The sequence below is a fragment of the Methylobacterium oryzisoli genome (assembly GCF_046557895.1).
Taxonomy (GTDB): Bacteria; Pseudomonadota; Alphaproteobacteria; order Rhizobiales; family Beijerinckiaceae; genus Methylobacterium; species Methylobacterium oryzisoli.
Genome location: NZ_JBKIBX010000043.1, coordinates 1 through 53,250, shown reverse-complemented (window position 1 = coordinate 53,250; position 53,250 = coordinate 1). Strand labels below are relative to the sequence as shown.

Genomic DNA, 53,250 nt, shown 5'->3' with positions numbered 1-53,250 from the left:
CATCGCGCGCCTCCCGGCATCGCTCCCCATCAACGCGCAAATCATCAAATCAGCGCAGACAAGCCACTAGGGTGGGCACGATCTTCATTGCACGGGCCAGCTCGGATGTCGGTAGCCTCTGGCGGTCGTCGGACCATCCCACAGAAAGAGGTTGTGCCGCTCTCGCATGAGCTGCGCTTCGAGTTCGAACCGCGCAAGCTCGCGTTCGAAGTCGCCGCCTGCGGCAAGCCGCTTCTCCAACACGGCTGCAGCCTGCGCTACCTCGATATTGTAGCGGCGGACCCGCTCCGCATAATCGCTCATAATCGCCCCGCCGCTTGATCACCGCCGGCATGGTACGCGTGACGCGAGCGGACGTGAATCGTTGCCGGCCTACTTGCCTTTACGGATCCGCGTCCGCCGCCGACCCCTGCTCTGCCGAATGGGCAGGTCCTGGCTCGCCGCCTGGAAGTTCTCGCGTCGCTGCCGGCTTTCCGCCCACTCTTCCGGCGTTGCGTCGGCCTTCTGTCGCACGCCGGCCTTGCGGCAGATCGTGTCGAAGCTCCGCGACCGGCGATCGCTCTCCTGCTTCCCCTGCGGCCGAAGCTGCTCCTTGATCTGCGGATAGACGCGATACCCGGCCGCCTTCCGCTGGGCTTCGATGTCGGCTTTCCGGTCCCGGTAGCGCTTCGTGAGCATGTCCCATTCGGTGCGATGACGCTTAGCCATGTCCGTGCCGGCCGAAGCGAGCTTGCCCGCCCACGCCTTCTCGCGGGCTCGCTTCGCGGCAACAGGATCACCCCCGCGCACTTGGTTGAATCCCCTTTCCATGCTGCGCGGCGTCGGCGAACTCGCCCTCACCAAGTCGCCGGCCGTGCGCTCCACGTTGTTGGCGACGCACTCATGGAATCAGATTCGTCCGCGGACCCTGCTCATAGACTCCGACCCATTGCGACAGCTTCACTTGGTCGCTGCTCGTGGACAGCATGCGGCCGTCCTCCGATCCCATGTCCGGCTGGTGCTGACGTCCGGCCCCTGCGGTCTCAGCAGCCACGAGGTGCCCGAGCACGGACATCTTGTGTACAAACCCTGCGGCAGGACGAGCAGTGGAGGGTCCTTGCGCAGGCGGCCTGAGAGTCCGTCCAATAAGGTCTCTTTTGGCAAGCTGGAAGGGCCAGCGGAATGAGCCGTCTCCTCAGTTCGCCCGGCGGCTGACATGCCGACTGCGGATTGACCCGGTTGAGGTTGGTTCAGGATCAGCGTCGCTCGGACCAAGAACGAGTTGACATTGCGGGCTGATCCGCCCGTAATTCCTTCTAAGACAACTCTCAATCCGGCCTGCATCAGGCACGTAACTTGAGCACAGCATCATCGCATCCGACATGCAAGCAGAGCGCTCCCTGTCGGAGCCTTGTGCGCTCGCCTGAAGCGGTAATACGGAGATTGAAGCAACTACAAAGCCTGCAAAGATATGGGAGCGGTTTGAAAAGGCTGGCATACCAAGCTCCGGCACGTCATAACGGCAACCCCCTACCGATCGGCACAACGTTCCTCACGGGGATAGGTTCACGCACGTCAATCGGCAAGCGCCGGATCAATGCCGCTGCCGCTGGCGTCTCTGCGCCCTCCCGCCGCCATTATCCGGCGCTTGCCGATTTTTCCCTGGGGCCCACAGCATGCTGACCCGCACCCGCTGCTCCGAGCATTGCCTTGCGATCTCAGCCTGGGGTCAGAGCTGTGCCCTACGCGGCCCGTGGAAGGTCTGATTTCATGCACAGAGCGGCCATTCCGGCGGTCACCATCGAAGGTTTGGAAACGGCGCACAGCGGAGCAAGGCGAGAGCGACCTCCTGTCTTCTTCCAGCAGTTTTCGGTGCATGTGAGGAATGTCAGCTTGCGGACGTTTTCCGGACAACCGCTTCGTCGACAATGCGTTAGGCTCCGGATCCGCCCGCCATCACCTACCTCCGTTCAGCGGTGGGATGGGCTGAGGAGACGCCTCACGCCAACAAGCAGGAGGCAGTGAACGTTCGCAGCGCCGTCGTAGAGTGCGTCCCGGTCGCGTGCAACAAAGCTGCTGTCATCCAAAGATTCTCAAAGACAGGAGCGGGTGGATGACGCGGGCCTCAGATCATCAGCAAAGGGCGCACGTTGGAGTTGCGGATAGCTGCGCTTGGGAGAAGCGGGCTCCTCAGGCAGGCCCGTGCTTACTCTTCCTTGCGACCGGTAGCTCATCATGTAAAATTACCGTGAATCTCAGCAACATGGGTGTTCGCAGTGTTATTCGAGCTGGCGCGCCATTTCCCTCAAGGGCTTAGCGCCATCGCGGCCCCCCGTCCCGATGATCAATAGGCGTCCTTGGATTCCGGCGGAATCGACCGACGGGGTGCGTCCGTGCGGCTGCAGTCGGGCCGCCATGCTGCGCCGTCGAGAACCGCAGGATCCGGGTGACCTGACATGAGAAGCGGATTTGTCGCCGTCGCGCTGGTGATCGCGGCAGGCCAGCCGGCCCTGGCCCAGGCGCCCGCTCAGCCGTCGCTGATCTTGGATTGCGCTGCGTTCCCCAAGAGCATGGACGAGGCGGCCCTCGTGAAGCGCTTCGGGCGCGAGAACGTCGTGAGCGCCGTTCTCGACGGCGCCGAGGGGTCTACCGAGCGCGGCACCGTCCTCTACCCGAAGGATCCGGCACGGCGGCTGGAGGTCTACTGGCACGACGCGGACAAGCGCAGGCGGCCCTCCTCGTTCGCCGTGAAGGGCAGGTCGGAGTGGCTGGTGCGCGGTCCGGGAACTGCTCGCCCGACGATCGGGCTGCGGGCCAGCGTCGCCGAGGTGGAGGAGGCCAACGAGCGCCCCTTCACGCTCACCGGCTTCGGCTGGGACATGGGCGGCTACGCGTCGGGATGGAAGGGCGGCAGGCTCGACGCCATGCCGGGCGGGTGCTTCGTCACCGTCCGCTTCAACCCCGACCCGAAGGCCAGGGACCGGGACGTCGCCAAGGTCTCGGGTGACAAGCAGTTCGGTTCGGCGGCTCCCGGAATCCGGGCAGTGAAGCCCGTCGTGTCCGTGCTCACCCTCGATTGGCCGGAGTGATCCCGCCTCCGCGTGATCCCAGCTCTCATCGCATGGCGATCTGGTTGCCGTCCTAGGGGCCTTCGGCACGGATTCACGCGCGAGACCCCCTTTTAATCCCCGACCGTCACAAAAATTTCGCCGAACCCGTGCTCAGGAAGTCTCCGGCAAGACACGGCCGCACACATACCGTCGGAGAGGTCGGCATGGCAGGGTCAGCAATCGGCGGTTACGCTCCGAGCCAAGATCAGGCGGCGCTAGGGCCGCACCACAGTCGCCCCAATCTCGACGGCAACCGCTCGATCCTCGCGGCCGTCCTCTTCACGGGCGCGATCGCAGCCGCCCTCGCCTACGTCGCCTACAGCATCTACCTCGACGTCGGTGCCACCGGCGTGCGGACCACCACGTACCTGCCCTACATCCTCCTCTTCGTCGCGCTCATCATCGCGCTCGGTTTCGAGTTCGTGAACGGTTTCCACGACACGGCCAACGCCGTCGCGACCGTCATCTACACGCACTCCCTGCCCGCCAACGTCGCGGTCGTCTGGTCCGGCTTCTTCAACTTCCTCGGCGTGCTCCTGTCCTCGGGGGCCGTCGCCTTCGGCATCGTGAGCCTGCTGCCGGTCGAGCTGATCCTGCAGGTCGGGTCGGGCGCGGGCTTCGCCATGGTCTTCGCCCTGCTGATCGCCGCCATCATCTGGAATCTCGGCACGTGGTACTTCGGCCTGCCGGCCTCCTCGTCGCACACCCTGATCGGCTCGATCATCGGCGTCGGCGTGGCGAATGCCGTGATTCACGGCCGCTCGGGCACGTCGGGCGTCGACTGGACGAAGGCCACCGAGATCGGCTGGTCCCTGCTGCTCTCGCCGGTCTTCGGCTTCATGGCGGCCGGCGCCCTGCTGCTCGTGCTGCGATTCGTGGTGCGCAATCCCGCGCTCTACGCCGAGCCCAAGGGCAAGGAGCCGCCGCCGTGGTGGATCCGCGGCATCCTGATCGCGACCTGCACCGGCGTCTCCTTCGCGCACGGCTCGAACGACGGGCAGAAGGGCATGGGCCTGATCATGCTGATCCTGATCGGCACCGTGCCGACCGCCTACGCCCTCAACCGCGCCCTGCCGGATTCCGCGGTGGCGCAGTTCAGGCTGACCTCGCAGGCGGCCTCGGAGGTCGTGGCCCGGAAGGCGGCGGGCTACAGCATCATCGGCGATCCGCGCCCGGCGGTGACGGCCTATGTCGCCGCGCACAAGATCGAGGGCGGCACCTACCCGTCGCTCTCGGTCCTGATCAAGCAGATCGGCGAGGAGGTCGACCGGTACGGCACCCTGGCGAAGGTGCCGGCCGAGGCTGTCGGCAACACCCGCAACGACATGTACCTCGCCTCCGAGGCCGTCCGCTTCCTGATGAAGGACAAGGAGAGCGAACTCTCCTCGGCCGAGATCGGCACGCTCAACGCCTACAAGAAGAGCCTCGACGAGGCGACGCGCTTCATCCCGACCTGGGTCAAGGTCGCGGTGGCGATCGCCCTCGGCCTCGGCACCATGGTGGGCTGGAAGCGCATCGTGATCACGGTCGGGGAGAAGATCGGCAAGACCCACCTGACCTACGCGCAGGGGGCCTCGGCGGAACTGGTCGCGGCCGGCACGATCGGCGCGGCCGACATGTTCGGCCTCCCGGTCTCGACCACGCACGTGCTGTCGTCGGGCGTGGCCGGCACCATGGCCGCCAACCGATCCGGCCTGCAGCTCGCGACCCTGCGCAACCTGGCCATGGCCTGGGTGCTGACCCTGCCGGTGGCGATGCTCCTGTCCGGCACGCTCTACGTGATCTTTTCGCAGGTGTTCTGAGCCAGGATGGCCGCGGCATCGACACGGCCGGCCCGTCGCTCCTCCCGCTTCGATCGAGCGGCGGGGCTCAGCCGGCGAGGTGGCGGGCGAGCGCGGCCGGGTCGACGTTGCCGCCCGACAGGATGATGCCGACGCGCCGGCCGACCACCGGCACCGCGCCCGCGAAGGCGGCCGCGGCGGCGAGGCATCCGGTCGGCTCGATCACCAGCTTCATGCGCTCGATGAAGAAGCGCATCGCCGCCACGAGCTGCGCGTCGCTCGCCGTGACGATGCCGGCCGCCTCGCGGCGGATGATCGGGAAGGTGTGCTCGCCGAGATGGGTGGTGAGCGCCCCGTCGGCGATCGAGACCGGGACCGGGATGCGCACGACCTCGCCCTTGGCGAGCGACATCTGCCCGTCGTTGCCCGCCTCCGGCTCGACGCCGTAGACCGCCGCATCCGGCGAGAGGGCGCGCGCGGCGAGCAGCGAGCCGGCCAGCAGCCCTCCCCCGCCGAGGCAGACCAGGATCACGTCGAGCGGCCCGGTCTCCTCGATCAGTTCCATCACGGCGGTGCCCTGGCCGGCGATCACGTCCGGGTGGTCGTAGGGCGGGATCAGCGTGAGGCCGCGGGCCTCCGCGAGGCCGCGGCTCACCGCCTCGCGGTCTTCGGTGTAGCGGTCGTAAGGGACGATCTCGGCGCCGTAGCCGCGCGTCGCCGCGACCTTGATGGCGGGCGCGTCGTGCGGCATCACGATCACGGTCGGCGCGCCCTGGAGCGCGCCCGCATAGGCGATGGCCTGGGCGTGGTTGCCCGACGAGAAGGCGATCACGCCGCGGCGGCGCTCCGCCTCCCCCAGGGCCGCGATGGCGTTGTAGGCGCCCCGGAACTTGAAGGCCCCGCCGCGCTGCAGCGCCTCCACCTTGAAGAACAGGCGCGCGCCCGTGAGGGCGTCGGCCGTGCGGGAGGTGAGCACCGGCGTGCGGTGGACCGCGCCGCGCAGCCGCCCGGCCGCCGCCTCGACATCCGCGAAGGTGACGCTCATCAGCGGTGCTCGAAGCGCGGCTTGCGCTTGTCCAGGAAGGCGGACATGCCCTCCTTCTGGTCGGCGGTGGCGAAGAGCCCGTAGAAGACCCGGCGCTCGAAGCGCACGCCCTCGTCGAGCGTGGTCTCGAAGGCGCGGTCCACGCATTCCTTGGCCACCATCACCACGGGCAGCGACATCGTGGCGATGGTCTCGGCGGACTTCCAGGCCTCGTCGAGGAGGTCGGCCGCCGGCACCACCCGGGCGACGAGGCCGGCGCGCTCCGCCTCGGCCGCGTCCATCATCCGGCCGGTGAGGCACAGCTCCATCGCCTTCGCCTTGCCGACCGCGCGGGTGAGGCGCTGCGTCCCGCCCGCGCCCGGGATCACCCCGAGCTTGATCTCGGGCTGGCCGAACTTCGCGGTGTCGGCGGCCAGGATGAAGTCGCACATCATGGCGAGCTCGCAGCCCCCGCCGAGCGCGTAGCCGGCCACCGCGGCGATGATCGGCTTGCGGCGGCGCCCGACCCTGTCCCACTCGCCGAACGGATCGGCCATGTAGAATTCCGGATGGGTGCGGTCGCGCATCTCGGCGATGTCCGCGCCCGCCGCGAAGGCCTTGTCCGACCCGGTGATGACGATGCAGCCGATGCCCTCGTCGCGGTCGAACCCGTCGAGCGCCGCGTTGAGTTCGGCGATCAGGGCGTTGCAGAGCGCGTTGAGCTGCGCGGGCCGGTGCAGGGTGATGAGCGCGACCCGCCCCCGCGTCTCCACCCGGATGTTCTCGTAGGCCACCGTCGATCCTCCCGATTTCGTGCCTCCTCGCTAGAAGAGGCGGCGCGGTTCGGCAAGGTTCCGGGCTCTTGGCACCGGGCTCTTGGCACCGGGCTCTCAGGCGGGCGGCGGCGGGTCGGGCGCTTCGACCACGTGGCTGCGCTGGAGCTGCAGGGCGACGAACCAGCACAGGGACGCCCAGGCCGCGCCGACGCACCAGCCGGCCAGCACGTCGCTCGGCCAGTGCACGCCGAGATAGATCCGGCTGATCCCGACGAGGAGCGTCGTGACCACGCCGAGGGTCATCACGAAGGCCTTGACGCGCCGCCCGCGCGAGATGCGTGCGAGCAGGATCGCCATCGTCAGGTAGGCGATGGCCGAGAGCATGGCGTGGCCGCTCGGGAAACTCGCCGTGAAGGTCTCCATGCCGTGCGGCACGAGGTCGGGCCGCGGGCGCCGGTAGAACAGCTTGAGCACGGTGGAGAGAATCTCGCCGCCGCCCACCGCAACGATCACGAACAGGGCCGCCCTCCTGCGCGCCGTCAGCACGAGGTAGAGCACCACGCAGGCGGTGACGTAGACGATGCCGAACACGCTGCCGAAGGCCGTGATGTCCCGCATGGTCTCGGGCAGCCAGGACGGGCCGATCGGCTGGGCGAGGTCGCCCGGGCGGCGCAGGGCCAGCAGCAGTTTCTCGTCCAGCCCCTTGGTGTCTCCCTCGGCGACCTGGCCCGCGAGCGAGAAGAAGCCGAACCCGAACAGGCTGACGGCCGCCAGCGAGACGAGCGGGCCGAGTTCGTTCAGCCGCAGGCGCCGCCACAGGGCGGTGGCCTGGGATGGAAGGGGGAGACGGACGAGCCGGTTCATGCGGGTGCGGTCCCTGAGAACGCGAAACGCCCCCGGGCCTCCCAGGGTCCGCCGAGGTAGCGCCAGAGCAGCAGGCCCGTGGCGGCGAAGCGGAAGGGCACGAAGGCATCCTGGAGCCGGGCCTGCAGCGCCCGCGCGGTCTCGGGCGCCACCTTGTTCTGGATCGTCACGTGCGGGCGGAAGCCCTGGCGGTCCTGGGCCGTGAGCCAGGGCGCGAAGGCCTGCGCCAGCCGCCCGCGCAGGATCGCCAGAGCGAGTGCGTCGAGGACGTAGGCGACGCCGCGCCCGGTGAAGTGCAGGCCCGTGACGGCGACCTCGGGAGGGCTCTCGGTGCGCGCGAGCGCCGCGATGGTCTCGACGATCCCGCGCTCCTCCTCCCCCGGCAGGTGGTGAAACAGGGTGGCGTGGGCCGGGATCCGGTTCAGCGCGGGCGGGAAATGCGCGCGGCGCTCGGCGTCGAAGCGCGCGAAGGCGGCTTCGTCCATCGCCAGGGTGAGGATCAGGGGATCGGTCATCGTCGCTGCGAGATGGAGCGGGCGGCGCGCTTGTCCATCCGGCCACGCTGTTCAGCCGGCCGGGGGGCCGCTACACGCCCCCCATGACCAAGAGTGACGGCGGGATCGTCCATGTCGGGCGCGACGGATGGCTTTTTCTCACCGGGGGCACCAACCAGGTGCTCCGGCAGTACCGCCCCTCGCTCGGCGGGGCGTGGCGCCTGCGGCGCTGGCGACGGCTGATCGAGCGGCGCACCGCCCGGGCGGCGCTGCTCGGCATCCGCCACCTGCACGTCGTCGTGCCCGAGAAGCTGAGCATCTACGAGGACAAGCTCGATGGCCTGCGCGTCGACCCGGGCCGCGCCCCCGCCCGGCGCCTCGGCGCCCTGATGGCCCGCTCGCCCGCCGCGGGGGCCTGGATCGACCTCGTCGGGCCGCTGCGGGCGGCGCGCGAGGCCGATCCGCCGCTCTACCGGCGCACCGACACCCACTGGAGCGCGGAGGGCTGCCTGCTGTGCTTCCACGCCGTCATGCGGGCGCTCGGTGCCGTGCCGCCGCCGGACCTCGCCGGGCGCCCCTCGGCCGCGCATGAATCGGTGCTCGACCTGGGCATGAAGCTCGATCCCCCGCCCCGCGAGCGCGTGCGCTTCTACGAATTCCGCCGGGACGCCGCCCGGGTGAAGGCGAACGCCCTCGTGGAGACCTACGAGGCGGAAGGCCGGCTGATGGACCTCCACGTCGGGGCGAACGTGGTCTACCGCAACGAGAGCCCGGCCGCGGACCCGCGCACCCTGGTGCTGTTCGGCGATTCCTGCGCGCATTTCGACACGTTCTTCCTCACCGGCCTCCTCGCCGAGAGCTTTCGCGAGGTGCACTTCGTCTGGTCGTCGAGCCTCGACTGGGGCTACGTCGCCCGGGTGCGCCCGCATCTCCTGCTGGTCGAGATGGCGGAGCGCTTCCTCGCGCGGCTGCCGGACGACCGGTTCGACCTCGACGCCTACGCGCGGGCGCGGCTTTCCGCGCCGCGGACGACCGACGCGCGCATCTGACCGCGACCTTCCCTGTGGCGGGCCGCGCCCCACTTCTGCGCCATGGCTCTGGCGTGACGACGCTGCGCGAGGAGGAACCGATGGGGCTGCTCGTCGAGGGCGTGTGGCAGGACCGCTGGTACGACACCAAGGAGAGCGGCGGGCGCTTCGTGCGCAAGGAGTCCGCCTTCCGCCACTGGGTGACGGCGGACGGCGCGCCCGGCCCCACCGGCGAGGGCGGCTTCCGGGCCGAGGCCGGGCGCTACCATCTCTACGTCTCGCTCGCCTGTCCGTGGGCGCACCGCACCCTGATCGTGCGCGCCCTCAAGGGGCTGGAGGAGGCCGTGGGCGTCACGGTGGTCGATCCGCATATGGGCCGGGAGGGCTGGGTGTTCGGCGACACGCCGGGCGCCGGCCCCGACACCATCAACGGCTGCACGCGCCTCTACGAGGTCTACCGCAAGGCCGACCCGGCCTATACCGGCCGCGTCACCGTGCCGGTGCTGTGGGACAAGAGCCGCGGCACGATCGTGTCGAACGAATCGGCCGAGATCATCCGGATGCTCGACCGCGCCTTCGCGGGCGTGGGCGCGACGGGGCCGGATCTTTGCCCGGACGACCTCCTGGCGGAGATCGACGCCCTCAACGCGCGGGTCTACGACCGGGTCAATAACGGCGTCTACAAGGCGGGCTTCGCCACCGCGCAGGACGCCTACGCGGAGGCGGTCACGGCGCTTTTTGCCGAACTCGATGACCTCGACGCGCGCCTCGACCGCGGTCGCTACCTCCTGGGCGCGCGGCTCACCGAGGCCGACATCCGCCTGTTCACCACGCTGGTGCGTTTCGATCCGGTCTATGTCGGGCACTTCAAGTGCAACCTGCGCCGGATCGCCGATTATCCGAATCTCGGGCCCTACCTGCGCGACCTCTACCAGCACCCCGGCATCGCGCCGACCGTGAACCTCACGCACATCAAGCGGCACTATTACGAGAGCCATCCGACCATCAACCCGACCGGGATCGTGCCGCTGGGGCCGATCCTCGAATACGACGCGCCGCACGGGCGGGCCGAGCGGTTCTCCCGATGAGCTCGCCGCGCTTGGTGCTCGATCACGTCGCGATCGCCGCGCACTCCCTCGACGCGGGGGTGGCCTGGGCCGAAAAGGCGCTCGGCGTCGCTTTCGGGCCGGGCGGGCAGCACCGCGAGATGGGCACCCACAACCGCCTGCTGCGCCTCGGCCCCGACCTCTTCCTCGAAGTGATCGCGATCGACCCGGAGGCGCCCCCGCCGGGGCGCCCGCGCTGGTTCGCGCTCGATGATCCCGGCACGGCGGCGCGCCTCGTCGTGCCGCGGCCCTGGACCTGGGTGGTGCGCGCGGAGGGCGACGCCGAGGTGGCGCGGGCGGCGCTGCCGCTGGCCATCGGCCCCTTCGTGCGCGTCAGCCGCGGCGCCCTCGCGTGGCGGCTGACGGTGCCGGAGGACGGCGGCATGGCGCTGGACGGGCTTTTCCCGGCCTTGATCGCGTGGCCGGAGGGACCGCACCCGGCCTCCCGCATGGCCGATGCCGGCTGCGGCTTGCGCCGCCTCACTGTGGTGCATCCGCAGGCCGAGCGGATCCGGGCCTCCATCGCGGCGCTGCTCGATGCGGACCGGCGGGTGGTGGTGGAGACGGGCGCACCGCATCTCGCGATCGAGATCGACACGCCGCACGGGCCGCGGCGCCTCGGCTGATCTCAGGCCGGGGCCGGCACCTTGCGGGCCGCGGAGGACAGCACCAGCGCGCCGACCAGCGTCGAGAGCAGCGAGCCCGCCAGCACGCCGAGCTTGGTCTCGGCCTCCAGCGCCGGCTGACCCGCGAAGGCGAGCGCCCCGATGAACAGGCTCATGGTGAAGCCGATGCCGCAGAGGAGCGCCACCCCGTAGACGTGCTGCCACGTGGCGCCCGCGGGTTTCTGCGCGAGCCCTGTCCGCACGGCCAGCCAGATGCCGCCGAAGACGCCGATCTGCTTGCCGACGAACAGGCCCGCCGCGACGCCGAGCGTGACCGGGGCGAAGAGGTCCTTCAGCCCGAGCCCGCTCAGCGCCACGCCCGCATTGGCGAAGCCGAAGACCGGCACGATGGCGTAGGCGACCCAGGGCTGGAGCGCGTGCTCCAGCGCGTGCAGGGGCGATGCCGTGTCGTCCGGCCGCCCGGGGCTCGGGCGCAGCGGGATCGTGAGCGCGAGCAGCACGCCCGCGATCGTGGCGTGCAGGCCGGATCGCAGCACGAGCAGCCACAGCACGAAGCCGAGGATGAGGTAGGGGCCGAGCCGCCGCAGGCCGACCCTGTTGAGCGTGACCAGCATGGCGAGCACGGCGGCGGCGAGGCCGAGCATCGGCATCGACAGGTCGGCCGTGTAGAACACCGCGATGATCACCACCGCGCCGAGGTCGTCGAGGATCGCGAGCGCCGTCAGAAAGACCTTGAGCGACACCGGCACGCTCCGCCCCACGAGCGCCAGCACGCCGAGCGCGAAGGCGATGTCGGTCGCGGCCGGGATCGCCCAGCCCCGCAGGGTCTCGGGCGTGTGCCAGTTCACCGCCGCGTAGACGAGGGCCGGCGCGATCATGCCGCCCAGCGCCGCGATCCCCGGCAGCATCCGGTCCGGCCACGTGCGCAGGTTCCCGTCGAGGATCTCGCGCTTGATCTCCAGCCCCACCAGCAGGAAGAACACCGCCATCAGGGCGTCGTTGATCCAGTGCAGCAGGCTCAGCGGCCCGATCTGCGCGTGCAGCGCGTGAGCGTAGAGGCCGCCGAGCGGCCCGTTCGCCACGATCAGCGCGAGCACGGCGCTCCCCATCAGCACCACGCCGCCGCCGGCGCTGCTCGACAGGAGGCTGCGCAGCGCGGAGAGCGGGCGCGGCCGGCGGCGGGTCGGCGGGGAGACGGTCATGCCCTGCCCCCTGCCAGGAAACGTGAGCTGGTTCAACGCGGCCGTGCGCGGCCCTCAGGTCGCCGGCTTGCGCCCCAGCGCCGCGCGCACCAGCGCCAGCGCGTCCGTGCTCGACCACTCGGCCGGGCCCTTCATCACGCCGACTTCGCAGCCCGCGGGATCGATCAGGAGGGTGGTGGGCAGGCCCACCACCTCGCCGCTCTTCTGCAGCACCGGCAGCACGCGGCCGGCCGGGTCGGAGTAGTAGGCGAGGCGCGCGATCCCGTTCTCCTTCATCCAGGCCGGCGGCCGGTCGAGGTTGCGGGTATCGACGTTCAGGGCGACGACCTCGAAGGCGTCGCCGCCGAGTTCACCCTGGAGCCGGTCGAGGGCCGGCATCTCGGCCTTGCAGGGGGCGCACCATGTCGCCCACAGGTTGAGCAGGACCGTGCGCCCCTTGAGGTCGGCAAGGGTGCGCGGCTGGCCGTCCGGCCCCGTGAAGGCGATGGCCGGCGCGGGCTTGGGCGCCGGATCGACCTGCAGGGCCGCCACCTCGCCGCGGGCGAGCGGCGCGACGCGGGCCGCCGTCGCGGCCGCCGCCGCGCAGGTGCCGCTGGTGCCCTCGCGGCCCGCGGCGTATAGGGCGGCCCCGAGCGCGAGCGCAGCGGCGAGGGCCACGCCCCCGGCGGCGAGGCGGGCGGGCGTGGGCGTGAGACGAGGTGCGGACATGAGCAACCGGATGTGGGGCGGGCGCTTCGCGAGCGGCCCCGCCGAGATCATGGAGGAGATCAACGCCTCCATCGGCTTCGACAAGCGCCTCGCCCCCCAGGACATCCGGGGCTCGCTCGCCCACGTGGCGATGCTGGGACGGACGGGGATCCTGCCGCCGGCCGATGTGGCGGCGATCGAGGCCGGGCTCAAGACGGTTCAGGCGGAAATCGAGGCCGGCCGCTTCACGTTCGCGCGCTCCCTCGAGGACATCCACATGAACGTGGAGAGCCGGCTGCGCGAGGTCGTCGGCCCGGCGGCCGGGCGGCTGCACACCGCGCGCTCGCGCAACGACCAAGTGGCCACCGACATGCGGCTGTGGGTGCGCGACACGCTCGACGCCCTCGACGCGCAGGCCGCCGACCTGCAGCGGGCGCTGGCCGAGGCGGCGTTGCGCCACGCCGGCACGGTGATGCCGGGCTTCACCCACCTGCAATCGGCCCAGCCGGTCACCTTCGGGCACCACCTGCTGGCCTACGTGGAGATGCTGGGCCGCGACCGCGGGCGCTTCCGCGACGCGAGGGCGCGCCTGAACGAATGCCCGCTCGGCGCCGCGGCGCTCGCCGGCACCTCCTTCCCGATCGACCGCCACGACACCGCGCGGGCGCTGGGCTTCGACCGGCCGACCGCGAACTCGCTCGATTCGGTCGCCGACCGCGACTTCGCCCTGGAGGCCCTGTCGGCGGCGGCGATCACGGCGGTGCATCTGTCGCGCTTCGCCGAAGAAATCGTGATCTGGACCTCGGCCCAGTTCGGGTTCGTGCGGCTCTCGGACCGCTTCACCACCGGCTCCTCGATCATGCCGCAGAAGCGCAACCCCGACGCCGCCGAGCTGGTGCGGGCCAAGGCCGGCCGGGTGATCGGCGCGCTGTCGGGCCTCCTCATCGTCATGAAGGGGCTGCCGCTCGCCTATTCGAAGGACATGCAGGAGGACAAGGAGGGCACCTTCGACGCGCTCCAGACCCTCTCGCTCTGCCTCGCCGCGATGGCCGGGATGGTGCGCGATCTCGAGCCGGTGCCGGCGGTGCTCAAAGTGGCGGCCGGAGCGGGCTACGCCACCGCCACCGACCTCGCCGACTGGCTGGTGCGCGAACTCGGCCTGCCCTTCCGCGACGCCCACCACGTCACCGGCCGCCTCGTCGGCCTCGCCTCGGCGCGCGGCGTCGGGCTGGAGGCCCTGACGCTGCCCGAGATGCAGGCCGAGGAGCCGCGCATCACGGAGGCGGTCTACGCCGTCCTCGGCGTCGAGAACTCGGTGGCGAGCCGCACCAGCTACGGCGGCACGGCGCCCGACAACGTGCGCGCGCAGGCCGAGCGGTGGCTCACCGCCCTGGCCGGCGAGGCCGCCTGACCTCACCACCTCGAAGCAACGACACGATTGAGGGAGACACCCCATGGATCTCGGCCTGAAGGGCAAGCGCGCCATCGTCCTCTCCTCCAGCCGCGGCCTCGGCCGGGGCATCGCGGAGGGTCTCGCGGCGGAGGGCGCGAACGTGCTCCTCGCCGCGCGCAGCGCCGACAAGCTCGACGCGGCGGTGGCGGCGATCAACGCGCGCGGCCAGGGCCGCGCCTTCGCGGTGGCGGGCGACCTCAAGGACAGCGTCGAGGCGATCGCGGCGGCCGCGCAGGATCATCTCGGCGGCGTCGACATCCTGGTGGCCAACACCGGCGGTCCGCCGGCCGGCACCGCCACCAGCGTCAAGCCTGAGGCCTGGACGCCGCAATTCGACGCGATGGTGCTGCCGGTGATCCGGCTCGCCGGGCTGGTGCTGCCGGGCATGCGGCAGGCCGGGTTCGGCCGCATCGTGATCGTGGCGTCGAGCGGCGTGGAGCAGCCGATCCCGAACCTCGTGATGTCGAACGCGCTGCGCGCCTCGCTCGCGGGCTGGGCCAAGACCCTGTCGGCCGAGGTCGCCGCCGAGGGGATCACCGTCAACATGATCCTGCCGGGCCGGATCGAGACCGACCGCACCGGGGAACTCGACGCGGCGAACGCCAAGGCGCAGGGCAAGACGCCCGCCGAAATCGCCGAGGCCGCGCGCGCCGCGATCCCCGCCCGCCGCTACGGCCGGGTGCAGGAATTCGCCGACGTCGCCTGCTTCCTCGCCTCGGAGCGGGCCTCCTACGTCACCGGCAGCATGATCCGGGTCGACGGCGGCGCGGTCCGGTCGATCTGACGCCGATCCTCAATCGAACAGCGAACCCTGCCGGGCCGGCGCCGCCGGGCCCCGCTTGGCGGCGGCCCGGCGGGGGGCCGTGCCCTCGACGGTGGCCGCCACCTTGCCGTCCGCGAACTCGACGGTGATGTGGCCGGCGGCACGGGCCGCCTCGGCCTCGGCGACCGGCCGGCCCTCGACGTCGAGCACCAGCGCGTAGCCGCGCGACAGCACCGCCCGGTAGTTCAGGCTGTCGAACAGCGCGACGATGCGGGCGAGATGCCCGCGGCGGCGCTCGTCGTCGCGCGCGACGGCGGCGTCGAGGCGCGGGGCGATCCCGTTCAGCCGCTCGGCCCGCACCGCGATCACCCGTTCGAGCGCGTGGCGCGGCCGGTGGTCGATGCCCGCCAGCCGCTCGCGGGCGCGGGCGAGCCGCAGGGCCGGCGGGTGGCGGACCAGTCCCTGCAGCACGCGGTCGAGCCGCCGCTGCGCGGCGCGCGCCGCCGCCGCCAGGGCCGGGCGCAGCCGCGCCTCCGCGAGGTCGAGGCGCTGGCGCTTCACCGCCAGCAGCGCCTCCGGGCTCGGGATCACCCGGGCGAGCCCGCGCAGGTCGCTGCGGCGGCGGTCGATCAGCCGGGCGAGCGCCCCGGCGTGGCGCCTCGCGAGGTCGTCGAGGTCGGCCAGGAGGTCGAGGCGCACCGGCACCGCCATCTCGGCCGCGCCCGTCGGCGTGGGCGCGCGCCGGTCGGCGGCATGGTCGATCAGCGTCACGTCGGTCTCGTGGCCGACCGCGGAAATGAGCGGGATCGCGCTCTCGGCGGCGGCCCGCACCACGATCTCCTCGTTGAAGCTCCACAGATCCTCGATCGAGCCGCCGCCGCGGGCGACGATCAGCACGTCCGGCCGCGGGATCGGCCCGTCGGGCGGCAGCGCGTTGAAGCCGCGGATCGCGGCCGCGATCTCCTCGGCCGAGCCCTCGCCCTGCACGCGCACCGGCCAGACAAGCACCGGGCGGGGAAAGCGGTCCTCCAGCCGGTGGAGGATGTCGCGGATCACCGCGCCGGTCGGCGAGGTCACGACGCCGACGACCCGCGGCAGGTAGGGCAGCGGGCGCTTGCGGGCGGCATCGAACAGGCCCTCCGCGGCGAGCTGCCGGCGGCGCTCCTCCAGGAGCGCCATCCAGGCGCCCTCCCCGGCCGGCTCCAGCGCGTCGATGACGATCTGGTAGGCGGATTTGCCCGGAAAGGTGGTGATGCGCCCGGTCGCCACCACCTCCAGCCCCTCCTTGGGCCGGTGGCGCAGCCGCCCGAGCGTGCCCTTCCAGATCACCGCGTCGATCTTCGCCCCGCCGTCCTTGAGCGAGAAATAGGCGTGGCCCGAGCCGTGCGGGCCGCGATAGCCCGAGATCTCGCCGCGCAGCCGCACGTGTCCGAACGCATCCTCCAGCGTGCGCTTGAGGGCGGCGGCGAGGTCGGTGACCGACCATTCCGGCGCATTCGCGGGCGACGGGGCGGCGGAGAGGAGCGGCGCGGGCATGCCACAAGGCTACCGGGCTGCGGGACGAGTCGGAAGGCCGGGACCGCTCCCGCCTGTTGACCGGGCCGGCTTCGTGGCGCCGGCGCATCAGACGCGAGGCCCTCATCCCGGTTGAGGAACCCGCGCTCCTTCCTCTACACGGGCTGCGACCACGCTCTGACGGACCGGCCATGCCCAACCCTCTCACGATCCTGCTGATCGGCTCCGGCGGCCGCGAGCACGCGCTGGCCTGGAAGCTGGCGCAGAGCCCGGCCTGCGGGCGCCTCCTCGTCGCGCCCGGCAACCCCGGCACCGCGGCTCACGGCACCAATTGCCCGGACCTCGCCATCGCGGATCCTGAAGGCGTGGTGGCGTTCTGCCGCCGCGAGGGCGTGGGCTTCGTGGTGGTCGGTCCGGAGGCGCCGCTCGTGGCGGGGGTGGTCGATGTGCTGGAGCAGGCCGGCATCCCGGCCTTCGGGCCGAGCGCGGCGGCGGCCCGGCTCGAAGGCTCGAAGGGCTTCACCAAGGACTTGTGCGCCGAATTCGGAATCCCGACTGCGGCCTTCGCGCGCTTCCGCGAGGCCGGACCGGCGCTGGACTACCTGCGGGCGCGCGGCGCGCCGATCGTCGTCAAGGCGGACGGCTTGGCGGCCGGCAAGGGCGTCGTGGTGGCCGAGACCCTGGCGGAGGCCGAGGCCGCGGTCGAGAGCCTGCTCGGCGGCGATCTCGGAGCGGCCGGCGCCGAGGTGGTGATCGAGGAATTTTTGGCGGGCGAGGAGGCGAGCTTCTTCGCGCTCTGCGACGGCACGCAGGCGGTGGCCTTCGGCACCGCGCAGGACCACAAGCGCGTCCATGACGGCGACCGCGGCCCCAACACCGGCGGCATGGGCGCCTACTCCCCCGCCCCCGTCCTCACCCCCGCCCTGGAGCAGGAGGTGATGGAGCGCATCATCCGCCCGACTCTCGACGGAATGCGCGCGCGCGCCACGCCCTTCCGCGGCATCCTGTATGCCGGGCTGATGCTCACCGCCGAGGGACCGAAGCTGATCGAGTACAACGTCCGCTTCGGCGACCCGGAATGCCAGGTGCTGATGCCGCGCCTGACCTCCGACCTCGTGCCGCTGCTGCTGGCGGCGAGCCGGGGCGACCTCGCGGGCGCCGCACCGGCCTGGTCGCCCGAGGCGGCGCTGACCGTGGTGATGGCCGCGCCCGGCTATCCCGGGCCGGTCGCCAAGGGCTCGGAGATCCGCGGCCTCGCCGCGGCCGAGGCGGCGGGCGCGCTGGTCTTCCAGGCCGGGACGCGCCGGGATGGCGACCGCCTTCTCGCCGATGGCGGCCGGGTGCTCGCCGTGACGGCGCAGGGGCCGGGCGTGCGGCAGGCGCAGGCGCGCGCCTACGCGGCCCTGGACCGGATCGACTGGCCGGAGGGCTTTTGCCGCCGCGACATCGGCTGGCGGGCGGTCGCGCGCGAGACGGCCGGCTGACCCGGCCCTAGATGCCGCCAGGTCTGCTCCGGAGACCCGCGCCATGCCCGCCGACCTGTTTCCCGGTTTCGAGTCCCACTGGATCGACCTGCCCGACGGGCGCTTCTTCGCCCGCAGCGGCGGGACGGCCGAGGCGCCGCCGCTGCTCCTGCTGCACGGCTTTCCGCAGACCCATGCCTGCTGGCACCGGATCGCGCCCGCGCTGGCCCGGACCCATCGGGTGATCTGCCTCGATCTGAAGGGCTACGGCTGGTCGGCCGCGCCGGAGGGCGACGCCGCCCACGAGGGCTATTCCAAGCGCCGCATGGGCCAGGAGGCCGTGGCCGTGATGGAGCGGCTGGGCCACGCCCACTTCGCGGTGATCGGCCACGACCGCGGCGCGCGCGTCGGCTACCGCCTCGCCCTCGACGAGCCGGGGCGGGTCGCGCGGCTCGCTCTCCTCGACATCCTGCCGACCGTGGTGCAGTGGCGCCGCATCGAGGCCGATCCGCGCCTCTACCCGCACTGGCCTTACCTCGCCGAGCCCGCGCCGCGGCCCGAGACCGAGATCGGCCGCGATCCGGACGCCTATTTCGAGGGCCTGCTGCGCACTTGGACCGGCGACGGCACCCTCGACGCCTTCGCGCCCGCCGCCCTCGACCTCTACCGCCAGAGCTGGAACGTGCCCGAGCGCATCCACGCGGCCTGCGAGGATTATCGGGCGGGCGCCGGACCGGACCGGGCCGCCGACGAGGCGGATCTGGCGGCCGGCAAGCACCTCGCCTGCCCGACGCTCGTCCTGCCCGGCACCGGCTTCGTCGGCCGCGGCGGCCTCGCCCCGGCCCTGCAGGCGTGGCACGAGACCTTCGCCCCGCAGGCGACCGGCGAGGCGATCGCGAGCGGCCACTTCCTGCCGGAAGAAAACCCGGAGGCGACCCTGGCGGCGCTGCAGCGCTTCCTGGCGGCGTGAGGCGACCGTCAGGCGCGGCGGGGCCGCGTCCGGACGCCGCGAGACGCCGGCACGGCTCCCCGCCCGGAGACCCTGCGGGCGCGGGCCTGCCGCGGCGTGATCTTGACCGGATGTTAAGGCGTCCTGCCTGACCTTCGGTCACGTCACGCAAACACCTCGTGTGCCCACGACATGATGCCGGAACACGGCTTCAGCCCGACGATGCTGGTCCGGCTCGATCTCGCGCGGCCCGCCGTCCCGAGTCCCGGACTGGCGCACGGTGTGACGCCCGGCCGTCATCGGCGCCGCCGAGCGGGCGCGGCGGGGTTCAGCCTCGTCGAGATGCTCGTCGTGCTGGTGGTGTTCGGCCTCGTGGCGGGTCTCGCCGGGCCGTCCCTAGGGGTCCTGCTGCCCGGGCGCCGGCTCGATGCGGCGGCGAGCGCCCTGTCGGGCGAGCTGATCCGCCTGCGCGCGCAGGCCCGCCGCACCGGCCTCCCCGCGAGCCTGACCTTCGACCCGCGGGGCGCGGTCTTCGTGAGCGGCCGCCCCGGGGCGGCCCCGATCGCCGTTGGCGACCTCGCCGTCGAGGTGCTGCGCGGCGAGGCGAGCCGGTCGGCCTCGGGCGAGATCCGCTTCCTCGCCGACGGCAGCTCGACCGGGGGCGCGATCCGCCTCACCGGCCGCGGCGGCAGCCGGACCCTCGCGGTCAGCAGCCTCACAGGCCGCGTCGCGGACCTGCCCCGGTGACCGCGCCGGCAAATTCCCGCGCCGCGCTGGGCGCCGAGGACGGCTTCACCCTGGTGGAGATGCTGGTCGCCTTCGCGATCGTCGCCCTGTGCACCGTCACGGCCCTGGAGGTGTCCGCCTCCCTCGGCCGCCAGGGCGCGCGGGTCGAGTCCGCCCTGCGCGCGGCGGACGAGGCGCAGGGTATCGTGTGGCTGCGCTTCGCCGCCGGGACGCTGCGCCCCGGCGAGGAGGCGGGCCGCTTCTCCGACGGCCAGCCCTGGGTGCTCAGCGTGTCCGACATCGCTCCGGCCCTCGGCTGGCGCGATGGCTCGCCGGTCTGGCACGTGCGCCTCACCCGCGAGGGCGTCCGCGGTCCGGTCGTGTACGAGACCGTGCTGACGGCGGTTCTCCGTGGCTGACCCTGGCCGCGGCGCGCCGGCCGCGCGGCGCGAGGCCGGATTCTCGCTCGTCGAGATGCTGGTCGCGCTCGCCCTGCTGTCGCTGATCTCGCTCCTGCTGCTTCAGGCGGTCGGCACGGCCGGGCTGCTCTCGCGGCTCGGCGGGCGGCTGGCCACGGACACCGACCTCGACATCGTCCGCGACCACCTGCGCGCCTCGCTCGGCCGGCTCGCCGGGCAGGATGCGGACGGCCGCCGGCCCCCGTTCGTCGGCGAGCCGGAGCGCTTCGCCGGCACGGTCCTGGCCGATCGCGGCACGGAGCTGGGCGGGGCCGTGCGCCAGACCGTGTGGGCGCTGCGCCGCGAGGACGGCACGCTCGATCTCGTCGAGAGCCGCAGCCTCGGCGGCGGCGGCGCGCCGGAGGTGCTGGTGGGCGGCGCGTCGGGCCTGAGCCTGCGCTACCTCGGCGGCGGCGTGGCCGAGCCGCCGCGCTGGTCTCCGGTCTGGACCAGGCGGGACCGCCCGCCGACGCTGATCGAGATCACGCTCGCCTTCCCGCACGGGGACCGGCGGCGCTGGCCGCCGCTCCTCATCCCGCTCGGCGCCGGCCCGTGAGCGCGTCCGGGCGCTCCCGCGCGCGGGAGGACGGCTTCGTCCTCCCGGCGGTCCTGGCGATCATGATCGTCGTCTCGGCGGCGGCGCTGATCGCCACGGACCGGCACCGGGCGCGCATGAACGTCGCCGAGAGCCAGGGCCGGGCGCTGCGCCTCCAGGGCTTGGCCGACGGCCTCGCGCGCCTCGTGGCGGCCGGCTTCCTGATGGAGCGGATGCGGGGCGTGCCCGGCCTGGGGCTGCCGCCCAACGGGTCCGTCTGGGCCTGCGCCCTGCCGGACAACCGCCGCGTCGCGGTGGCGGTGCAGGATCACGCCGGCCTGATCGACCTCAACGCCGCCCCGCGCGCCCTCCTGGAGACGACCTTCCGGGTGCTCGGCATCGCGGATGCGGATGCGGCGACGCTCGCGGCGGAGGTGGTGGATTACCGCGACCCCGACGACACGCCCGAGCCCAACGGCGGGGCGGAGCGGCGCCAGTACGCCGCGCGCGGCCTTGCCTACGGCCCCCGCAACGCGCCCTTCTCCAGCGTCGACGAGATCGAGCGGCTGCCCTCCATGACGCGGGAGCAGGCCGATCGCCTGCGCGGTGCGCTGACGATCCACAACCCGGGGGGCGGCATCGACCCGAACGTCACCCCGATGCGCGCCCTTATCGGCAGCGTGGCCGGGGACGGCCTGCGCGCCCACATCGCCCGCTCTTCCGGCCGATCGGTCGAGGTCCGCACCATGGTCTCGGACGGCGGTGGGCGGGCCGCTCGCAGCGTGATGGTGTCGGCCGGCGGGCCGGGGACGGGCCCGCAGGTCCTGTCCTGGCAGCCGGAGGGGCCGGACGTGCCGGGGGGTCTCCCCCACCCGGCCTGCGCGACAATCGCCGCCATCCTCGCGCCGCCGTGAGGGGATCGGGGCGTCGCGGAGCCCTCCCGCCTCGATTCGGCCCACTGACGAGGCGCTCTCGGGGAGCCGGACGGCTACCCGCCGCCACCCTCGTCCTCGTCGTGATCGTGCAGGGCCGCCTCGATGTTCTTCCGGCGGTTGCTCAGGATCGCGCTGCCGGCGTGCTTGTAGCCGGTTTTCTCCAGGATCTTCTCCAGGGGCAGCCCTGCCTGGAAACCCGCCAGCAGCGACTTGAGTGGAACACGGCCGTCGTCGTAGTTGCCCCCGAAGAAGTAGCCGTGCACGACACCTGCCAGCAGGTTGGCGTCCGTTATAGGTGACGCGCCGCCCCCGTGATCGCCGAAGAGATCGCGGTACAGATCCATGCCGTCCTGCTGCTTCACCACTTTGTTCTTGAGGTGGCCGAGATACAGGTAATAGTGAAATGCATTGATCTCGACCGCGGATTGCACATCGTGCCGCGGTGCATCGGGACCGTTCCACGAGGTGATGTTGGAAGGCAGCGGGTAGAGGCCGATCTCGCCCTCCGAATGCTTGAACGACGGGTCGACCTTGCCGGCCGGGGTCATCCCTGCCTCGCAATAGGTGATGACCCAGACGTCCAAGAGCCTGACCGGCGTGCGCGCCGCGCCGTAGGCCGCGGTCAGGCGGGTGTTCACCTCATCCAGCATCGTCACGATGGCTGGCCGGTTCAGCCTCAGAAACTCACGCTTCGAGACGTCCACTCGCAGATCCGTCATGGTTGCCGCTCCCCTCGTAGGTCGAGCACGGGCTTGAGCCCCGGGAATTGGGACCCCGATCACCGATGACCTCCACGAGACGCCGCGTGCCGGACACCCGTGCCGGACCGTCGCGGAGGAGTTCAGGGGACCTGATCGGGAACCGGGTCCTTCACCTTCGCGCGCAACTCGTCGACGAGCACGCGGATGTTTTCGGAGTAGTCGATCGGCACCACCACGAGATGGACGCCGCCGGCCTGGAAGGCCTTGTCCAGCGTCGGCACCAGGTCCTCGACCGCGTTCACCCGATGGCCCTCGGCCCCGTAGGACCGGGCGTATTGCACGAAGTCCGGATTGGTGAAGGTCATGCCGTAATCCGGGAAGGTGTCCACGGCCTGCTTCCAGCGGATCATGCCGTAGGCCGAATCGTCGATGATCAGCACCACGAGGTTGAGCTTGAGCCGCACCGCGGTCTCCAACTCCTGCGAGTTCATCAGGAAGCCGCCGTCGCCGCAGACCGCGAGCACGCGGCGCTCCGGGTGGAGCAGGGCCGCCGAAATCGCCGAGGGCAGCCCCGCCCCCATGGTGGCGAGCGCGTTGTCGAGGAGCAGCGTGTTGGCGACGGTGGTGCGGTAGTTGCGGGCGAACCAGATCTTGTACATCCCGTTGTCGAGGCAGACGATGCCGTCCTCCGGGATGACGCGGCGCACGTCGCGCACGAGCCGCTGCGGGGTCACCGGGAAGCGATCCTCGTCCGCCCGGTCGGCGATGCGGGCCAGGATGTGCTCGCGGAGCGGAAGCAGCGCGCCCGCGTGCGGGAGCCGGCCCTCCAGCCGGTCGGCGAGCAGCTTCAGGGTCGGCCCGAGATCGCCCACCACCTCGGCGTCTGGGTGGTAGACCTCCTCGACGGTGGCCGGGCTGTAGCTGACGTGCAGGACCTTCTGGTTCGGCTGGCCCATGAAGAAGGGCGGCTTTTCGACCGTGTCGTGGCCGATGGCGATGATGAGGTCGGCCGCGTCGATCGCCTCGTGCACGTAGTCGCGCTCGGACAGGGCGGCGGTGCCCATGTAGAGCTGCGTGCCGTGCGCCACCGTGCCCTTGCCCATCTGGGTGGTGAAGAACGGGATGCCGGTGCGCTGCACGAAGCCGCCGAGGTCGCTGGTGGAGCGCGGGCGGCTGGCGGCGGCGCCCAGCATCACCAGCGGGCGCTCGGCGGCCAGGATCATCGCGGCGGCGCGCTCGATCGCCTTGGGATGCGCGACCGGAATGTCGATCGGGTGGCCCGGCACCGTGTAGGATTCGGCCTCCTCGGCCGCGATGTCCTCGGGCAGTTCCAGGAGCACCGGGCCGGGCCGCTCCTCCATGGCGACCCGGAAGGCGTCGCGCACGAGGGTCGGGATCGAGGAGGCCGAGACGATCTGACGGGCCAACTTGGTGATCGGCCGCATCGATCCGATCACGTCGACGATCTGGAAGCGGGCCTGGCGCGCCGACAGGATGCCCTTCTGGCCGGTGATGATGATCATCGGCATGGCGCCGAGATGCGCGTAGGCCGCGCCGGTGGAGAAGTTGAGCGCCCCCGGCCCCAGCGTCGAGAGGCAGACGCCGGGCCGGCCGGTCAGCCGCCCGTAGGTGGCGGCCATGAAGGCGGCGGCCTGCTCGTGGCGGGTCAAGACGAGTTCGATCGAGGAGGTGCGGAGCGACTCGACGACGTCGAGATTTTCCTCGCCCGGAATGCCGAAGATGCGCTCGACGCCCTCGTTCTCGAGCGCCTGGACGAGGAGATCTGATCCTTTGGCCATGAGGGCCTCCTCCCATCGTGATGTCTGGTCGCGGTGCCGCCGCTGAGCCCTCCGCCATGGATCGCGATGTCCCGGCGGCTCCCTGTGCGGACTCGGCTTCTTACCTCATCGCCGGATCCCGGTCGGCAAGAGCCGGGATGCGTTCTCGCTGATCACATTACGGTCCCGCGCGGAGCGCGGGTCTGGTCTGTGCAACCATCACGCCCGAAGCCCTGACCCTTCGGGTGGCTACCGCGATGCGCGGGAGCGGAAGGGTAACCGCGATGTCAGCTCCAGTCTTTCCCGAAAAGTGTTGTTCATCAGTGTGTTGATCGGTGCCGACGCGGCCCGCCTCGCTGGACGCGCGCCGACCGCTCCCATTGACTCGGCAGGTTTCCGCCGATCTCGGGGGCACGGCCCGGCCGGTCCACGGCGGCGAGAGCGCGGACGCCGCTGGCCGAGCGGCGGCGTCAACGGGCCGGTTCCGGCAGGCGCGATTGGACCCGCGCGCCGGAGCCCGCGTAGATGCGGGGTCGTCAGCCGGGAGCCAGGAATGCGCGGAGCGGGCCAGCGCAGCACGCTGATCGGGATCGCCTTGATGATCGGCGCCGTGGCGGGCTTCGCCTGCATCGACGCGTCCGCCAAGTTCCTCAACCGCGAGATGAGCGCGCCCCTGATCGTGGCGGCGCGCTACGTCGGCAGCCTGCTGGTGGTGGCGGCCGTGCTCGCGCCGCGGGCTCATCCGGGTCTGCTGCGGACCCGCAGGCCCCTGCTGCAGGTGCTGCGCTCGCTCTGCCTCGTCGTCGCGACGCTCTGCACCGTCGTGGCCCTGCGCTACCTGCCGCTGGCGCAGGTGACCTCGATCACCTTCGCGTCGCCCCTGGTGGTGGCGCTGATCGCCGGGCCGCTGCTCGGCGAGACGGTCGGCTGGCGCCGGGCCGCGGCCGTGCTGGTGGGATTCTGCGGCGTCCTCGTCGTCAGCCGCCCGGGGCTCGGCGGCCTGCACCCGGCGGCCGGCCTCGCGGGGGTGACGGCCTGCGCCAACGGCCTCTACATCGTGGTGACGCGGCTCCTCGCCAGCCACGACCCGCCCGAGACGACGATGCTCTACACGAGCCTCGTCGGCTCCGTGCTGATGCTCCCCCTCCTCCCCTTCATCTGGGAGGCGCCCCATGATCCCTGGCTGTGGGTCGGGATCGGGTCGATCGGCTTCTTCGGCGCGTCCGGGCACTGGCTGCTGATCCTGGCCCACCGGCACGCCCCGGCCTCGACCCTGGCGCCCTTCGCCTACGCGCATCTGATCTGGGCGGTTCTGCTCGGCTTCGTGGTCTTCCACGATCTGCCCGACCGCTGGACCCTGCTCGGCGGGGCCGTGGTGGCGGCCTCCGGCCTCTACCTGCTCACCCTCGAGCGCCGGTCGGCGCGGAAGGGACGGCCCTGAGCGAAGCGGGCGGCCGGTCCCGAGGCGGTTGAAGGGGGCGCGGCGATGGGGCATCCCACCGGGGGGCTGCGATCCGCCGCGCCGAGGGGCCGTACCACCCCCGCGCGGTCGCGGCGCGCGCACCGAGGAGGGGCCGATGGCCGGGATGGATCCGTTCCTCGCGGGCTTCGCGCTGCGCGACATCGAGGCTGGCGGGGTGCGCATCCGGGCCGCGATCGGGGGCGCGGGTCCGCCGCTGCTGCTGCTCCACGGGCATCCGCAGACCCATGCCACGTGGCACGCCGTGGCCCCGCCCCTGGCGGAGCGCTTCAGCGTCGTGGCGATGGACCTGCGCGGCTACGGCGATTCCGAGAAGCCCGAGGGGGGCGAGCGGCACGTCAACTACGCCAAGCGGGCCATGGCGGCCGATGCGGTCGCGGTGATGCGGGCGCTCGGGCACGAGCGCTTCGCCGTCGTGGGCCACGACCGCGGCGGGCGCGTCGCCCATCGCATGGCGCTCGACCATCCGCAGGCCGTGACGCGCCTCGCCGTGCTCGACATCGCCCCGACCGCGACGATGTACGCGCGCACCGACAAGGCCTTCGCCACCGCCTATTTCTGGTGGTTCTTCCTGATCCAGCCGGCGCCGCTGCCGGAGCGCCTGATGGGCGCCGATCCGGAATTTTTCCTGCGCACCCATCTCGACGGGCAATCGAAGACGCCGGGCGTGCCGGGGTCCAACCTCTTCGCGGAGTACCTGCGGGTCTACCGCGATCCGGCGACGCGCCACGCCATCTGCGAGGATTACCGCGCCGCCGCGACCATCGACCTCGAGCACGACGCCGCGGATGCGCAGCGCCGGGTGGAGGTCCCGCTCCTGGCGCTGTGGGGCGCGAAGGGCACGGTCGGCCGCACCTACGACGTGCTGGCGACGTGGCGCGAAAAAGCCCTCGACGTCTCCGGCCATGCCCTCGATTGCGGGCACACCTTGCAGGAGGAGCGCCCGGATCTCGTGCTCGCCGCCCTCGACGCCTTTCTCGGCTGAGCCGGAGCCGTCAGGGGATCCGATAGAAGGGGTTGGGCAGCAGGAAGGTGCGTTCGGCATAGCCGCCCGCGAGGTCCGACGGCTGATCGCCGACATTAGCGATGATCCGGTAGCCCTCCGCCTCGATCGCGGCCCGGCGCGGCGCCTTGAAATCCGCGGCCGAGGCGTAGCGGGCCCCGAAAGCCGGCATGTCGAGGCGCGCGTAGGCGGTGTAGCCCGCCTCCCGCAGGTTGCGCTCGGTCGCCGCCCGCTGCGGCTCGTCCCGGCCGGTGATGAAAAAAACCGCGATGCCCTGAGCGCGCGCGAGGGTGTAGAGCGCCAGGGTGGCCGGCAGGGCCGGACTGCGCCCCAGCAGGTCCCAGTTGACCCAGCCGCACGGCCCCTCGGGCAGCGCCTCGCAGGGGCCGCCGAACACGCGGCCGAAATCGTCGGCCTGGATCACCTCCCAGTTCGAGAGGGCGGTGTCGTCCACGTCGAGCACGAGGGCCGGGCGCTCCACCTGCCGGCCCCGTTCGTTCAGCCACGCCCCGGCCCTCGCTGTCACGCCCGCGAGGTCGCGCGCGTAGCGCCCGGACTCGTGGTACGCCCGCGCGGCCAGCTTGGCGTCGCCCACATTGGCCGGCTCGCTCGGCGCCGCAGTCGAAATCTCGGCCGGCCGCTCGTCCGCGCGCACCGGCGTGGCGGCAAAGAGGCCGAGCCAAGCGGCGGCACCGAGCGCGCGGGCGACAATGAGCGGCCTCATGTCGTCTCCTGATCCGATGAATTGCCCGATGTCGTCGACGCACGGCCGGCGAGCCGAGGCCCCGCGCGATGATAGGTCTTCGACGACACCGAAGGGAACGAGCCGTCGACGTTCATGAACCGCTATTTCGAGCAGATGATCCCCTCGGTCGGGCTGCCGGACGCCGACGAACGAGGTCTTGTCCGGCCGGTCCGGGCGCGCGGATGCTGCCGCGCGTCGATCCTCCTCGGCCTCCGCGGCAAGCCCGACATGGAACGACCTGCGGCCGGGCGAGCGCGGCCCATCATCGGGCCGGTGGGTCCGCGGCGTCATCGGTCGCCGGCGGGGCGAAGATCGTGATGTTGCTGTTGATCTGGTAGGCGGTGGTCGGCGGCGTGTTGACGAAGCGCAGGCGGATCGGGCTCTCGCCCAGGATCGCCCCGAAGGCCGGCGTCACCCCTATCGGGAAGCAGCGCGACAGGGCCGCGAAGGCCGCCTCCTCGAAAAGCTGCGCGGCCTCGCGGTCACCCGGGAGCCGGCGCGCCGTCACCAGCGGCCGGCCGCGCAGGGCGCCCGTCTTGTCGAGCCCGAACGTGAAGGCAATCAGCGCCCCGTTCGTGTCGGAGGGCGGATGCCAGCACGCGGCCAGCGCGGCGCGCATCTCGGCCCAGTTGTTGACCGGGCCGGCCGCGGACGCTGGCGCCGCGCCCGCGACGGTGCCCGCCAGCAGGCCGGCCACCGCGATCACCGCCTTCGTGAGCCAGACAGGCATCATCGTGTCACGCAGCCAGGAGCCCGATTCTGGCGCAACACCCGTCCCCCCGGTCGAGATCCAGCGGAACCGCGCGACGTGCGAACGGCAGCGCGGGACGCCGGCGCGACGCGGCGGGCTCGTCAGGGCCGCTGCATGTCGCGCAGGAATTCCGCCGTCGTGGATCGATCGCCGTCGAGCCGCCACGCATCGGCACTCCTGCCCGTGATCCTCGTCACGTAAGCGAGGGTCTCGGCCGGCAGCGTCGCGCGGCCGGAGAGCCAGTTCCGGATGCGCTGCGGACCGGCATTGTAGGCCGCGGCCGCCAAACCGAGGTTGCCGAACCGCGCCCGGTACTCCTTCAGCAGCTCCGCGGATTTCGGAATGGCCTCGTAGGGGTCGAACGGATCGGCAAGCCCGCGCTCGCCGGCGGTGCCGGGCATGAACTGGGCGATGCCCTGCGCCCCGGCGCGGCTGACGGCCCGGTGGTTCAGGCCGCTCTCCTGCCGCAGCAGGCCCAGCAGGAAGGCAGGCGGCAGGTCGTTCGCTGCGGCGACATGCGCGATGAACGCCGCGAGCTGGAATTCGCCGCCGAAGACCGACAGCCACGCATCCTCGATGGTGAGCGCGGCGGGCTGCACGGGAGCGGACGCGGTGCCGGCCGCGACCGAGCGGCGGGCGTACTCGTAGCCCGGCGCGCCCGCAGCGGTGGTCAGAACCATCAGCGGGACGGGCGGCGGCAACGGTGCCGCCACCGGCGGGGTCACGGCCGTGAGCTTCGCCTCGGCCTCGCTCCGGTGGAGGCCGTCGGGCGCGAGGATCAGCAGGGCGGCGAGCGCACCAATTCCGGCCCGCCGGAGCGAAACGGCCCCACGGACCGGCATCGGCCGCACGAGACGCGTGGCCCTCGCCCGGTAGGTGCACAGGCCGATCGGCTGGAGAGGGCGCATGGGGCTGCCTCCGGCGAACGCGCGACGACCCAGGGCGGCCACCGCCCCGGGGGCGGGAGGCAAGCTGAGCTGCCGGCCCATCTGCTCACGCCCGTCCGGCGGGTTCAAGCAGGCCGGGGCGTTATCCGAATCACTCTTCCGAATCAGGCTTCGGCCTGCCGACCGATCACCGACCCACGACCGGCGCCGCCCGCGCATCGCGAGGCCGAGCCGCGCGCGGGGCTGGGCCTGCCTCGGGCCGGGGGTGACGCAGCCCTGCAACAGCCGGGCGGGATCGAGAGGCGGGCGGACGTGGGGCCCCGCACGGCACCCGGCGCACCGCGGGTGCGACACCGGCCCGGCGAGGATCGCGAAGGCGTCGCGCAAGTCGTCGCCTGGACAGGCTCACCGATCCGGTCCGGCGCGCCCCGTACGCCTTCGGACGACAGATTCCGCTGGAGCTTCACGCGCAAGAGCAAGGACGGATGATTGAAGCAGGGGAACGTTCGCTGGTCCGATGAGGCGCAATTGGTGATCGGCATCCTGTCGATTACTGAGCTATTTGCTCAATTTGACCTTCCGGCAGTCTCCCGCCCGAATGCGCCAATAATCTGTCCGGATCTGCTCTGCAGGCTATCCCTGGTCGTCACTGTGCAGTAGAGTCGCGAGCGGCCTGATCCGAACTCGCGGTCAGGTCCATCCCGCGATCCGCACGGCGAACGGGCGCGGCATCAGGGTGCAAACGGCAGAGTGATGCGCGTGCGCAGTGAGGTCGACCAGCCCGGCTCCGGCTGCACCCGTGCCGTTCCCACCCGTTGGGCGAGGCCGGCCCTGGCGGCGCTGGGGCTTTGGGCGATCCTGGGGACGAGCGCGGCGCTGGGTCAGGCCGCCTCGCAGATCACCCCGCCTTCGTTCAGCCCGCCGCTCCAGCGCGACGGTGGCCTCGCCCTCCCCGGGAACCTCGACCCGGCCGCGCCACGAGCCCGTCCCTGGACCGGTTCCCACCGACGACGCCCCGGCGCGGAGCCGGTGCCCCCACCCGCGGAGCGCCGGGCTCGCCGCCCCTCGCCCGACCTTCACCGGCGCGCTCGCGATCTGACGGAATGACCACCATGACCCGGCCGGCCCCGACCCAGCCCGCGCGGCCCCGCCCGCACGCGCTCACCCTGGCGCTGCTCGCCTCCACCGCCCTGGCCGGGCTCGCCCCCGCCCGCGCCGAGCCGCTGCCCACCGGCGGCCAGGTCGTTTCGGGGAGCGTCGCCATCGGCACCCCGCGCAACGGCGCGCTCGCCATCACCCAGGCGAGCCCGACCGCCATCGTCAACTGGCAGGGCTTTTCCATCGGTCAGGGCCACCGCGTCGACATCCGCCAGCCCGACGCCCAGGCCGCGATCCTCAACCGGGTCACCGGCCAGACCCGCTCCACCATCGCCGGCCAGCTCACCGCCACCGGCCAGGTCTACCTCGTCAACCCCAACGGCATCAGCATCACCCGCACCGGCCGGGTCGCGGCCGGGGGCGGCTTCGTCGCCTCGACGCTGGGGATCGCCGACGAGGAGTTTCGCGCCGGGCGGCGGCAGTTCCGGGGCTCGGGCGCCTCGGCGCCGGTGATGAACCACGGCACGGTGACGATCGGGCGGGGCGGCTACGCGGCGCTGATCGGCGGGCAGGTGGCCAACCGCGGCACGATCGCGGTGCCGCCGGGCAAGGTGGGGCTGGGCTCGGGGGAGCGGGCGACGCTGGATCTGTCGGGGGACGGCTTTCTGCAGGTGGCGGTGCCGACGAGCGCCCAGGGGCGGGGCGCGCTGGTGTCGAATGCCGGGACGCTCTCGGCGGATGGCGGGTCGGTGGTGCTGACGGCGGCCGCCGCGCGGGACGTGGCGCGCCAGGCGGTGAACCTGTCGGGGACGATCGAGGCGCGCACGGTCTCGGGCCGGCCCGGCCGCATCACGCTGTCGGGGGGCGAGGGCGCGGTGGCGGTGACCTCCACCGGGCGGCTCGACGCCTCGGGAGCGGGGTCCGAGGATGGCGGGCGGGTGCGGCTCGCGGGGCGGCGGCTCGCGGTGGCGGGCCGGGTGGACGTGTCGGGCGCGCGGGGCGGGCGGGCGCGGCTGGAGGCGGGCGAAGACCTCGCGCTGTCGGGGAGTGTCGCGGCGGAGGGGCGCGCGGGCCGGGGCGGCCGGGTGGTGGCCACGGCGCCGGGGATCACCGCGCATGCGGCGCTGATCGAGGCGTCGGGGGCGACGGGCGGCGGGGTGGTGCGGCTGGGCGGCGGGCGCGAGGGCCAGGGGCGGCTGGCGCACGCGCGCAGCGTGGACGTGGACGCGACCACGACGATCCGGGCGGACGCCACGGTGAACGGCGCGGGCGGCGACGTGGTGGTGTGGTCGGATGTCCGCACGGACTTTGCCGGGACGATCACGGCGCGGGGCGGGGCGCAGGGGGGCGACGGCGGGCAGGCGGAGGTGTCGTCGAAGGGGGTGCTGTCGTATGCCGGCTTCACCGATCTGACGGCGGCCAAGGGGTCCCCCCGGCCGCTCACCGTTCTCGCCGATCCTCAGGTCCGCCTCGTCGGCGAGGCCGATCCGGCCCTCACCTATCGGCTGGGCGGACGCGGCCTCGTCACCGGCGACAGCCTAAGCGGCGGTCTCGCCACCACGGCCGCGTCGGACAGCCCGCCCGGCCCCTACCCCATCACGCAGGGCACCCTGGCGGCCTCCGGCAACTACCGGCTCGGCTTCGTCGGCGCGGATCTCACGGTGCTGCCCGCACCCGACCAGCCGCGTCCCCCGCCCCCGCCGCTGCCCATCATGGTGCCGGCCACGGACCTGGCCAGCACCGTCGAGCGGGCCATGCACCGCGAGGGCCGCGCGGCCGGCGCGGCGCTGCCGCTCCTCCTCGGCCTCGGTCCGGCGGGAGCGCTGGTGGCGGCGGATCCGCGCTTCGATGCGGCTCTGGTCTGCCTCGGCACGCCGGGCGGCTGCGTTCTGACCCCGCTCATCCCCGCACCCCCGCCGCAGGCCAGCCTGTCCGCCGCCTCCCGCTGACGCCGAAGACCTCGGACCGGCCACGCGCGTGTCCGAGACGAGCCTCGCCGTCAGGCCACTGACGGTGGGGTCAGCGGCGCGCGGTAGCCGGGCGCAGTGGTGACGCGCGCGTCGAGCGCGTCCAGCAGCCGGCCGAGGCCGGACGTCGGCAGCGAGGCGTTGGTGGCGAGGTAGTAGGCCTCCCAGCCCACCGAGAGGAAGTCGAGGCCGAAGCGCTCCGCCGCGGCGCGGGCGCCGAGGCCGGCATCGGCGGCGCCGGACGCGATCACGGCGGCCACCGCCTGATGCGTGAATTCCTCCAGCCCGTACCCCACGATCGCGTCGGCCGCGATGCCGGCTTCCGCCAGCAGGCGGTCGAACCAGAGGCGGGTGCCGGACCCGATCTGCCGGTTGACGAAGCGGGCGCGCGTGGCCCGGAGGTCATCGACCGTCCGGAGATCGAGCGGATTTCCGGCCGCCACCAGCAGGCCCTGCTCGCGCTCGAACAGGAGGTGGAGCCGGAAGGCGGGATCGGGGACGAGATCCGAGAAGGGCGGGCCGGCGGCCTCCAGCGTGAGCGTGCCGCAATGGAACCCCGCCGCGTCCGCCCGCCCCTCGACGAGGCGGGTCACCGCCTCCCGGCTCCCCACGACCGCGAGGTCGCCCTCCCCCCACTCCGAAAATACCTCCATCAGCAAGGGATCGTGGCTCGCCGCGACGGTCAGCCGATGCGGCGTGGCCAGCAGGTCCGCGAGGCGGGCCTGCAGCGCCCTCCCCTCGCGCGCGAGCGGCATCGCCAGCCCGGCGGACGCGCCGGTCAGGGCCTCGCAGAGCGCCGCGCCGGTCGCCGTCAGCGTGCTGCCGTGGCCCCGGGTCTTGCGGACGAGCTGCTGCCCGACGCTCGCCTCCAGCACCCGCACCCGCTCCCAGACCGCGCGATAGGACAGGCCGAGATCCGCGGCCGCTCCCTGCACCGAACTCGTCACCGCGATCGCCCTGAGAACCGCTAGGGTCTCGTCGATCGCGATGCGGGCCGTCCCGATCCGGATCGTGCCGCCCAGCCCCAGCTCCGTCGCGACCTGCGGCGCATCAGCAGACGTCTTCATATTGAACCCGTCACAACGTCCCTCTACGACGATGTAAGGCCGCGCCGGAGCGTGGTCGAGCCTCTGGCAGCGACACGACCCATGGATGGCCGCCGCGCACCCTCAACGACCGACCGGATGCAGGGCTGAGGATGCGAGAGCGTGCGAGTCCGCTTGGTGTCGTCGGGGGGATCCCGCGACCTGACGATGGCCGTGCCCCTGCGCTGGGCGTGACGGCCGGTGCGCGCAGGCCGGATGCCGGCGACGCCGGACGGCGCGACCCGGGCGGCGGCTCTCTGCCCCAGGGATCACGGTGAAACCCCATGCCGTTGGAACTGCTCACCAGGCCGGACCAGCACGGCGCGCCCGTGAGGACGCGGCCGTCGGCCCGCCCGGCCGTCCAGGCGCCGGACCCGAGCGAGCGAGGCGGATGCGCCCGGCTGCCCGCGCGGTGGGTGCTGGAGGGCGGCCTTCGCGCGTTCCGCGGGGACGCCGCGCATCTCGGCCGCTCGATTGCCGCGCTCAAGCTTCTCCTCACGCTCGCGATCAGGCTGGACCACGGCGAGGCGGGTGCCGCCTCCGTCGTCCTCTCCTACGAGCAGCTCTCCGGCCTGTCGGGGCTGTCCGAGCCGTCGATCTGTGCCGGCAAGAAGGTCCTGGTGGAACACGGCCTCGTCCGGACCTCCTGTGACTGGCAGGGCCAGACGCTCGCCTACGGCCTGACCGGCCTGCCCACCCCGGACGGCGTGGTGCCGCTCCGGTATCGCCGCACGGGCGGTCGCGATGCCCGCATGCTCAGCCTGCACCGGATCCCGTGCCGCAAGCTCGGCAACCTGAATGCGCTGAAGATCTATCTTCTGCTGACCGCTCTCGGCAGCCATGAGCACGGCTTCGTCCCGCTCCACGTCGAGAGCGCCGCGACGCTCACCGCCGTGAGCCCCGTCAAGGTCGTGGAAGCGCTGGATCACCTGACGGCGCTTGGCCTCGCCACGCCGGCGGATGTCCATCTGATGGACCGGCGGCAGGCGGAGTACCTGCTCGTTCGATTGCAGCCGCTCTGGTGACCGCGCTCCGGCGGCCGGGCCGGCTCCTCCGGGAGGGTCGCGCGCGACCGGCCAGGGTGATCGCCGCGAGCCCGCCGGAACCTCGAACCCGTGCCGCGGCCGATTCCCCCTTCGCGGGACAGGATGAGGAGCGCCGGCCGCTGCGCTTCATGGAGGACCAGAGGGTGCCCACGCCGAACCACACCGTCCTGCGGATCTCCGTGCCGCTGCACCGGCAGCTGAAGCGGCTCGCGGCCGCGCGGGGCACCACCATGAACGGCTTGATCCAGACGATGGTGACCGGTGCCATCGAGGCCGGCGAACTCGACGACGAGACACCCGGCTTCGCCATCGTGCTGGACGCCGACCGGGACTTCGACCTCATCCTTCACACGCCCCACGGCGAACTCCCGCGCATGACGGCGGAGGATGCCGAGGCCGTCGCACGCCATCTATCCGAGGTGAGGGCCGGCGAGGCGATCAGGCGCACCCGCAGGGTGAAGGGCGGCTGCATCGTCGTGGACATCCTCGGGCAGGGTGTCGAGATCGTCGGCGAGGCGCGCGATACCGCGCGGCGCGTCCGCGCGACCATGCCGGTCGCGACGGCGCGGGATATCGGCCGGCAGCTGGCCAAGTCGGCTGCGAGTACACCGGCGCCCAGCCTGCCGTCCGCGGACGCTCCCCACGGAGCACGGCATCCGCCAACCTGTTCCTGAGCCCGCTCCCCGATCGCGGCGCGCACCGACACGATCTCCCCGGCCAGGCACGAGAGCCCGCCCGCGCCGCGTCGGACTTGTCGAGACCAGCCCGCGATCCGAAACCAAATGGTCGCACGCGCCGGCGAGATCCCGTCCGGCGACCGGTGCGGAACCACGGCCCGGACAATGGATCACGGCCCCACCCTTGCGTGACGTCGCGCGCGTCTGCTTGCGACAGCGGTTCCCCGACGCTGAGTCCTTGTCCGAATCCCGGAAATTCAGGGTGAGAGAACCCGTTCCGCGCCCGGTTCGACAAGGATCTGTTGTCGGCTGACCGATCTGCTTGATTGCACTCGCGCAGCACTCCTGCACTATCAGCCCTAGAACGAGACCAATGAGGGCAGGAAATTCATGTCGCGCCGCGAGCGGTGGAGTGCAGTCCGCGCAGCCGAGATCATTGCCGAGCATGCGCAGCGCGAGGGCGCGATGCTGCCGATCCTTCACGCCCTCCAGGAGACGTTCGGCTACGTCGACGCAGAGGCCGTGCCGCTCATCGCGGACGCGCTCAACCTCTCGCGCGCCGAGGTCCACGGCTGCATCACCTTCTATCACGACTTCCGCAGCGCTCCGGCCGGACGCCGGCTGGTGAAGCTCTGCCGGGCCGAGGCCTGCCAGGCCCAGGGCTCCGAGCGGCTGCACGGCGAGATCCTGTCGCGCCTCGGGGTCGACTGGCACGGGACCTCCGCGGACGGGGCCGTCACGGTCGAGCCGGTGTACTGCCTCGGCCTCTGCGCCACGGGGCCTGCCGCCCTCGTGGACGAGGAGCCGATCGCGCGGCTCACGGCCGACGTCCTGGCGACGGCGCTGGCAGAGGCACGGTCATGAGTATCACCATCACCGTTCCGCGCGACGCCGTCGCGCTGGGCCTCGGCGCGAACCGCGTCGTCCGCGCGCTCGTCGCCGGCGCCGCGCGACGCGGCCTCGACCTGCGCATCGTCCGCACCGGCTCGCGCGGCCTGTTCTGGCTGGAGCCGATGATCGAGGTCGCCACGCCCGAGGGCCGCGTCGCCTACGGGCCGGTGCGGCCCGACGACGTGGAGGCACTCCTCGATGCCGGCCTCGCCGAGGGCGGGAGCCACGCGCTCCGCCTCGGCGACCCGGAAAAAATCCTTTACCTCGCCCGGCAGCACCGCCTGACCTTCCACCGTTGCGGCGTGATCGATCCCGTCTCGGTGGAGGATTACCGCGCGCATGGCGGTTACCGGGGCCTGGAGGCGGCCCTGCGGCTCGGGTCCGAGGCGACCGTCGATGCGGTGCGCCGGTCGGGACTGCGCGGGCGCGGCGGCGCCGGCTTCCCGGCCGGCATCAAGTGGAACACCGTCATGCTGGCGCAGGCCGACCGCAAATACGTGGTCTGCAACGCCGACGAGGGCGATTCCGGCACCTTCGCCGACCGGCTGATGATGGAGGGGGATCCCTTCGCGCTCATCGAGGGCATGACCATCGCCGGGATCGCGGTCGGGGCCACGCGGGGCTACATCTACCTGCGCTCCGAGTACCCCCAGGCCTTCGCCACGCTGCAGGAGGCGATCGCGGCCGGCGAGAGGGCCGGCTTCCTCGGTGCCGACGTCATGGGCTCGGGCCGGGCCTTCCACCTGGAGGTGCGGCTCGGCGCGGGCGCCTACATCTGCGGCGAAGAAACCTCGCTCCTGGAGAGCCTGGAGGGCAAGCGCGGCATCGTGCGGGCCAAGCCCCCGATCCCCGCTCTCAAGGGCCTGTTCGGGCGCCCGACCCTCGTCAACAACGTCATGACCTTCACGGCCGTGCCGTGGATCCTGGAGCACGGCGGCGAGGCCTACGCGCAGTACGGCATGGGCCGCTCCCTCGGCACGCTGCCGATCCAGCTCGCCGGCAACGTCCGGTACGGCGGGCTGATCGAGTACGCGTTCGGCATCACGCTGCGCGAGGTGATCGAAGACTTCGGCGGCGGCACGCTGTCGGGCCGGCCGGTGCGCGCCGTGCAGGTGGGCGGGCCGCTCGGGGCCTACTTCCCGGACCACCTCCTCGACACGCCGCTCGATTACGAGGCGATGGCGGCCAACAAGGGCCTCGTCGGCCACGGCGGCATCGTCGTGTTCGACGACACCGTCGACATGGCGCGCCAGGCCCGCTTCGCCTTCGAGTTCTGCGCCGCCGAATCCTGCGGCAAGTGCACGCCCTGCCGCATCGGCGCGACCCGCGGCGTCGAGACCATGGACAAGGTCATCGCGGGGATCCGCCCGCGCGAGAACCTGAAGGTGGTCGAGGATCTCTGCGAGGTCATGACCGACGGTTCGCTCTGCGCCATGGGCGGCCTCACGCCGATGCCGGTGATGAGCGCCATCACCCACTTCCCCGAGGATTTTTCGCCCGCCGGCCTGCCGGTCGCAGCGGAGTGAGGAGGCGTCCGTGCCCCTGATCAAGGAAATCGACTACGGCACCCCGATCCGCGTCGCCGACACCGCGGTGACGCTGACGATCGACGGGCAGAGCGTGACGGTGCCGGCCGGCACCTCCGTGATGGCCGCCGCGATGATGGCGGGTACGCAGATCCCCAAGCTCTGCGCCACCGACAGCCTGGAGCCGTTCGGCTCCTGCCGGCTCTGCCTCGTGGAGATCGACGGGCGGCGCGGGACGCCCGCCTCCTGCACCACGCCGGCTGAGGCCGGCATGGTGGTGCACACCCAGTCGGACAAGCTCGCCCGGCTGCGCAAGGGGGTGATGGAGCTCTACATCTCCGACCATCCCCTCGACTGCCTGACCTGCGCGGCGAACGGCGACTGCGAGCTGCAGGACATGGCCGGCGCCGTCGGCCTGCGCGAGGTGCGCTACGAGGACGGGGCGAACCACGTCCACGCCTCCTCCGACCTCTACCTGCCGAAGGACGAGTCGAACCCCTACTTCACCTACGATCCGGCCAAGTGCATCGTCTGCAACCGCTGCGTGAGAGCCTGCGAGGAGGTGCAGGGCACCTTCGCGCTCACCATCGCGGGCCGCGGCTTCGACTCCCGGGTGGCGGCGGGCCCGACCTCCTTCTTCGAGTCCGAATGCGTGTCCTGCGGCGCCTGCGTGCAGGCCTGCCCGACCGCGACGCTCACGGAGAAATCCGTCATCGCGATGGGTCAGCCGGAGCATTCCGCGGTGACGACCTGCGCCTATTGCGGCGTCGGCTGCGCCTTCAAGGCCGAGATGCAGGGCGAGCGCGTGGTGCGGATGGTGCCCTACAAGGGCGGCAAGGCCAATGACGGCCATTCCTGCGTCAAGGGCCGCTTCGCCTACGGCTACGCCACGCACCAGGACCGCATCACCAAGCCGATGATCCGCGAAAAAATCACGGATCCGTGGCGGGAGGTGAGCTGGGAGGAGGCGATCGCGCGGGCGGCCTCCGAGTTCAAGCGCATCCAGGCGACCTACGGGCGCGACGCGGTCGGGGGCATCACCTCCTCGCGCTGCACCAACGAGGAGGCCTACCTCGTCCAGAAGCTGGTGCGGGCGGCCTTCGGCAACAACAACGTCGACACCTGCGCCCGCGTCTGCCACTCGCCCACCGGCTACGGGCTGATGTCGACGCTCGGCACCTCGGCCGGCACGCAGGACTTCCGGTCGGTGGAGGAGGCCGACGTGATCCTGGTGATCGGCGCCAACCCCACCGACGGCCACCCGGTCTTCGGCTCGCGGATGAAGAAGCGGCTGCGCCAGGGCGCCAAGCTGATCGTGGCCGATCCGCGCCGGATCGACCTCGTGAAGTCGGCCCACATCAAGGCGGACCACCACCTGCCCCTGAAGCCCGGCTCCAACGTCGCCTTCGTGAACGCGATGGCGCACGTGATCGTCACCGAGGGGCTGATCGACGAGGCCTACGTGCGCGAGCGCTGCGACCTCGTGGATTTCGAGGTCTGGGCGCGGTTCATCGCCGAGGAGCGGCACTCGCCCGAGGCGCAGGCCGCGGTGATCGGCGTCGATCCGGCCGAGCTGCGCGCCGCCGCGCGCCTCTACGCCACGGGCGGCGCCGCGGCGATCTATTACGGCCTCGGCGTCACCGAGCACAGCCAGGGCTCGACCATGGTGATGGGCATGGCGAACCTCGCTATGGCCACCGGCAACATCGGCAAGCCGGGCGCGGGCGTGAACCCGCTGCGGGGCCAGAACAACGTGCAGGGCTCCTGCGACATGGGCTCGTTCCCGCACGAGCTGGCGGGCTACCGCCACGTCTCGGACGATGCCACGCGCGAGAGCTTCGAGGCGCTCTGGGGCACGAAGCTCGACGCGACGCCGGGGCTGCGCATCACCAACATGCTCGACGAGGCGGTCGAGGGCGGCTTCAAGGGCCTGTACATCCAGGGCGAGGACATCGCCCAGTCGGATCCCGACACGCACCACGTCACGGCGGGCCTGCGCGCGATGGAGTGCATCGTCGTCCAGGACCTCTTCCTCAACGAGACCGCCAAGTACGCCCACGTCTTCCTGCCGGGTGCCTCGTTCCTGGAGAAGGACGGCACCTTCACCAACGCCGAGCGGCGCATCAGCCGCGTGCGCAAGGTGATGGCGCCGCTCGGCGGCTACGGCGACTGGGAGGGCACGATCCTGCTCTCGAACGAGCTCGGCTATCCGATGCGCTACAGCCACCCGTCGGAGATCATGGACGAGATCGCCCGGCTCACACCCAGCTTCTCGGGCGTGTCTTACGCGCGGCTGGACGAACTCGGCTCGATCCAGTGGCCGTGCAACGCGAAGGCCCCCGAGGGGACGCCGATGATGCACGTCGACCGCTTCGTGCGGGGCCTCGGCAAGTTCATGATCACCGAGTTCGTCGCCACCGAGGAGCGGACCACCGCGAAGTTCCCGCTGATCCTCACCACCGGGCGCATCCTCTCCCAGTACAATGTCGGCGCGCAGACGCGGCGCACGGCGAATTCGCGCTGGCACGAGGAGGACGTGCTGGAGATCCATCCCTTCGATGCCGAGACCCGCGGGATCGTGGACGGGGACCTCGTGGCGCTGGAGAGCCGCTCGGGCGACATCGCGCTCAAGGCATGCGTGAGCGAGCGGATGCAGCCCGGCGTCGTCTACACGACCTTCCACCACGCCAAGACGGGCGCCAACGTCATCACCACCGACTACTCGGACTGGGCGACGAACTGCCCGGAATACAAGGTGACGGCCGTGCAGGTGCGGCGCACGAACCGCCCCTCCGACTGGCAGGCCCGCTTCTTCGAGGAGGATTTCTCCCTGACGCGCATCGCCCAGGCGCTGGACGCGGCGGAGTGACGCCGATGAGCGCGACGTCATCGCACGACAAGCTGGTGCGCATGGCCAACCAGATCGCCACCTTCTTCCGGTCCTACCCGGAGGAGGAGGCGGTGGCCGGCATCCGCAAGCACCTCGTCGCCTACTGGACGCCGAAGATGCGCGACCGGCTGGAAGCCCATGCCCTGCAGGCCGAGGGACGCCTCGACCCACTCGTCGTGGCGGCGATCCGGCGTGAATCCGCGGCGGCGAGCCCGATCCGGCCCGCGACCTACGACCCGCATCTCCTCGGCGAAGGGGCGAGCGACGCCGGCTGACGCGAACCGGCAGCTCTCTTCATATTGAGGGCCTGGCAGCATCAGAATACCGCTTACCGGCCGCGTGTGCCGCGGCTGGCCGTGCGTGGTTCCGGGCTGTGATCGACAAACTGGATTATCTGCTTGCCCTCTCGCGCGAGGAGCATTTCGGCCGCGCGGCCGAGGCCTGCTCCGTCAGCCAGCAGGCGCTCTCGGCCGGGATCAAGCACCTCGAGAACCGCTTCGGCGTGCAGCTCGTGCAGCGCGGCTCGCGCTTCCAGGGCTTCACCCCGGAGGGCGAGCGGGTATTGACCTGGGCGCGCCGGATCGTCGCCGACAGCCGGGCCATGCAGCAGGACGTCTCGACGCTCCGGCGCGGCCTGACCGGGCATCTGCGCATCGCGGCCATCCCGACGGCGCTCCCGGTCGTCGCCTCGCTCACCACGCCCTACCGGGCGAACCATCCCAACGTGCACCTGACGATCATCTCGACGACGTCGTCGGACATCTTCTCCCTCCTGAAGAATCTGGAGGCCGATGCCGGGCTCACCTACCTCGACAACGAGCCCTTCACGCACGTGGCCACGGTGCCGCTCTACCAAGAACACTACCGGTTGGTGACGGCGGCCGGCGGTCCCTACTACGACCGCGAGTCCGTGACCTGGGCCGAGGTGGCCCGCGTCCCCCTGTGCCTGCTGACGCCCAACATGCAGAATCGGCGCATCATCGACGAGCAGATCCGCAAGGCGGGCGGCGAACCCGCGCCCATCCTCGAGTCCAACTCGATGATCGTGTTGCTCACGCACGTGCATACGTTGCGCTGGGCCAGCGTCATGCCGGCCATCCTGATCGATGCGCTCGGACCGAAGACGGACGTGCGCGCGATCCCGATCGTGGAGCCCAGCCTTCAGCACACCATCGGCCTTGTCGCCCTGCAGCGGGACCCGCCGACGCCGATGGTCAATTCCCTGGTGAGCATCGCTCGCGACGTCGCCCGCAGGCTGACCCCGAATTCCACGTCTCCGTGAGATCGTCAGAGGGGTCTCCGAGGGCCCCCGGATCGTGGTCCGGCCGAAGGGTGAACCTCCGGACCCGTGTCCACCCCCTCCTCGGTGTCATGGCCGGGACGGGCACGGCTCGCACCACCGCAAGACGAGCCGGGACGTTGAAACCGCTGGCAGGCCGCGCCAGACCCGGATGAGCACCATGGTTGCGCTTGAACCCTCTGGAACCCTCCCTCACCGCGACGTCGCAAGTGTTCGGTTGCCGTCTGCACGCGGGCATCAGCGCTTCAAGGAGTCGACGAACGCGCGGAGCACCGGCCGCATCAGCCGCCGGCTCGGATAGTAGAGGTGGAAGCCGGGGAAACCCGGGCACCAATCCTCCAGCACCCGCTCCAGCCGTCCGTCCGCCATCTCGGCCGCCACCTGCGCCTCGAAGACATAGGCGAGGCCAGCGCCTTGCAGCGCGGCGTCCACGATCAGGCGATCGTCATCGAGGATCAGGCCGCCCGCGACCGTCACCTCCACGGCCTCGTCGCCCTTCCCCAGTTCCCAGCGGTAGAGGCCGCCGCCCGCGAAACGCCGCCGGATGCAGACATGGTCGTGCAGATCCTGCGGCGCGACCGGCCGGCTGCGGCCGGCGAGGTAGGACGGGGCAGCGACGATCGCGGCGCGCAGCGTGGGGCCGAGCGGCACCGCGATCATGTCCTGTTCCAGGCTCTCGCCGAACCGCACGCCGGCGTCGAACCCCTCCGCCACGATGTCGCGAAAGCCATCCTCGGCGCGGATGTCGATCTCGACGCCGGGATGAGTACGAATGAAGGCGCTCGCCAGCGGCACCAGGACCATCTCGGCCGCCGAGCGCGGCACCGAGAAGCGCAGTATGCCGGTCAGCCTGTCCTCCTGCGCGGTCGCGATCTCGATCGCCTCCGCGATCGAGGCCAGCGCCGGCTCCAGCCGGTCGAGCAGACGCCGTCCCGCCTCGGTGGGCGCGACGCTGCGCGTGGTGCGCGCCAGGAGGCGCACGCCGAGGCTCGCCTCCAGCCCGGTGATCGCGTGGCTGACGGCCGACACCGAGATCCCGAGATCGCGCGCGGCTCTCCGGAAGCTGCGACGAGCCGCAACGCTCGCGAAGATCGACAGGGCGGGCAGGTCGGCGCGGTTCATTGTTGAGCAGAATAGAACAGGGTGCGCAGACCTTCACCGATTATCGCGAGGGATGGGCCGGCGCATAGCGGGGGCTCACGATCTGGAGCCTCCGCCATGCAGCATCGTCACCTCGGTCCTTGCCTGTCCGTTTCCGCCCTCGGCCTCGGCTGCATGGGCATGAGCTTCGCCTATGGGGGCCAGCCGCAGGCGGACTCGATCGCCACGTTGCGCCGCGCGGTCGATCTCGGGATCACCTTCTTCGACACCGCCGAAGTCTACGGCCCGTTCGAGAACGAAGAGCTGGTCGGCAACGCGCTGGCGCCGGTCCGCGATCGGGTGGTGATCGCAACCAAGTTCGGTTTCAGGATCTCGGACGAGGGCAAGGGGCCGGAGCGGATGGTCGGCGTCGACAGCCGGCCGGAGCATGTCCGCGCGGTCTGCGACGCCTCGCTGAAGCGGCTCGGCGTCGACGTCATCGACCTGTTCTACCAGCACCGCGTCGATCCGACCGTGCCGATCGAGGACACGGTCGGCGCGATGGCCGACTTGGTCCGGGCCGGCAAGGTGCGCGCGCTCGGTCTGTCGGAGGCGAGTGCGGCGACGATCCGCCGGGCGCATGCCGTCCATCCGATCGCGGCGGTGCAGAGCGAATACTCGCTGTGGAGCCGCGAACCGGAGGCCGAGGTGCTGCCGGTCTGCCGAGAACTCGGCATCGGCTTCGTGCCCTACAGCCCGCTCGGCCGCGGGCTGCTCACCGGTGCGATCCGCGACCGCGAGAGCCTCGGCGCCGACGACTTCCGCCGCCGCCTGCCGCGCTTCCAGGCGGAGAACCTCGCAGCCAACCAGCGGCTGCTCGACGCGCTGGCGGCGATGGCGGCGGCAAAGGGCGTCACCGCCGCGCAGCTCGCGCTCGCCTGGGTGCTGCATCGCGGCGACTTCATCGTGCCGATCCCGGGCGCGCGCAGGATCTCGCACTTGGAGGAGAACGCGGCGGCAGCATCCGTGACGCTGAGCGCCGACGACCTCGCGGCGATCGACCACGCCTTGCCGCCCGAGGCGGTCAGCGGCAGCCGCTATACCGACGCGGCGCTGGCGCTGGTCGACGGCTGACCCGACGCCTGCCATTGACGAGGCCCGCGTCGACCGGCCGGACAAGTCGGGGCCGATCGAGCGGCGACAGCACCCGTCCGGGCGGCGCGGCACGCTCGTCGTTCCGAGCGACCGACTTCTGCTGCCGCACGCGGAGACCGAACGCCATGTGCTGTCCGCGCCGTTGGCGAGCGACGAGCATTCACTTAACGCATCGCTGGCCACGTGACTTGCTGACCTTGGTTCAGGCCAGAGGTAGCACGCTCGGATCGCGCGACATCATGATCGACGGCAGGTCAATGGTTGGGGGAATACGGTGGCGGAAGGGGTGTCCGCCAGTTTATAGAGGGGAGCGAGCGGCTTTCGGCCCGCTTCCCCACCGCTTTCCCCATCAGCGAACAGGAATGCGAGTGCCCNATGGTGGCGGAAGGGGTGTCCGCCAGTTTATAGAGGGGAGCGAGCGGCTTTCGGCCCGCTTCCCCACCGCTTTCCCCATCAGCGAACAGGAATGCGAGTGCCCCGCATCACCATCGCGTTTCACAACGCCAACCCAGACACAGTTTGGAACCGCCTCGCCGCCCGGTTGGGTCGGGAGCCGACCAGCGTTGAGGCAGCAGCCGAGGTGCTGCGCATTCTGGACCAGGCGCGGTGCGAGCGTGCCGAAGCCGGGCGCCTGTCGCATCAGCGCAAACGATAGAGCCCCCCCCTCCCCCGACCCCCGCCAGGGCCAAGACACAGAGATGGAGAGAGGATGATGCGAGCCGAGTTCATCCCCGGCTTTGTGACGGCGGCGCAGGCAAGGGCTGCCGGTCGGCGCTTCCACGCCAAGGCGAACGGCATGCGCGGGATTGAAGGCCGCGATTTCCATCTCGTTCAGAACGAGCACGGCCGCTGGCACTTCATGCCGGGGAAAGGGCCAAAAATGAGCGAGCACCCCTCTCCCGTGATCGGCAAAGCCGAGGCGCCCTGATCCCTGATCCCCGCTACTGAATGGAGATGGATATGAGCGAAACACTAGAACTGCGCTTCGGCCCCCTCTGGCCGGCATTCGAAGAGCAACTAGCAGAGCAGGGCTTGCGGTGTCCGGGAGTGGCGCTTTTTGAGAAAGACCGCGCTGCCATCAATCACCTCCGCTTCCGGGGAGGCATGACGGACGGCGAAGCCGATCGAGCCTGTAAGCGCGTGCTGGAGGCCATAGCTCGCAGTGCCCTCCCCGCCCCCGCCTCCTGCCCGGGAGGGAGCAATGAGTGAGACCACCGTGGATGAGAAGCGCGTAGAGGCGGCGCTGAGACAGTTCAAAATCAACAAGGCCGTCTTCAAGGTCTGCGCAGAGTACAACGGCGGGTGCGCCTGCTTGCTGGCCGGCTTCTCGGCGCAGAGTGCGAACTGCGTTGAGCGATTTGAGATTGCCCATGCCGTGTCTCTCGCTCTCGCAGCAGCAGACGCGGTAGATCAGGGCGCGCCCTCCGGGCCGGGCTCTCGTCTTTCAGACTAAGCCCCTTCGGGTCTTGGCGGCTCCGCCGCGTCGATCCCTCGCGCACAGCCTGCCATTGGGACCTGCTCAAAGTGCGGGGCGCGAGGTGTTGCTTTCATCTGCGACGTGCGCGGATGCCCGGTGAACGGAGGGGCCGCCTACCCTTGGACGCCCGCGTCAGCGATTGAAGCGCGAAGCGCCGAGACCGGAGGGCTCGGCCTGAAAGGCGAGAGCCCGTCCGGCTCTGCCGGGGCGCCCGAGATCACTGCCCTTCCCTGTTCTGCTGAGGTAGCGAAGCGTGTCGCACAGATCGCTCGCGAGCGCGACGAGGCGCGGGCCGAAGTCGTCAAACTGACGAAGGCTCTCGATTGGGACGATGTGGCCTGGGGCATGGACGCCGCCCGTCGAGATCGGGAGCGCATTGCTGCCCTTGAAGCCGAGCGCGACGAGGCGCGAGCGGAACGCGACGGTGCCCGCCGTGTAACTGAACGCTGGATGGTCGCGCATGGCGAGGCGGGGGCTGAGGCTCTTCGCGTAGTGTCTGAGAGGGACGAGGCGCGGGCGGAGGTGGAGCGGCTGCGGGAAGGCGTCCAAGCCTACCTAGACGGCAACTATGATCACCCGCGCCGCCACCGGCCGACCGAGTGCAAGCACGGCATCTACTATACCGACGCGTGCGAGAACTGCGTCGATGAGCACTTCGCCGCGCTCCTCACACCCCCATCCAATCCCGCATGAGGGCGGAGGGGGCATCAGACAATCGCCGTAAGTATTTCTGAGAGGAGACCGACAGTGCGGGCCGACCTTGAGAGATTAAGAAGTCTTGCGCGAGATCTGGAGGAAGAAGAGTGGCTGATGGCGAAGGCGCATGTGCTCGCAGCCGTGGCCGAAATCGAAGCCCACCGCGCTCAGAATGTGGGTGCGAACGAGGGACGGCAGGAGCGCGCCCGCAGGCGCATCCAGGCCCTCGGCGCGGCCATCTCGCGCCGCTCGTGGAGCGATGTGGAGACGGCACACGCGGCCATCCGCGACGCCCACGACCGACCCGAGGTCTACGACCGTCCGAATGTGGGGTGAAGTGAGGGGCGCGCCGCGCTCCGCAGAGTAAATGCCGAGCGGCCCCAGGCGCTTACTTGGAGAGACTGCCAGAGGGGGCAGGGATCGAACTGAGGGAGAGGACATGAGCAACACGGCGACACTGACGGACCGCCTGCGCGGGATCTATCGCATCCCGATCACGGACGGCTTGGGGGCGACGGGCGGCGGCGAGGAGCCCGACAACCCGCATGCCTTCGTGCGCCACTTCGAGACGCCGCCGATCCAGAAAGAGGCTGCCCGCGAGATCGAGCGGCTGCGGGCCGGCATCCGCGCCTACCTCGACGGCGACTATGAGCACCCGCGCCGCCACCGTCCCGGCAAGTGCGCGCATGGCGCCTACTACTACGAGGAGTGCGGGTCCTGCATCGACGCGCACTTCACGGCGCTCTTGTCAGGAAACTCCGCGCAGGACCGTAATCCTGGCAGTTGATTTCCTGGCAGGGTTTCCTGACGTCGCTCAGTCCGCGTCAACGATCTGACGCAAGGCGCCCCGAGCCGATGTCAGGAAACCGACCATTTCCCAAGCAGCTCAGATTGATAGAGGTCATCTATGGACGCCCAAGACCACGCCAGAGCCTGCGAGCTGCTGCTCGTGGAAATCCTCAAGACCACGTCAACTTACTGCATGGAGCACACCGACAGCATCAAGCGGGATGACCGCAAGATCGCCGCGCAGTTGCGCCGCTACGCCGACCGGATCGAGAGCGCGCAAGGCGCGATGCTGGCCGCCCGAGAGGCATCCAAGCTGCCCGCCGCGACCTGATGTCAGGAAAGCCACGGTTTGCTTGGACATGCACAGGAGGAATGGATGAGCGTAGATCGACAGGCCTTCGCCGGTTGGCCTCCAGAGGACCACGAAGGCCGCATTCGCGAGCTTGAGGCCGAGCGGGACGACTACAGGCTGGCCGCGCAGGTGGAGGCCAGCGAGCGCCGCAGATTGCAGGAGGAGGTCGCCTCTTGGCGTCGCTTGGCCGAGCACCTTGAGGAAGACGCACAGCAGCTTGTCGGGACGGCCGCGGCGAAGGGCTGTGAGATTGAGCGCCTGTCTCCGGCATTCCCCGGCGGGGTGTCAGAAAAACGGTCGGACCTGTAGGAAAACCGCCGATTTCCAAGCAATCAAGATCTAGTAGGAGCATACGATGAGCGTTTCGATCCCCTCCAACGCCGTGATGGTGCGCGGCAACGACTGGGAGGGCTTGTATCTCAACGGGCGCTTGGTGGCGCAGGGCCACCGCGTGGATGTCGAGAACGTGCTTCGCGCATGCGGAGTGGCAGTCCATCCGACTGTCGAGCCCGATCAGGACTGGCTGGAGAACGAAGGAATGCTGCCGGACACCCTGTCAGAGGTGAAGCGGCGCGCCCGCTGATGGCGGAGGCGGTGACGGACACGTTCGTCAAGTATTAACCGCAGGAGGGATGGCGTGGCTGATATTCTGGAACGTTTGAAGTCCCACTGGACTGTTTACGGCAAGCAGAGTTACTTGGTTCACGCTGATGACATGCGCGACGCCATAGCCGAGATCGAGCGCCTACGCAGCGCGTCCGTTGGGGCCGATGTTGGGGCCGGAGACGCGGCGCGTGTGTGCGAGGCGTTGGGCTTCGATCCGACGAACCACCACAACGCGCTCAAGTGCCCCTACTGCAATCCGCAGGGTCTGGTGCTCGCTCAACCGCCGGCTGCTGTTGGGGCCGGAGTTGGGGCCGAGCCGATATGGGATACCCCATAACGGAACAACTTCAACAAGTTAGCGGACGTTTCGGGATGAGGCGGTGCGGGACGCACCAAAGGAGATCAACATGGTGGAAGTAGCCGAGCACCGCGACGTGCGGCAGGAGCAGATGCGGGCTTGGGTGACGCGCAATTGGGGCGCCCCGGCCATGAACCGGCAGGAGCGTGTCGAGCGCCTGCTAGAGGAGGCGATGGAGCTGGCCCAGGCCGAAGGGCTGAGCACCCACCGCATTCACACGATCATGCTTCACGTCTTCAGCAAGCCGCGCGGCGAGCCGGCGCAAGAGGTCGGCGGGGTTAGCAACTGCTTGCTGGCCTACTGCGCCGCCGCCGGCCTTTCGGCCGACGACTGCGAAGTGACAGAGATGGCGCGCATCCTCAACAAGACACCGGAGCACTTCCGCGCGCGGCATCAGGCGAAGGTAGATGCGGGCATGGCGACGGCGTTCCCCGTCGATTGAGTTTGAGCGCTCAAGCAGTAGACCGCCCACGCCTCCATCATCTCACGGCGGCGCTCCAAAGCGTCGCCACGCCGATACGCCCGATCGGCAGTGTGCGCGATAGCCGCCTCGGCCCACTCGGACGGGAAGTCCGTCGCCTCCGAAACCCAATCACGGAACGAGGATCGGAAGCCATGCACCGTAGCGCCCTCCGCGTTCAGGCGGCGCAGCAACGCCGTCATCGCCGAGCCGGAGAGCGGGTTGGCGGTGCGCTTCCGCCCTTTGCGGGGGAGCCCTTGGAACACGAAGTCGCCCTCTCGGGCTTCGCTGCGGCTGCGGAGGATGTCCAAGGCCGGGCGGGACAACGCCACACGGTGCGGGCGCCCGTTCTTCATGCGGATGCCGGGGATCGTCCACACTGCGGCGTCCAAGTCGAACTCTGCCCAGGTGGCGTTGATCGTCTCGCCCGTCCGCGCGGCGGTCAGGATGGTGAAGGCGAGAGCCTGCGCCGAGATGCTGGTCTCCTCCCGCAGCGCGCGGAAGAAGGGCGGCACCTTCGTGAACAACATAGCCTTGAAGTGCTGCCGCCGAGTGGCGCGGTTGATCTTCGGCAACAGCCGCTCAAGGTGCCCCTCCCATACGGCTGGATTGGCGCCGCTCCGATAGCCGCGAACAGTGGCCCAATCCAAGACGGCTGCGATACGACCACGGACGCGCCGCGCAGTCTCGGGCTTCGCGCCCCAGATGGGTTCAAGAGCGCGGAGCACGGTATCCGTATCGACGGTCGAGACCGGGGCGTCACCGAACACCGAAACCGCGTAGGCTTCCAAGGTGGTGGCCCACTGCTTCGCGTGCCTCTCGTTGGTCCAGCTAGAGTGATGCGCCTTCAGGTATCCATCCACGCACTCCCGGAAGGTCTTCAACTCCTGAGGGGCGAGAAGGAAGTTGTGCCGCCGCTCCTTCCTGTGCGCGATCGGGTCGATGCCGTCCGCGCAGAGCTTGCGGCACGCCAAGGCCCTCTCCCGCGCCTCCGCCAGCGAGAACACGGCGGCCGACCCAAGGCCCATCTGGCGGAGCCGGCCGCCCATCCTGAAAATGAAGGTCCACGACTTGGCGCCTGTTTCGGAGACCTGGAGATAGAGGCCGCCACCGTCGCCGTAGCGACCGGGCTCTTTCTCCCTCGCGACGCGCGTCGCGCTCAGCTTGCCTGTCATGTCTGCTCTACCCCTATCCAGACGCTTCGGGTATATGGGTTAGAGTAGGGGTTGGGCAACAGCACTCAAGCCTAAGCCGATGTTCCAAGGCGGAATTCCGCTTCGGGTAAATTTCTTAGTGTCCGCCACGAGGGAGGAGAGGACAGAGGATGGCGTCAACGAACCCGGAAACCGCGCCCGCCCGCTTCGATGCGAAGTGGATAGGGGAGCCGAACAGCGGTTGCTGGCTCTGGACTGGCGGAGTGCACGGCAACGGCTATGGGAGCTTCCACGACGGCGAGAGGGTCGTTGGCGCTCACCACTACGCATACAGGCGACACAGCGGGCCGATACCCAAAGGGCGGTACGTCTGCCATCGCTGCGATACGCCGACATGCGTGAACCCCGATCACCTCTTCATCGACACACCGTCCGGCAACTCGCAGGACATGACGAGGAAGAAGCGGAACGGCAACGATCATCGCCGGGTATACAGCGACGAGATGAAGCTGGCGATCCAAGAGGACACGAGGCCCTACAAGGACATTGCGGAGGCTTATGGCCTCTCGCTGACGGTCATCAAGAACCTGAAGTCGCGAGAGGGGCGCGGTCTTGGCCGGCCGCGCATCGCAAAACTTGAGTTTGAGAACCACCAACTGCGCGAGATGCTTCAGCGCTGCATCGGCTTTGAACCACAGTTGGATCAGGAGATCAGGGCGCTCTTGGACGAAACCGCCCGCCGCACATCAGCGCAGCGCGCCCGCTGACCCGGCATGACGCGATGAGCGCGAGGGCGGAGAAGGGTTCCGCCTCACTCAGCGGCGGGGATCGCGATGGCCGTGGCGGCCTCGCAGGAGCCACAAAGGCCGCTCATTCCGCACCCCGCCCATCAGCCGCGGGGAGCAAGCCGGGTGAACCACAGCAAGCCGACCACCCTGGACATTCAGCTTCAGGTGCTCAGCGCCCTTATCCTGCGCGACATGCGAACGCGCTTCGGCCGCACGATCTGGGGCAACCTCGTCGTCGTGCTCTGGCCCAGCGCGCACGTCCTGATCATCGTGGCCACGATGGCCCTGCGGGGTATGGCGGCGCCGCTCGGTGAGAGCGCGGTGCTGTTCATCTTCACCGGCATGGGGCCGATGGTCGTCTTCATGTACCTGAGCCGGAAGATGATGGAGGGGGTCACGATCAACCGTCCGCTCCTGTCGTTCCCGGACGTGAAGTTCCTGGACCTGTGCATGTCGCGGGCCGTCGTGGAGATCATGAACATCGCCGCCAGCATCGTCATCACCATGCTGATCGTGGCCGCGCTCGGCATTGATCCGCTCCCCGAGCACGCGGCGACCGCCATAGCGGCGTTGCTCGGCACATTCGTGTTCGCCCTCGGCATCGGCCTCGTCAACGCCAGCATCGTGACAGTCTTTCCGCCCTACATGGTCGGCTTCGCGCTGGTCATCATCACCATGTACGGCTTGAGCGGCGTGTTCTTCGTGCCGGACGGCATGCCGGAAGATCTTTATAACGTCTTCATGTGGAACCCGATGACGCATGCAATCATGTGGTTCCGGTCGGCCTATTATCCAGGCTACGGCGAGGATGCGTCCCCGCTGTACGTCATCATGACGGGTGCGTGCCTGATCTTCCTTGGTCTGCTCTGCGAACGAGCCTTCACGCGCAAGTCTCTGTGACGGCCAAACAAAAAGCCCGCCAGGGTCATCCTGGCGGGCTGAAGCTCACTTCACGGTGAGGCAGAATGTGGCCTGTTCCAGAATGCTGCCGGGATCGTGGTAGGTGATCTCGGCCCGACCTTCGATCTGCCGTTCCAACCACGCCCGCGGCATCGCGGCCCAGCCGTATGTGCTGCCCTCCAGCACCTCCGCAATCCCGCCGGTCGGGGCGAAGACGTGTTGCCCGGCCTTGAACTTTTCCAGGGCCGCGCCCGGCGCACTGAACGTCTCCGAATACATCTGCTCGAAGGGCGTTCGCTCCGATCGGTGCTTCGCAGTGCAGGCCCAGCACAGATCCAGAAAGCCTTGCCCCATCGTCGTAAAGTAGACGATGCCGCCCGGCTTCGTGACGCGGATCAACTCCGCGAGGAACGTCTCTGCTGACGCCGTCGAGATGTGCGAGAACACCGAAAAGGCATAGCAGACGCCGAACTTGCCATCGTGGAACGGCAGCGGCCCTTGCGGCGAGATCTGCGACAGAGCGCCCGGCACGCCCGTATCGGCGCAGAGCTTCAGGGCTCCCGCATCAACATCGACGCCGTAGAGCCGATCCGGCGACGTGTCCCGCAGGAACATGCGAATGACCCGGCCCCAGCCCACGCCGAAGTCGAGGATGTCGCAATCCGAGATGGACGGGCCGGCCTCGCGCCGCACACCCTTATAGAAGTCGAAGCCGTGCTGTAGCGCCGTCTCGCCGGCCTGCCCCACGAAACCGGCCTGTACTGCATCGGGCGGAAATCCCGGCAGTCCTAGTGTCCGATCATGCTGCGACTGCACCAGCCGCGCGAACCAAGCTTCATCATCCAATCCAGCGAACCGCATCGTCCCGCACCTGTGCTCACGTCTTGCAGACGGTTGAGCCGGTGCTATCGGATGCCCCGGGGAAGTGTCTAGGCGTTCGAGGACACAGAACGAAAAAGCCCGCCGCGGCAGGGCCGGGGCGGGCTGATCTCAGCGGCGGGGATGGCGATGGCCGCGGCGTCACACGACCTTGAAGTCGCTGGCGGTGATCACCGCTTCGTTGTCGAGCACGGCGAAGGTCACGGGCGCATAGGCCCGGCCGGAGCCGTCCGCATCGTAGGACAGCACGCCCGTGTTGCGGTTGTAGAGCACGCGGTCGCTGGCATCGACCCTCGCGCCCCACACGCCCAGGTCCTTGAACGCCGAGGGCGCGAGGGAGCCGGTCGTCAGCGCTCCGAAGATGCTGCGCGCCAGCTGGATGATGTCGTTGTTGCCGCGGGCCGACGGGCTGAAATCGGTGATGTGGTCGACCACACCCGTCACGAGCGCGTTGCTGAACACGAAGGTGTCGTTGCCCAGGCCGCCCTGCAGCGTGTCGGCGCCGGCCCCCCCGTTGAGGATGTTGGCGGCCCCGTTGCCGGTGATCAGGTTGGCGATCGCGTTGCCAGTGCCGTTGATCGCCGAACTGCCGGTGAGCGTCAGCCGCTCCAGGTCCTGGCCGTTGAGGTTGAAGGAGACGGACGACTGTACCGTGTCGACACCCTGACCGGCGGTCTCGATCACTTTGTCGCCGGTATGGTTCACCACGTAGGTGTCGTTGCCCATGCCCCCCTTCAGCGTGTCGGCCCCCGTGGTGCCCCGCAGCGTGTCGGCGCCGGTGGTGCCCTGCGACGGGCTGGGCACCGGGGTGCCCGGCGAGGGGCTGGTCACCGGACCGCTCGGCGGCGGCGCGCCCGCGATGGGGGGGCTGATCACGGAATTCCACGAGAAGCTGTTGCGCCACGCGGCCATCGGCGACTGGCCGGAGATCTCCTTCGCTTGGTACGTGCCCTCGAACGCGTCGTCCTGGATGCCGCCGCCGTACACGACGTTCTCAGGGTGCACCGGGTTCTGGTAGGCGCCGTTGGTGATGGTGGTGTCGTCCGCCAGCCCGAAGATCAACGAGCCCGACATCGGCGTGCCGCGGCCGGCGTAGCTCGCGAAGAAATTGTCGAACGAGCGCACATCGTCGAAGAGGTTGTTGCTGCCCAGATCCGTGAATCCGCCGTTGCCCATGTGGACGACATCGACGTTCCGGACGATGGTGTTCCGGGACCCCTCCAGCATCACCCCGACGCCGCTCGGCGAGTTGTTGCC

At 70.6% G+C, this 53,250-nt stretch carries 55 protein-coding genes and 1 pseudogene; 36 read left to right on the top strand and 20 right to left on the bottom strand.

Annotated features, from left to right (window positions below; translation table 11 throughout):
• Positions 1-84: 84 nt before the first annotated feature.
• Both ACKUB9_RS28055 and ACKUB9_RS28050 read right to left on the bottom strand, forming a co-directional pair.
• Positions 85-303: a hypothetical protein gene (locus tag ACKUB9_RS28055; RefSeq protein ID WP_407529297.1), complete on the bottom strand. Its 219-nt coding sequence runs from the start codon at positions 301-303 to the stop codon at positions 85-87.
• Between the two features lie 69 nt (positions 304-372).
• Positions 373-864, bottom strand: a complete 492-nt coding sequence (locus ACKUB9_RS28050) for a hypothetical protein (protein WP_407529296.1) — start codon at positions 862-864, stop codon at positions 373-375.
• A 1,571-nt stretch (positions 865-2,435) separates the two neighbouring features.
• Here ACKUB9_RS28050 and ACKUB9_RS28045 point away from each other — a divergent pair.
• Both ACKUB9_RS28045 and ACKUB9_RS28040 read left to right on the top strand, forming a co-directional pair.
• Positions 2,436-3,068 carry a hypothetical protein gene (locus tag ACKUB9_RS28045; protein WP_407529295.1) on the top strand — a complete coding sequence of 211 codons (633 nt, stop codon included), beginning with the start codon at positions 2,436-2,438 and terminating at the stop codon, positions 3,066-3,068.
• Between the two features lie 185 nt (positions 3,069-3,253).
• Positions 3,254-4,891 carry an inorganic phosphate transporter gene (locus ACKUB9_RS28040; protein WP_407529294.1) on the top strand — a complete coding sequence of 546 codons (1,638 nt, stop codon included), beginning with the start codon at positions 3,254-3,256 and terminating at the stop codon, positions 4,889-4,891.
• Between the two features lie 67 nt (positions 4,892-4,958).
• On the opposite strand, the gene ACKUB9_RS28035 is transcribed toward ACKUB9_RS28040, so the two are convergent.
• From ACKUB9_RS28035 to ACKUB9_RS28020, 4 genes are all read right to left on the bottom strand, one after another.
• Positions 4,959-5,915 (bottom strand): threo-3-hydroxy-L-aspartate ammonia-lyase, encoded by a 957-nt coding sequence (locus ACKUB9_RS28035; protein ID WP_407529293.1) that lies wholly within the window; start codon positions 5,913-5,915, stop codon positions 4,959-4,961.
• Positions 5,915-6,688, bottom strand: coding sequence for an enoyl-CoA hydratase (locus ACKUB9_RS28030; protein ID WP_407529292.1), 774 nt, complete (start codon positions 6,686-6,688; stop codon positions 5,915-5,917). Before ACKUB9_RS28030 ends, ACKUB9_RS28035 begins: the two co-directional genes overlap by 1 nt.
• Before the next feature lie 96 nt (positions 6,689-6,784).
• On the bottom strand, positions 6,785-7,534 hold the full coding sequence (locus ACKUB9_RS28025) for a phosphatase PAP2 family protein (protein WP_407529291.1): 750 nt from the start codon (positions 7,532-7,534) through the stop codon (positions 6,785-6,787).
• Positions 7,531-8,049, bottom strand: a complete 519-nt coding sequence (locus ACKUB9_RS28020; protein ID WP_407529290.1) for a 2'-5' RNA ligase family protein — start codon at positions 8,047-8,049, stop codon at positions 7,531-7,533. Before ACKUB9_RS28020 ends, ACKUB9_RS28025 begins: the two co-directional genes overlap by 4 nt.
• A gap of 83 nt (positions 8,050-8,132) precedes the next feature.
• Between ACKUB9_RS28020 and ACKUB9_RS28015 the strand changes: the two genes are divergently transcribed.
• From ACKUB9_RS28015 to ACKUB9_RS28005, 3 genes are all read left to right on the top strand, one after another.
• Positions 8,133-9,077 (top strand): alginate O-acetyltransferase AlgX-related protein, encoded by a 945-nt coding sequence (locus tag ACKUB9_RS28015; protein WP_407529289.1) that lies wholly within the window; start codon positions 8,133-8,135, stop codon positions 9,075-9,077.
• An 80-nt stretch (positions 9,078-9,157) separates the two neighbouring features.
• The gene (locus ACKUB9_RS28010; RefSeq protein ID WP_407529288.1) at positions 9,158-10,144 is read left to right on the top strand and encodes a glutathione S-transferase family protein; all 987 of its coding nucleotides are present in this window, start codon (positions 9,158-9,160) and stop codon (positions 10,142-10,144) included.
• Positions 10,141-10,788: a VOC family protein gene (locus ACKUB9_RS28005; protein ID WP_407529287.1), complete on the top strand. Its 648-nt coding sequence runs from the start codon at positions 10,141-10,143 to the stop codon at positions 10,786-10,788. Before ACKUB9_RS28010 ends, ACKUB9_RS28005 begins: the two co-directional genes overlap by 4 nt.
• A gap of 2 nt (positions 10,789-10,790) precedes the next feature.
• Here the strand turns inward: ACKUB9_RS28005 and nhaA are convergent, their stop codons facing one another.
• Positions 10,791-11,990, bottom strand: a complete 1,200-nt coding sequence (gene nhaA / locus ACKUB9_RS28000) for a Na+/H+ antiporter NhaA (protein ID WP_407529286.1) — start codon at positions 11,988-11,990, stop codon at positions 10,791-10,793.
• A 54-nt stretch (positions 11,991-12,044) separates the two neighbouring features.
• On the bottom strand, positions 12,045-12,698 hold the full coding sequence (gene tlpA, locus ACKUB9_RS27995) for a thiol:disulfide interchange protein TlpA (protein WP_407529285.1): 654 nt from the start codon (positions 12,696-12,698) through the stop codon (positions 12,045-12,047).
• Here tlpA and argH point away from each other — a divergent pair.
• Both argH and ACKUB9_RS27985 read left to right on the top strand, forming a co-directional pair.
• A complete protein-coding gene (gene argH, locus ACKUB9_RS27990) occupies positions 12,697-14,088 on the top strand; it encodes an argininosuccinate lyase (RefSeq protein ID WP_407529284.1) in 1,392 nt (463 codons plus the stop codon). The two genes, tlpA and argH, sit on opposite strands and share 2 nt — an antisense overlap.
• A 43-nt stretch (positions 14,089-14,131) precedes the next feature.
• The gene (locus tag ACKUB9_RS27985; RefSeq protein WP_407529282.1) at positions 14,132-14,914 is read left to right on the top strand and encodes an SDR family oxidoreductase; all 783 of its coding nucleotides are present in this window, start codon (positions 14,132-14,134) and stop codon (positions 14,912-14,914) included.
• A gap of 9 nt (positions 14,915-14,923) precedes the next feature.
• Here ACKUB9_RS27985 and xseA read toward each other — a convergent pair whose 3' ends face one another.
• Entirely contained in the window at positions 14,924-16,429 is a 1,506-nt protein-coding gene (gene xseA, locus ACKUB9_RS27980; protein WP_407529281.1) for an exodeoxyribonuclease VII large subunit, read from the bottom strand.
• A 170-nt stretch (positions 16,430-16,599) separates the two neighbouring features.
• Between xseA and purD the strand changes: the two genes are divergently transcribed.
• The 6 genes from purD (at position 16,600) to ACKUB9_RS27950 (ending at position 21,453) form a co-directional block, all read left to right on the top strand.
• Positions 16,600-17,892, top strand: a complete 1,293-nt coding sequence (purD, locus tag ACKUB9_RS27975; RefSeq protein ID WP_407529280.1) for a phosphoribosylamine--glycine ligase — start codon at positions 16,600-16,602, stop codon at positions 17,890-17,892.
• A 43-nt stretch (positions 17,893-17,935) separates the two neighbouring features.
• The gene (locus ACKUB9_RS27970) at positions 17,936-18,841 is read left to right on the top strand and encodes an alpha/beta fold hydrolase (RefSeq protein WP_407529279.1); all 906 of its coding nucleotides are present in this window, start codon (positions 17,936-17,938) and stop codon (positions 18,839-18,841) included.
• Positions 18,842-19,012: 171 nt separating this feature from the next.
• A complete protein-coding gene (locus tag ACKUB9_RS27965; protein WP_407529278.1) occupies positions 19,013-19,567 on the top strand; it encodes a prepilin-type N-terminal cleavage/methylation domain-containing protein in 555 nt (184 codons plus the stop codon).
• A complete protein-coding gene (locus tag ACKUB9_RS27960) occupies positions 19,564-19,965 on the top strand; it encodes a type II secretion system protein (protein WP_407529277.1) in 402 nt (133 codons plus the stop codon). The genes ACKUB9_RS27965 and ACKUB9_RS27960 overlap by 4 nt, the downstream gene beginning before the upstream one ends.
• Positions 19,958-20,560 (top strand): prepilin-type N-terminal cleavage/methylation domain-containing protein, encoded by a 603-nt coding sequence (locus tag ACKUB9_RS27955; protein WP_407529276.1) that lies wholly within the window; start codon positions 19,958-19,960, stop codon positions 20,558-20,560. The genes ACKUB9_RS27960 and ACKUB9_RS27955 overlap by 8 nt, the downstream gene beginning before the upstream one ends.
• Positions 20,557-21,453, top strand: a complete 897-nt coding sequence (locus tag ACKUB9_RS27950; protein WP_407529275.1) for a type II secretion system minor pseudopilin — start codon at positions 20,557-20,559, stop codon at positions 21,451-21,453. The genes ACKUB9_RS27955 and ACKUB9_RS27950 overlap by 4 nt, the downstream gene beginning before the upstream one ends.
• 74 nt (positions 21,454-21,527) lie before the next feature.
• Here ACKUB9_RS27950 and ACKUB9_RS27945 read toward each other — a convergent pair whose 3' ends face one another.
• Positions 21,528-22,193, bottom strand: coding sequence for a hypothetical protein (locus ACKUB9_RS27945; protein WP_407529274.1), 666 nt, complete (start codon positions 22,191-22,193; stop codon positions 21,528-21,530).
• A gap of 122 nt (positions 22,194-22,315) precedes the next feature.
• Entirely contained in the window at positions 22,316-23,974 is a 1,659-nt protein-coding gene (locus ACKUB9_RS27940; protein ID WP_407529273.1) for an acetolactate synthase large subunit, read from the bottom strand.
• Positions 23,975-24,506: 532 nt separating this feature from the next.
• Between ACKUB9_RS27940 and ACKUB9_RS27935 the strand changes: the two genes are divergently transcribed.
• Together ACKUB9_RS27935 and ACKUB9_RS27930 are read left to right on the top strand one after the other, a co-directional pair.
• Complete coding sequence (locus ACKUB9_RS27935; RefSeq protein WP_407529272.1) at positions 24,507-25,394, top strand: DMT family transporter; 888 nt, start codon at positions 24,507-24,509, stop codon at positions 25,392-25,394.
• A gap of 136 nt (positions 25,395-25,530) precedes the next feature.
• Positions 25,531-26,418 carry an alpha/beta fold hydrolase gene (locus tag ACKUB9_RS27930; RefSeq protein WP_407529271.1) on the top strand — a complete coding sequence of 296 codons (888 nt, stop codon included), beginning with the start codon at positions 25,531-25,533 and terminating at the stop codon, positions 26,416-26,418.
• Between the two features lie 10 nt (positions 26,419-26,428).
• Here the strand turns inward: ACKUB9_RS27930 and ACKUB9_RS27925 are convergent, their stop codons facing one another.
• The 3 genes from ACKUB9_RS27925 to ACKUB9_RS27915 all read right to left on the bottom strand — a co-directional run bounded on the left by ACKUB9_RS27925 (position 26,429) and on the right by ACKUB9_RS27915 (position 28,840).
• Entirely contained in the window at positions 26,429-27,160 is a 732-nt protein-coding gene (locus ACKUB9_RS27925; protein WP_407529270.1) for an HAD family acid phosphatase, read from the bottom strand.
• Between the two features lie 283 nt (positions 27,161-27,443).
• Entirely contained in the window at positions 27,444-27,914 is a 471-nt protein-coding gene (locus ACKUB9_RS27920; RefSeq protein WP_407529269.1) for a UCP034077 family protein, read from the bottom strand.
• Positions 27,915-28,033: 119 nt separating this feature from the next.
• A complete protein-coding gene (locus tag ACKUB9_RS27915) occupies positions 28,034-28,840 on the bottom strand; it encodes a lytic transglycosylase domain-containing protein (protein ID WP_407529267.1) in 807 nt (268 codons plus the stop codon).
• A gap of 1,082 nt (positions 28,841-29,922) precedes the next feature.
• On the opposite strand from ACKUB9_RS27915, the gene ACKUB9_RS27910 reads away from it, so the two are divergent.
• Positions 29,923-31,866, top strand: coding sequence for a two-partner secretion domain-containing protein (locus tag ACKUB9_RS27910; protein ID WP_407529266.1), 1,944 nt, complete (start codon positions 29,923-29,925; stop codon positions 31,864-31,866).
• Positions 31,867-31,916: 50 nt separating this feature from the next.
• Here the strand turns inward: ACKUB9_RS27910 and ACKUB9_RS27905 are convergent, their stop codons facing one another.
• Positions 31,917-32,951 (bottom strand): substrate-binding domain-containing protein, encoded by a 1,035-nt coding sequence (locus ACKUB9_RS27905; RefSeq protein WP_407529265.1) that lies wholly within the window; start codon positions 32,949-32,951, stop codon positions 31,917-31,919.
• A 302-nt stretch (positions 32,952-33,253) separates the two neighbouring features.
• On the opposite strand from ACKUB9_RS27905, the gene ACKUB9_RS27900 reads away from it, so the two are divergent.
• The 7 genes from ACKUB9_RS27900 (at position 33,254) to ACKUB9_RS27870 (ending at position 41,281) form a co-directional block, all read left to right on the top strand.
• Positions 33,254-33,994, top strand: a complete 741-nt coding sequence (locus ACKUB9_RS27900) for a hypothetical protein (RefSeq protein ID WP_407529264.1) — start codon at positions 33,254-33,256, stop codon at positions 33,992-33,994.
• 56 nt (positions 33,995-34,050) lie between these two features.
• A complete protein-coding gene (locus ACKUB9_RS27895) occupies positions 34,051-34,689 on the top strand; it encodes a hypothetical protein (RefSeq protein WP_407529263.1) in 639 nt (212 codons plus the stop codon).
• Between the two features lie 393 nt (positions 34,690-35,082).
• Positions 35,083-35,556, top strand: a complete 474-nt coding sequence (locus tag ACKUB9_RS27890) for a formate dehydrogenase subunit gamma (protein ID WP_407529262.1) — start codon at positions 35,083-35,085, stop codon at positions 35,554-35,556.
• Positions 35,553-37,109: a formate dehydrogenase beta subunit gene (locus ACKUB9_RS27885; RefSeq protein ID WP_407529261.1), complete on the top strand. Its 1,557-nt coding sequence runs from the start codon at positions 35,553-35,555 to the stop codon at positions 37,107-37,109. Before ACKUB9_RS27890 ends, ACKUB9_RS27885 begins: the two co-directional genes overlap by 4 nt.
• A 10-nt stretch (positions 37,110-37,119) precedes the next feature.
• The gene (gene fdhF, locus ACKUB9_RS27880; RefSeq protein WP_407529260.1) at positions 37,120-39,978 is read left to right on the top strand and encodes a formate dehydrogenase subunit alpha; all 2,859 of its coding nucleotides are present in this window, start codon (positions 37,120-37,122) and stop codon (positions 39,976-39,978) included.
• A gap of 5 nt (positions 39,979-39,983) precedes the next feature.
• Positions 39,984-40,274 (top strand): formate dehydrogenase subunit delta, encoded by a 291-nt coding sequence (locus ACKUB9_RS27875; RefSeq protein WP_407529259.1) that lies wholly within the window; start codon positions 39,984-39,986, stop codon positions 40,272-40,274.
• 98 nt (positions 40,275-40,372) lie between these two features.
• Positions 40,373-41,281 (top strand): LysR family transcriptional regulator, encoded by a 909-nt coding sequence (locus ACKUB9_RS27870; protein ID WP_407529258.1) that lies wholly within the window; start codon positions 40,373-40,375, stop codon positions 41,279-41,281.
• A 255-nt stretch (positions 41,282-41,536) separates the two neighbouring features.
• Here ACKUB9_RS27870 and ACKUB9_RS27865 read toward each other — a convergent pair whose 3' ends face one another.
• A complete protein-coding gene (locus ACKUB9_RS27865; protein WP_407529257.1) occupies positions 41,537-42,421 on the bottom strand; it encodes a LysR family transcriptional regulator in 885 nt (294 codons plus the stop codon).
• Positions 42,422-42,517: 96 nt separating this feature from the next.
• On the opposite strand from ACKUB9_RS27865, the gene ACKUB9_RS27860 reads away from it, so the two are divergent.
• The 3 genes from ACKUB9_RS27860 (at position 42,518) to ACKUB9_RS27850 (ending at position 44,987) form a co-directional block, all read left to right on the top strand.
• Positions 42,518-43,513, top strand: a complete 996-nt coding sequence (locus tag ACKUB9_RS27860; protein WP_407529256.1) for an aldo/keto reductase — start codon at positions 42,518-42,520, stop codon at positions 43,511-43,513.
• A 730-nt stretch (positions 43,514-44,243) separates the two neighbouring features.
• On the top strand, positions 44,244-44,462 hold the full coding sequence (locus ACKUB9_RS27855) for a hypothetical protein (protein WP_407529255.1): 219 nt from the start codon (positions 44,244-44,246) through the stop codon (positions 44,460-44,462).
• Between the two features lie 273 nt (positions 44,463-44,735).
• A complete protein-coding gene (locus tag ACKUB9_RS27850) occupies positions 44,736-44,987 on the top strand; it encodes a hypothetical protein (protein WP_407529254.1) in 252 nt (83 codons plus the stop codon).
• Positions 44,988-45,143: 156 nt separating this feature from the next.
• Here ACKUB9_RS27850 and ACKUB9_RS27845 read toward each other — a convergent pair whose 3' ends face one another.
• Entirely contained in the window at positions 45,144-45,473 is a 330-nt protein-coding gene (locus tag ACKUB9_RS27845) for a hypothetical protein (RefSeq protein WP_407529253.1), read from the bottom strand.
• 30 nt (positions 45,474-45,503) lie between these two features.
• Between ACKUB9_RS27845 and ACKUB9_RS27840 the strand changes: the two genes are divergently transcribed.
• From ACKUB9_RS27840 to ACKUB9_RS27805, 8 genes are all read left to right on the top strand, one after another.
• The gene (locus tag ACKUB9_RS27840) at positions 45,504-45,704 is read left to right on the top strand and encodes a hypothetical protein (RefSeq protein ID WP_407529252.1); all 201 of its coding nucleotides are present in this window, start codon (positions 45,504-45,506) and stop codon (positions 45,702-45,704) included.
• A 54-nt stretch (positions 45,705-45,758) separates the two neighbouring features.
• The gene (locus ACKUB9_RS27835; RefSeq protein WP_407529251.1) at positions 45,759-46,043 is read left to right on the top strand and encodes a hypothetical protein; all 285 of its coding nucleotides are present in this window, start codon (positions 45,759-45,761) and stop codon (positions 46,041-46,043) included.
• 103 nt (positions 46,044-46,146) lie between these two features.
• Entirely contained in the window at positions 46,147-46,494 is a 348-nt protein-coding gene (locus ACKUB9_RS27830; RefSeq protein WP_407529249.1) for a hypothetical protein, read from the top strand.
• A 120-nt stretch (positions 46,495-46,614) separates the two neighbouring features.
• Positions 46,615-46,827: a hypothetical protein gene (locus ACKUB9_RS27825; protein ID WP_407529248.1), complete on the top strand. Its 213-nt coding sequence runs from the start codon at positions 46,615-46,617 to the stop codon at positions 46,825-46,827.
• 45 nt (positions 46,828-46,872) lie between these two features.
• Positions 46,873-47,157, top strand: coding sequence for a hypothetical protein (locus ACKUB9_RS27820; RefSeq protein WP_407529247.1), 285 nt, complete (start codon positions 46,873-46,875; stop codon positions 47,155-47,157).
• A 46-nt stretch (positions 47,158-47,203) separates the two neighbouring features.
• Complete coding sequence (locus tag ACKUB9_RS27815) at positions 47,204-47,431, top strand: hypothetical protein (protein WP_407529246.1); 228 nt, start codon at positions 47,204-47,206, stop codon at positions 47,429-47,431.
• A gap of 54 nt (positions 47,432-47,485) precedes the next feature.
• Complete coding sequence (locus ACKUB9_RS27810; RefSeq protein WP_407529245.1) at positions 47,486-47,791, top strand: hypothetical protein; 306 nt, start codon at positions 47,486-47,488, stop codon at positions 47,789-47,791.
• Between the two features lie 70 nt (positions 47,792-47,861).
• Positions 47,862-48,254: a hypothetical protein gene (locus tag ACKUB9_RS27805; RefSeq protein WP_407529244.1), complete on the top strand. Its 393-nt coding sequence runs from the start codon at positions 47,862-47,864 to the stop codon at positions 48,252-48,254.
• On the opposite strand, the gene ACKUB9_RS27800 is transcribed toward ACKUB9_RS27805, so the two are convergent.
• Positions 48,206-49,447 (bottom strand): tyrosine-type recombinase/integrase, encoded by a 1,242-nt coding sequence (locus tag ACKUB9_RS27800; protein ID WP_407529243.1) that lies wholly within the window; start codon positions 49,445-49,447, stop codon positions 48,206-48,208. The genes ACKUB9_RS27805 and ACKUB9_RS27800 overlap by 49 nt on opposite strands.
• Positions 49,448-49,596: 149 nt before the next feature.
• On the opposite strand from ACKUB9_RS27800, the gene ACKUB9_RS27795 reads away from it, so the two are divergent.
• Positions 49,597-50,193 (top strand): HNH endonuclease signature motif containing protein, encoded by a 597-nt coding sequence (locus ACKUB9_RS27795; protein WP_407529242.1) that lies wholly within the window; start codon positions 49,597-49,599, stop codon positions 50,191-50,193.
• 66 nt (positions 50,194-50,259) lie between these two features.
• On the top strand, positions 50,260-51,114 hold the full coding sequence (locus ACKUB9_RS27790; RefSeq protein WP_407529241.1) for an ABC transporter permease: 855 nt from the start codon (positions 50,260-50,262) through the stop codon (positions 51,112-51,114).
• 45 nt (positions 51,115-51,159) lie between these two features.
• Here ACKUB9_RS27790 and ACKUB9_RS27785 read toward each other — a convergent pair whose 3' ends face one another.
• Together ACKUB9_RS27785 and ACKUB9_RS27780 are read right to left on the bottom strand one after the other, a co-directional pair.
• Positions 51,160-51,975, bottom strand: coding sequence for a class I SAM-dependent methyltransferase (locus ACKUB9_RS27785; protein WP_407529240.1), 816 nt, complete (start codon positions 51,973-51,975; stop codon positions 51,160-51,162).
• A gap of 159 nt (positions 51,976-52,134) precedes the next feature.
• Positions 52,135-53,250 (bottom strand): annotated as a pseudogene (locus ACKUB9_RS27780) (hypothetical protein); the annotation flags it as partial.

Bases quoted from the DNA above. Each gene is read 5' to 3' on its own strand.
- ACKUB9_RS28035 (WP_407529293.1), bottom strand. From the start codon at position 5,915: ATGAGCGTCACCTTCGCGGATGTCGAGGCGGCGGCCGGGCGGCTGCGC.
- ACKUB9_RS27965 (WP_407529278.1), top strand. From the start codon at position 19,013: ATGATGCCGGAACACGGCTTCAGCCCGACGATGCTGGTCCGGCTCGAT.
- ACKUB9_RS27830 (WP_407529249.1), top strand. From the start codon at position 46,147: ATGAGCAACACGGCGACACTGACGGACCGCCTGCGCGGGATCTATCGC.
- ACKUB9_RS27945 (WP_407529274.1), bottom strand. From the start codon at position 22,193: ATGACGGATCTGCGAGTGGACGTCTCGAAGCGTGAGTTTCTGAGGCTG.
- ACKUB9_RS28015 (WP_407529289.1), top strand. From the start codon at position 8,133: ATGACCAAGAGTGACGGCGGGATCGTCCATGTCGGGCGCGACGGATGG.
- ACKUB9_RS27825 (WP_407529248.1), top strand. From the start codon at position 46,615: ATGGACGCCCAAGACCACGCCAGAGCCTGCGAGCTGCTGCTCGTGGAA.
- ACKUB9_RS27910 (WP_407529266.1), top strand. From the start codon at position 29,923: ATGACCACCATGACCCGGCCGGCCCCGACCCAGCCCGCGCGGCCCCGC.
- ACKUB9_RS27845 (WP_407529253.1), bottom strand. From the start codon at position 45,473: ATGCGCGACCATCCAGCGTTCAGTTACACGGCGGGCACCGTCGCGTTC.
- ACKUB9_RS27800 (WP_407529243.1), bottom strand. From the start codon at position 49,447: ATGACAGGCAAGCTGAGCGCGACGCGCGTCGCGAGGGAGAAAGAGCCC.
- ACKUB9_RS28025 (WP_407529291.1), bottom strand. From the start codon at position 7,534: ATGAACCGGCTCGTCCGTCTCCCCCTTCCATCCCAGGCCACCGCCCTG.
- ACKUB9_RS27970 (WP_407529279.1), top strand. From the start codon at position 17,936: ATGCCCGCCGACCTGTTTCCCGGTTTCGAGTCCCACTGGATCGACCTG.
- ACKUB9_RS27875 (WP_407529259.1), top strand. From the start codon at position 39,984: ATGAGCGCGACGTCATCGCACGACAAGCTGGTGCGCATGGCCAACCAG.
- ACKUB9_RS27855 (WP_407529255.1), top strand. From the start codon at position 44,244: ATGATGCGAGCCGAGTTCATCCCCGGCTTTGTGACGGCGGCGCAGGCA.
- ACKUB9_RS27905 (WP_407529265.1), bottom strand. From the start codon at position 32,951: ATGAAGACGTCTGCTGATGCGCCGCAGGTCGCGACGGAGCTGGGGCTG.
- ACKUB9_RS27865 (WP_407529257.1), bottom strand. From the start codon at position 42,421: ATGAACCGCGCCGACCTGCCCGCCCTGTCGATCTTCGCGAGCGTTGCG.
- ACKUB9_RS28045 (WP_407529295.1), top strand. From the start codon at position 2,436: ATGAGAAGCGGATTTGTCGCCGTCGCGCTGGTGATCGCGGCAGGCCAG.
- ACKUB9_RS27785 (WP_407529240.1), bottom strand. From the start codon at position 51,975: ATGCGGTTCGCTGGATTGGATGATGAAGCTTGGTTCGCGCGGCTGGTG.
- ACKUB9_RS27885 (WP_407529261.1), top strand. From the start codon at position 35,553: ATGAGTATCACCATCACCGTTCCGCGCGACGCCGTCGCGCTGGGCCTC.
- ACKUB9_RS27790 (WP_407529241.1), top strand. From the start codon at position 50,260: ATGGCCGTGGCGGCCTCGCAGGAGCCACAAAGGCCGCTCATTCCGCAC.
- ACKUB9_RS28040 (WP_407529294.1), top strand. From the start codon at position 3,254: ATGGCAGGGTCAGCAATCGGCGGTTACGCTCCGAGCCAAGATCAGGCG.
- ACKUB9_RS28010 (WP_407529288.1), top strand. From the start codon at position 9,158: ATGGGGCTGCTCGTCGAGGGCGTGTGGCAGGACCGCTGGTACGACACC.
- nhaA (WP_407529286.1), bottom strand. From the start codon at position 11,990: ATGACCGTCTCCCCGCCGACCCGCCGCCGGCCGCGCCCGCTCTCCGCG.
- ACKUB9_RS27920 (WP_407529269.1), bottom strand. From the start codon at position 27,914: ATGATGCCTGTCTGGCTCACGAAGGCGGTGATCGCGGTGGCCGGCCTG.
- purD (WP_407529280.1), top strand. From the start codon at position 16,600: ATGCCCAACCCTCTCACGATCCTGCTGATCGGCTCCGGCGGCCGCGAG.
- tlpA (WP_407529285.1), bottom strand. From the start codon at position 12,698: ATGTCCGCACCTCGTCTCACGCCCACGCCCGCCCGCCTCGCCGCCGGG.
- ACKUB9_RS27850 (WP_407529254.1), top strand. From the start codon at position 44,736: ATGAGTGAGACCACCGTGGATGAGAAGCGCGTAGAGGCGGCGCTGAGA.
- ACKUB9_RS27795 (WP_407529242.1), top strand. From the start codon at position 49,597: ATGGCGTCAACGAACCCGGAAACCGCGCCCGCCCGCTTCGATGCGAAG.
- ACKUB9_RS28005 (WP_407529287.1), top strand. From the start codon at position 10,141: ATGAGCTCGCCGCGCTTGGTGCTCGATCACGTCGCGATCGCCGCGCAC.
- ACKUB9_RS27930 (WP_407529271.1), top strand. From the start codon at position 25,531: ATGGCCGGGATGGATCCGTTCCTCGCGGGCTTCGCGCTGCGCGACATC.
- xseA (WP_407529281.1), bottom strand. From the start codon at position 16,429: ATGCCCGCGCCGCTCCTCTCCGCCGCCCCGTCGCCCGCGAATGCGCCG.
- ACKUB9_RS27890 (WP_407529262.1), top strand. From the start codon at position 35,083: ATGTCGCGCCGCGAGCGGTGGAGTGCAGTCCGCGCAGCCGAGATCATT.
- argH (WP_407529284.1), top strand. From the start codon at position 12,697: ATGAGCAACCGGATGTGGGGCGGGCGCTTCGCGAGCGGCCCCGCCGAG.
- ACKUB9_RS27860 (WP_407529256.1), top strand. From the start codon at position 42,518: ATGCAGCATCGTCACCTCGGTCCTTGCCTGTCCGTTTCCGCCCTCGGC.
- ACKUB9_RS27815 (WP_407529246.1), top strand. From the start codon at position 47,204: ATGAGCGTTTCGATCCCCTCCAACGCCGTGATGGTGCGCGGCAACGAC.
- ACKUB9_RS28055 (WP_407529297.1), bottom strand. From the start codon at position 303: ATGAGCGATTATGCGGAGCGGGTCCGCCGCTACAATATCGAGGTAGCG.
- ACKUB9_RS27925 (WP_407529270.1), bottom strand. From the start codon at position 27,160: ATGAGGCCGCTCATTGTCGCCCGCGCGCTCGGTGCCGCCGCTTGGCTC.
- ACKUB9_RS27940 (WP_407529273.1), bottom strand. From the start codon at position 23,974: ATGGCCAAAGGATCAGATCTCCTCGTCCAGGCGCTCGAGAACGAGGGC.
- ACKUB9_RS27915 (WP_407529267.1), bottom strand. From the start codon at position 28,840: ATGCGCCCTCTCCAGCCGATCGGCCTGTGCACCTACCGGGCGAGGGCC.
- ACKUB9_RS27805 (WP_407529244.1), top strand. From the start codon at position 47,862: ATGGTGGAAGTAGCCGAGCACCGCGACGTGCGGCAGGAGCAGATGCGG.
- ACKUB9_RS27820 (WP_407529247.1), top strand. From the start codon at position 46,873: ATGAGCGTAGATCGACAGGCCTTCGCCGGTTGGCCTCCAGAGGACCAC.
- ACKUB9_RS27985 (WP_407529282.1), top strand. From the start codon at position 14,132: ATGGATCTCGGCCTGAAGGGCAAGCGCGCCATCGTCCTCTCCTCCAGC.
- ACKUB9_RS27935 (WP_407529272.1), top strand. From the start codon at position 24,507: ATGCGCGGAGCGGGCCAGCGCAGCACGCTGATCGGGATCGCCTTGATG.
- ACKUB9_RS28020 (WP_407529290.1), bottom strand. From the start codon at position 8,049: ATGACCGATCCCCTGATCCTCACCCTGGCGATGGACGAAGCCGCCTTC.
- ACKUB9_RS27900 (WP_407529264.1), top strand. From the start codon at position 33,254: ATGCCGTTGGAACTGCTCACCAGGCCGGACCAGCACGGCGCGCCCGTG.